Consider the following 57,671-nt stretch of genomic DNA (forward strand, 5'->3'; position numbering starts at 1 on the left):
CGTGATAGCCCTGCGTTCACTCATCGAAAGCTCCATGGCTCACAATGCCGACGCGGCAGACACCACCCCGGCGGACACGCCGCTACGCGGGCATTCTCAAATGATTCTTCGAATACCGCTACGCGGGCATCTTCGATGAGTCAACGCGGGGCATTGACGCCGGTTTGTTTGAGGAACATGATTTGTCCTAGACGACGGCTGGGGACGCTAGGCAGTCAGGCAAAGGAGCCCCGCCGTGGCCAGTTACCCTTCGACACCTGTAGTCTGCGGGAATTTCCCGAACCCCCTTTCGGGGGGAATTCTTCGTTCTGGAGTAATTCCATTCATCGATCCGGACCAGCCGGACTGCCGACGGCACCGTAGACGCGGGCGCACGTCCGTCCGAGGTCCGGAGTCAGCAGCGTACCGGCCATGATGGCCGCCGTGCTCCGCTGGGTACTGCAGTTCCGGCTATTTGTCCTGGTCGTGGCGGCAGGGATCTTGGGTTTCGGGCTCACCTCTTTGCCAGCCATGTCCGTGGATGCTTTCCCGGAATTCGCGCCTCCACAGGTGGAAATCCAGACTGAAGCCCTCGGGCTGTCCGCCGCGGAGGTTGAGCAGCTGATCACCTCCCCCATGGAGGCCGATTTGTTGAACGGCGTGGCCTGGGTGGAGGCCATCCGGTCCAAGTCGGTTCCGGGTCTTTCCTCGATCCAGATGGTCTTCCAGCCCGGGACCGACATCTTCCGGGCGCGTCAATTGGTCGCGGAGCGTTTGACCCAAGCGCGAGCCCTGCCGAACGTATCGGCGGCTCCTGTCCTGATGCAGCCACTGTCATCCACTAGCCGCGTCATGATGGTGCGACTCACTTCTAAGCAGATGTCTGCCATCGAGATGTCCGTCTTGGCCCGGTGGACGATGAAGCCCGGACTATTGGCCGTACCCGGGGTCGCGAACGTCGCTATCTGGGGCCAGCGCGATCAACAGCTGCAGGTTCTGGTGGATCCTGAGCAGCTTGAGGCCAAGGGGGTGACGCTGGACCAAGTCATTAGGACCACCGGTAACTCTGTGTGGGTGTCCCCACTGAGCTACCTGGAAGCGTCCACACCCGGCACGGGCGGTTTCCTGGAGACGGGACACCAGCGGCTAGGGGTCCAGCACGTCCTTCCCATCACCACTCCACTGGATCTGGGGAAGGTCAGTCTGCAGGGCCCGTCCGGCAAACTGACCCTGGGCGATGTGGCCCGGGTCGAGACTGATCACCAGCCGCTGATCGGCGACGCACAACCCGGCAAGGACGCTGAACTGCTGCTCGTCATCGAGAAGTTCCCGGAAACGAACACGATGGACGTCACCCGCGGCATCGATGAGACACTACACGCACTCCAGCCCGGTTTGCCCGGCGTGACGATCGACACCACGGTGTACCGGCAGGCGTCATTTATCCAGGAGGAGGTAGGCACCCTCGGCGTCGCGCTGTTGGTCACCCTGCTCGTGATAGCCGTAATGTTCGGCGCTTTCTTCCGTTCGTGGCGCACGGCGCTCATCAGCCTGATCACTATTCCAGTGTCACTGACCGCCGCCGCTCTGCTGCTCTCCCTGCGCGGCGCCGGGTTGAACACCATGGTCCTGGCAGGCATGATCCTCGCCTTGGCCGTCATCGTGGGAGATATCGCTGAAGACCTTAGCGGCACCATCCAGTCCTACCGGACGTCCGCTGGCGCCGATACCGGCGAAGCGCGTGACGGCCTGGTGGCAGGTTCTTTGCAGGCAGTTCGCACGCCTCTGCTCTATTCGTTGTTGATTATGGCACTGAGTGTCATGCCGGCTTTCTTCATACCGGGTGAGAACGGAGCAATGTTTGGACCGCTGGTACTTACCTACCTTCTCGCCTTGGCTGTCTCGATGGTGGTGGCGTTGACGGTTACCGCTGCATTGGTGTTCGTCCTGCCGGTCGGCTCCTCCCCACGACAGGAAGGGCAGGCGATGAAGCGTCTTCGTATTCGGTACGGCCGTCTCCTGTCGCGCGGGGCGGGCAAAACCAGGTGGGTATTCACAGCTGCAGCCGTGATTGCTGTAGCGGGCCTTGTACTAGCCCCGCGGCTGGCCTCGAACCAGCCTGTGGTGCCGGTGCTCGCGGACAAAACACTCGTCGTCCAGTGGAACGCTATGTCGGGCACATCGGACCAGGAAATGAGCCGGATCACTGAGACGGCCGTGCGTGAACTCAGGGCGCTGCCGGGAGTCTCAAACGTCGGAGCAGAGGTCGGACGGGCTATTACTTCAGACCAGGTGGGTGATGTAGGTTCCGGGGAGCTTTGGGTGACGGTGGCACCGGAAGCGTCCTACCGTGACACGGCAGACGCCATCCAAAAGGTTGTAGAGGGCTATCCGGGTCTTGCCGCGAAGGTCTCGACCTACCCCCAGCAGAAGATTGACCAGATCCGGGAAGCCGCTGATTCCGGTTTCACGGTCCGGGTGTACGGGGTGGACATAGCCACAATCCGTCAGAAGGCGGAGGAGGTGCGGCAGATCCTCGCGCGCACCGCCGGTGTAGTGAATCCGCGCGTCGACGCCCCCAACGAACAACCGATCGTCGAGGTCAAGGTTGATCTTGCCGCGGCTCAGAAGGCGGGCGTCATACCCGGGGATGCACGGCGTGCGGCTGCGGCCTTGCTGCAGGGCATCGAAGTGGGCAACGTCTATGAACAGCAGAAGGTCTTCTCGGTGATCGTGAAAGGAACACCGTCAACCCGGAACAGCCTGACGAGCGTCCGAGAGCTTCTGATCGATACCCCCACGGGCGGACATGTGCGTCTGGGCGACGTTGCCAAGGTCAGTATTGTGGGGAACGATGCTGTGATTCTCCACGACGGTACTTCTCGGCGCGTTGACGTGAAGGCTGACATTCAGGGGCGCGGGTTGAATGATGTGCAGCAGGACATCAATAAGAGTCTGCAGCAGATCCAGTTCCCGCTGGCCTACCATGCGGAGATCCTCACTCAGTATGCCCAGCAGCAAAGTAATTTTCAGTGGTTGTGGCTGCTGGCGGGGATTGCCGCCTTCGGCATCCTGGTCCTGCTCCAGACAGCTCTGGGGGGGTGGCGGCTCGCTGTTGCTGTCTTCCTGGGATTGATCGTTTCCCTCTCCGGAGGCGTCCTGGCGGCATTCGCTGCCGGTGGGATCAATTCCTTGATTTCGCTCGTCGCATTTTCAGCCGTCCTGGGAATCGCGGCCCGGAGTTCCCTTCTTCTCGCAGCCCAGCTCCGGAACCTTCGCTCCGCAGACGACACGTCCCCCGGGCCCTCCCTGGTGATCCGCGCGGCACGGGGCCGGCTGCGGCCAACACTCGGAACCGCAATCGTGACGGCATTGGCGCTGCTTCCACTGGTTCTTTTCGGCGGCGTGACCGGGACGGAAATCATTCTGCCGCTCGCCGTCATCATCTGGGGGGGCCTGCTGACAACGACTCTCTTCGTTCTGTTTGTCCTACCCGCAGTGCTGCTTCGCTTCGCGCCCGGTCGCGCAATAAGCCGACGGATCAATTACAGCCCCCCTGGCGGGGCCTGAAAGCCGAGATGCATCATGAATCCGTTAATTTCGCCCCGAGGCCGCAGCCTTTTCGTTCTGTTCATCCTGGTCCTCATGACGTTGTGCTTGCCGGGCTGTAGCCAGGCGCCGGTGGAAGCTGCCACCGGGGACGCGGCTGCGAGCCTTGAAACAGTGCCGGGAACGGACCTCAGCAAGGTCAGGCTGACTGAGCACGCCATCAGAAACATCGGGCTGCAGACGACCACGGTGAGTGCTGACCCCAAGAGCAAGAAACTGTCTGTCCCCTACGAGGCGATCCTGTATGACAGCCAGGGAAAGACCTGGGTCTACACGAATCCCGAGCCCCGGGTCTACGTTCGCAGCTCCGTGACCGTCCAGCGCATCGACGGGCAGATCGCCCGGCTGGCTGACGGCCCGCCGCCCGGCACCACCGTTGTCACTTTGGGAGCCGAGGAACTGTTCGGCGCAGAGTTAGATACGGCCCACTAGCGTGCGGTGGATCATAGGAATCAGCCTAAAATTCAGGACGATAGTCGTTGCCCTGGCCAGCGTCATCATGCTGCTGGGTTCCCTCCAGCTAAGCGCGGCGTCCATAGATGTCTTTCCCGAATTCGCGCCGCCACGTGTCGAAATTCAGACTGCCTGCCTGGGTTTAACCGCGCAGGAAGTTGAAGAACTGGTCAGCGTCCCGATCGAGGCCTCCCTCAGCGGCATGCCCGGACTGGACGAGCTACGCTCGAAATCTGTGCCCCAGCTGTCCTCGATTCTGCTCGTCTTCAAACAGGGCACCGACCTGCTCAACGCGCGCCAACTGGTATCCGAGCGCATGGCCGCGGTGACCTCAGCGCTGCCGACATGGGCTGCCCCTCCGGTGATGCTGCAGCCGCTGTCGTCGACAAGCCGCGTCATGAAAATCGGCATGACCTCCTCCAGCCGGTCCTTGATCGAAATGTCCATGCTCTCCTACTGGGATATCCGGGCCCGAATACTCCGCGTCCCGGGCGTGGCCAACGTCGCCATCTGGGGCGAACGGCTCCAGATGCTCCAGGTGCAGGTGCAACCCGAGCGGCTCAAGGCCGAAAACGTCTCTCTCAACCAGGTCATGGAGGTCACCGCCGGGGCCGTGGATGCCGGCCTGCTCAAGTACTCCCCGGGAAAGTTCATCGGGACAGGCGGCTTCGTCGGCACGCCAAATCAGCGGATGAGCGTCCGGCACGTCCAGCCGATCACCAGCCCCGCTGATCTGGCCCGGGTCACCATCCGCGAGAAGGACGGCGTCGCGCTGCACCTGGGCGATGTGGCCAAGGTCGTGGAAGATCACCAGCCCCTCATCGGTGACGCCGTCATCAACAACGGGCACGGACTCATGCTCATCGTCGAAAAGCTTCCTTGGGGGAACACCTTGGAAGTGACCAGGGGAGTCGAGGAAGCCCTTCAGGAGCTCCAACCGGGCATGAGCGGCATCAGCTTTGACACCACCATCTTCCGCCCGGCGAGCTTCATCGAGGAGGCGATCTCTAACCTCAGCCTCGCCCTGCTCCTTGGCTGTCTGCTGGTGGTCATGATTCTCAGCGCCTTCCTCTTCCAATGGCGTACCGCCCTGATCAGCCTGGTTGCCATTCCCCTCTCCCTGCTGACGGCGGCATTGGTCCTCTACTTCACAGCCAGTGCGATCAACACCATGGTCCTCGCCGGGCTGGTCATCGCAGTGGGAGTTGTCGTCGACGACGCGATCATCGACGTGGAAAACATCATGCGCCGGCTAAGACAGCACCGTGCCCGCGGCAGCGACGAGCCAACGGCTTCCGTGGTCCTGAAGGCCTCGCTTGAAATGCGCAGTCCCATTGTCTATGCAACTCTGATCATTGTTGTGGCTTCCCTTCCCATCTTCTTCCTGAACGGACTGACCGGCGTCTTCTTCAGGCCGCTGGCCGTCTCCTACACCCTCGCGGTCCTGGCTTCGATGCTGGTGGCGCTGACTGTCACCCCGGCGCTGGCCCTGATTCTGTTGGGCAGGGCCAAGCTGGAGCAGCGCGAACCGCCGCTGGTCCGCGTCCTCAAGCGCGGATACCATGCGGTCCTGTCCCGGATCATGAACCGGCCCCGCTACGGCTATGCGGGCTTCGGTGTCCTGGCACTCACGGGACTGGCGATCGCTCCCTTGCTTGGCCAGTCCTTGTTCCCCACCTTCAAGGAACGGGATTTCCTGATGCACTGGGTCGCCGAGCCCGGCACCTCTGTGGCAGAGGAATACCGGATCGCCCAAAGGGGCTGCGATGCATTGCTTAAAGTACCCGGTGTGCTCAATTGCGGATCACACATTGGGCAGGCGTTCCAGGCAGACGAAATAGTCGGCGTTAACGCCGGCGAAAACTGGATCAGCATCGACCGCCACGCCGATTATGAAAAGACGGTTGCAGCGGTTCAGGAAGTTGTTGACGGGTACCCTGGCCTTCACCGTGACGTGCAAACATATCTGAAGGAGAGAATCGAAGAGGTCATCACCGGCGCCAGCGAACCCATCCTCGTCCGTGTCTATGGCGATGACCTCAACGTGCTTCGCGAACAAGCCCAAAAAATCAAGGAGCTGATGGACGGAATTCAGGGCACCGACGAACCGCATATCTCCCTGGAAGTCGAAGTTCCACAGATTACCGTCAGGGTAAATCTCGAAGCAGCCAAGAAGTACGGCCTGAAACCCGGCGACGTCAGACGCGCGGCCGCGACCCTCGTAGCCGGAGAGGAAGTCGGCGACGTCTTCCGTGATGGCAGGGCCTACGACGTCCAGGTCTGGAGCACCCCCGAAACCCGCGCCAGCGTCACCAGCATTGAAGACCTCCCGATCGACACGCCTGCCGGGTCGCACGTCCGTCTGGCCGACGTCGCAGCGGTCAGCGTGCAGCCGACCCCCAACCTCATCGACCGCACCAACGGATCCCGCCGTGTCGAGGTCGGGTCCTTCATCGACAGCGACGCTGACCTGGGACGCGTCGTCACCCAGTTGCAGGACCGCCTGGCGAGTCTGGAAATGCCGGCCGGCTACAGCGTCCAACTGCTGGGTGAATACACCGAACGGCAGGCGGCCACCGAACGACTGACGATTTTCGCCATCGCCGCCGTCCTGCTGATCCTCATGTTTCTGCAGGCATCTTTCCGGAGCTGGAGGCTTGCCATACTCGCCCTCCTGACACTTCCGATAGCCCTCGTAGGCGGAGTCTTCGCCGCCTATTTCACCGGTGGTGTCCTTTCACTCGGATCGCTCGTTGGATTCCTTACCGTGATGGGCATCGCAGCGAGAAACGGCATCCTGCTGATCAGCCACTGCCAGCATTTGGAACGGAACGAGGGCGAAGCATTCAGCCGGGCACTCGTGATGCGCGGCGCCGGCGAAAGACTCTCACCGATCCTCATGACCACCCTCGCCACCGGGTTGGCACTGGTGCCCCTGGTCGTCATGGGCAACATCCCCGGCCACGAAATCGAACATCCCATGGCCGTCGTCATCCTTGGCGGCCTCCTTACCTCCACCCTCCTCAACCTGTTCATCGTTCCATCCCTTTATCTCCGCTTCGCCAAGGCACGGCCAAGCCACGGTGGCACCCGGCGGGACGGAACGAAGGTGTCGGCGCTGCCCTTCCTGAGGTCCCGACGCGTAGCTACTGTCGGTGTGGAGAATCCAGATCAACCCGGCACGTCCGGTTAGTGCATCCCGGCGTACGGAGTGGTCAACTCAGACCACTCCGGACGCGGGAGCGAACTCCCAGTCATGGATTTAACTCATGTCCCTGCCGGAAGCAGCGGCCGGTACACGGGTGGGAAGGCGTTCGCGGGCAGGGGGTCATGCTTGGGCGGGTCAGCGGTGATTGGGTCGTTGGTCCGCAAATTGGCCACCGCGTACTGAAACATCATGTCGTGGTCCTCGTGTACCAGGTTGTGGCAGTGGATCATGTACCGCCCTCCCTCCTGCGCGGTGGCGTCGAACTGCATCAGCGTGGTGATGGACTCGTTCTCGCCGGCGTAGAAGACGTCCTTGGGGCCGCCTTCCCAGGCGAAGGGTTTGCCGCCGTTGGTGTTGCGGGCGATGATTTTGGCGTCAATCAGATGGATGTGTACCGGGTGGAACCATCCTCCAGATTGGTTAATGATGGTCCATTGCTCGACGGCGAAGGGCTGCGGGTTGCCGAACAACTTGGTGAATCCGGACCTTTCCACGTCGTCCCACAGGACTCCGTTGATGCTCCACTGGCCGTTCTGGCGCTCGAACCTGAGCTGCCTCTTCACCGTGGCCATCTGCGGGGTCAGGCTCATCGTGTCGATGCCGCCCCGGGACGCGGTGGGTGACCCCCCGCCGTCGAGCCTCGACGGGATGGACGAGATGGACCCTGCCCGGGAGCCCGAATCGGCCACCACTTGGAACCGCATGATCTTGCCCGTGTTGGCAAAGTCGATGTTGTTCTTGTTGCTGAGGTTGCGCAGATCAACCGTCTGCCCGGGCCTGTACTTGCGGAAGTCGATCAGGATTTCGGTGCGCTCCGCAGTACCCATTCGCCACGACGCAACAGCCTGGACCACCGGCGTCATGCCGGCATCGGTGGCAACGATGTGGACGGGTTCACCGTTGGAGAGGGTCGGCCGGTAGGAGCGTGAGATCGATGCGTCGAGCACGCGGAAACGGTAAATGCGCGGCTTGACCTTCATGGTCGGCCACGGCACCCCGTTGACCAGGATTACGTCACCCCACAGCCCCTTTTGGCCGTTGTCGTTGTACCCGAGCGAGCCGTCCGACTGGAACAGTGCGTCGGAAAGCATCAGCGGCACGTCGAACTCACCTTGCGGCAGCTGCGCCCGCTCAAAACGGTCCGTCAGCGGGTAGAACGCGGCCAGTCCTGAATACACATTCTGGGCAGTGATGTGGTGCTTGTGGTCGTGGTACCAAAGCGTGCGGGCCGCCTGCCTGTTGGGATAGTGGTAATTCTTGAAGAAGCCGGGAACGGTGATGTCATTCGCATAGCCGTCGTACTGGGGCAGGGAAGCCGAGCCGTGCAGGTGCGTGGAGGTGCTGAATGTCCCCGGTTGGAGCAGCCCCTGCTGCGGGAACGCATTGCGGATCCGCACCTCGATCCGGGTTCCCTGCCTGGCCCGGATGGTGGGACCCGGGAAGATTCCGTTGTACCCGGCCACAGTGGTGGTGAGGCCCGGCAGCATGTGAGCCTGTCCGAGCTTCTGGGTGAGAGCGTAGCGCTCGAAAGGTCGCTTGGGATCGCCGCCGTCGAAGCCCCGCTGAAAAGGCACGAGCTCGGGCGGCCGCCGGAAGGTTGCCCTATACGGGACTGGCGTGTTCTGCGGTGCGAGCCGGCTCCGGTTGATATCCTGTGTGGTCGCCGCCGGCTCAGCCCCGCCAGCCGACGCTGCCCCGGTCATGGCCGCAGCGCCCACCACCCCCAGCCTCAGTACTTCCCTGCGAGACGTCATCGTCTCCTCCAGACATTGGGATTATGTGTCTTGACATACAGCGGGCCCGCGACCGAAAGCCGCGAGTCCGCCTTCCCCCCTGGAGGTGCAGAAACCTGAGTTGCAACGACTCCAGTGTTCGGCGGACACGTTGGGAAAACCATGGAATCGTTGGCGTTCGTGACTGCCATTCAACCCAAATGAGGCGTTGACGAACCGGCACGCATCATCCATGTGAGGCACGGAACGGAGAGTGTCGCTGCCCCCGCGCCTGATTCCCCGCACGCGCCAGGGATGGTGGCTGGTTGCGTGACGCCACCCGGAGTTAAGATCAGGCATGGTCCCTGTGACGAATCTGCTGGCCTTTGCCGTTGTCGCCGCGCTGCTGATTGCCGTCCCCGGCCCGAGTGTCCTGTTTGTCATTGGACGGTCGCTTGCTTTGGGTAGGCGCGGCGGCCTGCTCAGCGTCCTGGGCAACGCCGCCGGTGAACTTCTGCAGGTCGCAACCGTGGCGTTGGGCCTCGGCGTGGTGCTGGCGCAGTCGTTGGTCCTTTTCACGGTCATCAAATTGGCCGGAGCTGCATACCTCGTTTACCTCGGCATGCAGGCGGTCAGGAAACGCCGGGGACGGCCGGCCGGGCCGGATCCACTACGTTCCGCCTCCACCCGGCGAATCCTCCGGGAAGGCTTCATCGTGGGAGCCACCAACCCCAAATCGGTCGTGTTCTTCGTCGCGGTACTCCCTCAGTTCGTGGACCATGGCGCGGGCACCATCCCGCTCCAGCTCGCCATGCTCGGCGCCACGTTCCTGGTGATCGCCCTCGTCTCGGACAGCATCTGGGCCGTCGCCGCAGGCACGGCCAGGCAATGGTTCGCGCGCTCGCCGCGCCGAGTCGCCGCGGTCAGCACTACCGGCGGAGTGATCATGATCGGCCTCGGGGGCACCTTGGCCCTGACCGGCACCAAGGGATAGCTCCGAGCCCCAGAACCCGCCGAGTGGTCCGGGGCTTCACATTTAGTACCGCGCGGACCTCACCTCGAGGGTTTGAGCACCATCGCCGAGCCGCCCCCGCGCCTCACGGGCTCAGCCGCGGCGACCATTCTCCCGTCGGGTTTGAATTCGATGGCGGTCGCCGCGCCGATCTCTGCTGCCGAGGTGAACGCGTCACCTGACTTTGTGAGCTGATGACCGTAGGGTTTCAGCTGCTTTCCGTAGGCGGTGATGAACTGCGGCTCGGCCGTGACCTGGGCCGTGTTCCGCTGCGAGGCGCGCGGTGCCGCGATGGCCCCGGCGATGCTCATGTGCAGATCAACCCTGTTCAGGATGGTCTGAAGGACCGTCGTGATGATCGTCGATCCGCCGGGCGAGCCGAGCGCGAGGAATGGCTCGCCGTCCTCGAGGATGATGGTCGGGGACATCGAAGAGCGGGGACGCATTCCCGCCTCAATCCGGTTCGGGTCCTTCGGGTCATACACGGTCGAGAAGTCGGTCAGCTCGTTGTTGAGCAGGAATCCGCGGCCGGGCACCACGATCCCGGACCCGCCGGTCTGCTCGATCGTGAGGGTGTACTCGACCACGTTGCCCCACTTGTCGGCGACCGTCATGTTGGTTGTCGAGATGTTCTCGGTGTCCTTCTCGTCAGCGAGGGCCGCGGCGGCAGCCGGGCACACGCCGTCGTACGTGGACACGTCACCTGCCGCGACGGGCTTCGCGGCCGCTTTCTTCGGGTTGATCCGGCACGCGCGCTCCTTGCCGAAAAGCGGGTCAGTGAGGGCGGCAGTGGGAACGTCGGTAAACGCCGGGTCCCCCACATACTTGCCGCGGTCCGCGAAGGCGAGTGCGCTCGCCTCGAGATAGTGGTGGAGGGCGTCGGGCGTGGACATCCCGGCAAGGTTGAAGGGTTCCAGGATGTTCAGCGCCTCGCCGACCGTCGTGCCTCCGCTGCTCGACGGCGCCATGCCGTAGACGTCCAGGTCGCGGTATTCCACGTGCGTGGGCGCCTGGTCCAGGGCGCGGTAGGCTGCGAGATCCGCCGTCGTCATGTGGCCGGCCGGGATGGGCAGCTTCGTGGCCGCCGTCTTCGGCGGAGCCTGCACTGTGGCAGCGATTTCCGCGGCGAGCGGGCCGCGGTAGAAGCCCCGCATCCCCTTGTCCGCAAGGAACCGGTACGTCCGGGCGAGGTCGGGGTTCTTGAAGACACTGCCGACGGCGGGCGCGTCGCCGCCGGGGAGGAAGAGGCTGCGCGTCGAGGTGAACGCGTTGAAGCGGAGCTTGTTGTCGAGGGTCTGCTGGCGGAACGTGTCGTCGACGACGAAGCCGCGGGTCGCGACCTTGATGGCGGGCTTGAGGGCATCGTCCAGGTCCAAAGTGCCCCAGCGGTCGAGTGCGCGCTCCCACGTGGCCGGTGTGCCGGGGACGCCGACGGAGACGCCACTCGTGACGAGTTCGGGCGTGAAATTGTAGGGCTTGCCGGTCTTGGGGTCGATGAACGCGTTGTGCGGCATCGCTGCCGGTGCGGTCTCGCGGCCGTCAATCGTGCCCACTCGGCCGGTCTTGGCGTTGAAGAACACGAAGTAGCCGCCCCCGCCGATCCCGGCGCTGTAGGGCTCGGTCACGCCAAGCGTCGCGGCGGCTGCGACGGCGGCGTCCGCCGCGTTGCCGCCCTCGCGGAGGACCTCGATCGCCGCGGCAGATGCCTCAGGGTCCACGGTGCTCACCGCGCCGCCGTACCCGGTGGCGGTTGCGGTCTTGTCGGTCTGCCGCGGATCGGCGAACGCGGGGCTGGTGACGGCGCCGCTTGTCACTGTCATTGCCAGGGCCGCCGTGAGGGCAGCCAGTCGACGTCTCACATAGGGCATGGTGGCTCCCAAGTCAGGGTGATGCGAGTTGACGGTACTGCAACGCTACTCCGCCGGGGAGTGACACTCAACACCGCGGTGGGCCGCGGAACTGGCAACTTCCGAGCTTCTACGACGGCGGGGATTCAGCTGTCGACGTGCTGGTCGAGTCTGCGGACTGGTCGGCCTGGGGATGCTGCTGACGGCTCGCCAGCAGGAACGGCACCGCAATCAACTCGACAACGCCGCCGATCGCCAACGAGGCGGCGTAGCCGTACACATCTGCCGCCCGGCCGAGCAGCGGCTGCACCACCACGCCGCCGCTTGATCCCATGAGTGAGTCGAAGCTAAGTACCGTTGCCCGCTGCTTCGAGGCGATCATGTCGTTCAGGTAGGCCTGCCGTACCGGCGTTCCCGCCGAGGCGACCACAGCCCAAACCGCCAACAGCGCCAGGGCGACCCAGAACACTTGGGTGAACCCGAGCACGACCAGAATCATTGCGCCAAGGATGCTGCTCAGAATCAGAACGGTCGTGCGTTTGCGCACGAGGCGGCGGATGTGGGGCGCCATCCAACCGCCGAGTACCTGCCCTCCAGCCACGATTGCCGCCGCCAGACCCGCCACGGAGTACGCGTGCGGGTCGCCGAAGAGCTCAAGCAGGAACGGCTGGAGGGCGTAGAACACGTAGATACCGACGCCGGCGCTGAACGGCGCGGCCAGCATCACGTAACGCACCGGGGGATTCTTTAGACCGCTTTCAATCGAGGCGGAGAGCACGGCATGGGTGGCCTGGAGAGGATGGGTCGAGCGTTCGGGCGTGAACCCGATATCGTGCATGAGCCAAAAGGCCACGGCGAACATGGCCGCCAGCACCCCCACGCGCAGCAGAAACGGCACGCCGAGGTTGGTGGCCTGCGCGATCACACCGCCTGCCACCGAACCGGCGAGCATCGCGACCCCCGACACCATCTGCCCGCGCCCAAGCACCGTCTCCAGCCCGCCTTCGTACCCTGAGAAGCGCAACGCGTCGACGAGCCAGGCCTCGACCGCACCCGAAAAGAACGTGAAGCCCAGGCCGAGCAGGACCGACACCACCGCCCACCACCAGAATGGGGCGGAGACCTGCCAGAGCAGGTAGTACAGGTAGGTCGAGATGGCCAGTGTCACCGTGCCGAGCAGGAATGAAACGCGGCGCCCCCACCCATCGGCAACCACGCCGGTGGGCACTTCGAACAGCACCATGCCAGCTGTGAAAAAGGCGTTGGCGGCAAAGGCTTCGAGGTTGCTAAGTCCAGCATCCAGCAGGAAAAGCGTGTTGATTCCCCAGATGAAGGAGGCCGCAAGGGTGTTGCCCAGCGTCAGCGTGAGGTAGACGCGCTGAGTCTTGCGGGCGCCGGCGTTCATCGCGTCGCCGTCCCCGCCAGGGCGAGGGGGGAGCACGAATCCATTCTCGTCTCGATTGTCGGAGCCCGCCAGAGCGGATGCAAGCGCAGGGGCGATGGTGGTGCTCGTCCAGTCCAAGGCCTCGGTCCTAGCCGAGTCGGTCCTCCACGCCGCCGCAGCTGTCCGGATAGTGGCTGTCGAAGCGATCTCGCGCGATGCGTCCCAGCCTTTCGACGGTGTGCCAGCTGACGACCGCGAGCAGCAGGGTCAGCAGGATCGCCGACACAGCCACCAACGGCGGGAGGTTGGCTGTCGATCCGCCATTGAGCCAGAGAATGACGACATAGTTCCACAGGTACGCGGCGTAGGAAACTGTGCCCAGCCCTTGCAATGCGCGCGTCCACGTCGGCATCGCACGGGTACGGGAGGCGGCCAGCACCACGAGGACGGCCGCGCCGGCCATGGCCAGCGGACCCCCGACGAAGAAGAAGGCTGGCGTTTCGTTGGCCTTGGAGAAGAACATCAGCAGCGCCAGGACAAGGACCGCGACGGGCAGGGCCGCAAGCCTGAGCCTGCGGCCGGAGAACCAGCGAAAGACATGCACCCTGTACAGGCGCAGCGCCGAACCAACGATAAGCCCGAGACCCCACGTCGTCGGCAGCGCGTAGACCAAGGAGTGAAGGTGCGGAGCCAGGACCAGCATCGCCAGCACACTCGCCGTCATGACGGAAACGACGACGGCGGCAGACCAGCCAATCAGCCGGCCCTGGCGGTTACGCCGCAGGGCGAACACCAGCAGAGCCGGCCAGACCAGATAGAACTGTTCTTCCACGGCCAGCGTCCAAAGCGGTCCGATGGCCATGCTGACATCGAAGGGCAGCGGTAAGTCCTTGAGATAGCCGAAACCGGTGAGGAGGGTATAGCCGATGATTCCTTTGGACCGGTCCCCAAGCACGTCGGCCGTGAGTTCCACGATGGCGTAGACGCTCAGGAAGGCGATGAGCGCCGGCAACAGGCGGAAGGCCCGGTGCGCGTAAAAGCGGCCGTAACGGATTTTGCGATGCCGTTCGACATCCCTGACCAGCACGCCTGTGATCAGGTAGCCGCTCAGCACGAAGAAGACAATGACACCGACGATGCCGGCGCCTTCAAACACACCGGGCCACGAGTGTCCCAACAGAACGGCACCAACTGCGGCACCGCGAAGAACGTCCAGGCCCTCCAGCCTCGGGCGCTCTGCACCTCGCTGGGTGGCCGCCGCGTCCGTTCCTCCACGTAGCAACGTCATATAACCTCCGGAGCCTCTAGTCTGCCGGTTCCACCTTCAGCCGGACCGAGGCACCATCCGACCCTGTCTCCTGACGCGACTGTGATTGAAGACGCCAGTCCCGCGCCGCTTCCAAGTATCCCCGATGTCGCTGGACGAACCCTGACCCCCGTCAAGCCATCGACCATGGCTGCGCACGCAGCGGTCTTCGGTGGAGTCCAAGGCGGCCGTCATCACCACGTAAGAACCCTGCGCCTAGCGCTGGAAGGCTTCCTTAACGTCCGGCGGCGTCTTTTCCTGAATGACCCAGCGGTTGCCATCAGGGTCACTGAAGAACGCGAAGGCGATACCGCCCATGTCCTGAACGTCGCTGATTACCGCTCCCCGCCGGAGTAGCTCAGCCCGTGTCGATTCCATATCGGCGACCACGAGCTGCAGGCCTTCCAGGCTGCCTGCGGCCATGCTGGTCATTCCCGTGCCGATGACTATGGACGTGGCGGAGCCGGGTGGCGTGAGCTGGACAACCCTGACGCCGGCTATGTATTCAACATCGTGGTCCAGGGCGAAACCGAGCTGGTCTGTGTAGAACGACTTAGCTTTGTCCACGTCAGTAACCGGTACTTGTACGACCTCGAGGCTCATCTCCATGGGCCTCACAGTACCCGAGACTGCCACGCAGGGGCGATGATCACGCGGCGGGAACTGTCGGCGGGGCGGCCTCCAAGGTTTACCGGCTATCTCTAGGTTCCTCCCACCAGACTCTCAGTATCTGGTCGGGAAGCGCACCCCATGAACTGATCGACCAGGCGCCGGGCCCCTCCGTCCTCTGCAGGGGCCCGGCGGTTCCATCACCTATTGGAGAGTCGGCATGGAGCACAAACTGGAGACCTACTCCTTTTCCCTCGGACCAGGGAGCGAATGCCCGTCGGGAACGTTCGTCCTGGACGTGTCCACCGGGCGCTGCGACTGGACTGACGGCCTGTACGCCATCCACGGCTACACGCGCGGGGAGATTGTACCCACCGTCGAGCTGGCCCTGGCGCACACACATGCGGAGGACCGCGAGCCTGTCCGCCGGCTGATCTCGGACATCTTTTCCTACGGCGGTCAGGGCGCGACCTTCCACCGGATCATCGACAGCACGGGGAACGAGCACCGTGTTCTCACCGTGGCACAAGCATATGAAGGCCGTGAGCCGATCACGCCGATTCACGGAGTCACGATCGACCTGACCAGGTCGGTGGATGCGGAAGCAGGACGTGCAGCCAGCGCCGCTGTCGCCGGCGCCTACGCCAGCCGGGCTGTCATAGAACAGGCGAAAGGAATCATCATGGGCCTGCTGGACGTCCAGTCGGACAAGGCCTTCTCCATCCTTGCGACCCGAAGCCAGCACACCAACACCAAGCTCGCCGCCGTCGCATCCGAACTCACCCGCGCCGCCGGCCACGGAGCTCTGCTGCGGACATTGCGTCGGTGGGGCATCCCGTCGTAGATGGAAAGCCCCACCGCCCGTCGATGACCACGTCACACTGAAGGACCGGCATCTTCTCGGCCACTGCGATCCAGCTGCCCGCTATGCCACCCAGCCTGGCGCGGGTCCTTGGATGCCGGGTCCGGTGCAACTGGGGGGAGTGCGCCGGACCCGGCTGTTCTGGGGTTCTCCGGTCGCGGTACCTTCAACTCCAGGACACTCACAGTCTTACGGGTGCATCTTGGGATAAGCGCGGAGCCGAGCACGGAGGGTGGTCTCGGTACTGCCCCGAATGGAGGGGATGACTCCAAGGTTCATCTAGGCGGGGCCCGACCGTGTGGCGTATGCGTTGGCCTGCTCCCGCACCTGGCGCACGTAGGCATCCGACTGGTTGTAAGAGAGGACGGCGTCTGTCCAGCCTTGGCCGGTGGTGAGGTCACGGCCGTCGGCGCAGAGGTACGAAGCGGCAGTCAGGGCGGCGTCGTCGATGTTCAGGGGGTCGGCTTCGCCGTCTCCGTTCCCGTCGCGCCCTGCCAGCTGCCAGGTGGAGGGAATGAACTGCATCGGTCCGACGGCGTGGTCCCAGAGAGCGTCGCCGTCCAGGACGCCGGCGTCTGTGTCGGCGATGGCGGCGAAACCATCGCCGTTGAGGCGGGGACCAATAATGGGCCGGCTCGCCTGCCCGGTGGTCGTCAAACGTCCGCCTCCGTGACTTCCGTGCGCGGACTCGACGAATCCGATGGCTGCCACCGTATTCCAGCCGATCCCGCACGTCGGGGCAGTGGTGTTGGCACCGCTGGCGGCAGCCGCATAGGCCTGAAGGGCCCGGGCCGGTATACCGGTTTCCGCCGCAGTCCGGGCGAGCCACTGGGCGTCAATCGTGCTCTTGGTGATGTTGACGGCAGGAGTGCTGTTCGTGGACAGCACCTCGAGTTTCGCCTCTGATTGTGGCGGTGCGGGCTGTGCCTGGGCGGTCTCCCCGCCGGACACGCGGAGCGCCCAGAAGGAGAATCCGGAAGCGAGGCAGAATGCGAAAACGCTGAAAACTGCAAGGCGCTTCAGACGGAGCACGGGCTACCCGTACCGGAGTGCTGAAGACCGCGCCGGCAGCCCGATCCGCGGCATTGCCTAGCCTTCACATTCGGTGCAGTAAGCGTGGCCGTCCTTCTCGCGTGCGATTTGGGAGCGGTGCCGGACCAGGAAACAGGAGTAGCAGGTGAATTCGTCCTGCGCCTGGGGTACGACCTGGACGACCAGTTCCTCGGCGACGAACTCTCCGCCCGGGGTGACGGCGTCGTCCAAGGCGTCAGCCTCGTCCAGCTCGCGGACGACGCTGCGGGCGTCCGGGGCGTTCGCGGACTGAAGCGCCTCCAGGGAGTTGTCCTGAGATTCTTTGACGTCGGATCGTACTTCGTCGTAATCGGTTGCCACTTGGTTCATTCTCTTCTCTGACGTTCTTGTCTGACGGGAATGCAACTTACACCATTTCACCGGCATTCCCCTGTCACGACGGCAGATGGGTGTGTGGCTGAGGCTCAGGAAGTCCCACTAATTCCCTGCCCGAGAAGTCCGTCGTGCGCGCCAGTCAGGCGCGGCTCGGCAGCCTCGCGGTCACGAATCCGCCGCGGGAGCGATCATGGCTGCCGTCGCTCGCGAGCCCGTCTGTGGTTGTGAGCGAGATGGCGCGGCCGTAGAGCGCGCACAGCTCCGGGATCGGATGTTCCCTGCACTCCCAGCCGGCTGATTCGAGCAACCGGACCGGATCAGGGGGATTCGCCCGTGCCAGCAGTTCGCTCATCGGCAGGCCGGTCTGGGCGCTGAACTCGCGCAGCTTCGCTTCCACATCTTCGGTGGCCGGCAGGGGACGGCCCGCTCGATCACCGCCCGTGAGCCCGACGGCGATAACGCCGCCACTTCTTGCAGCGTCGCGAGCTGGGCGTCGGCGCTCAGGTACGGCAGCAGGCCCTCGATGATCCAGGTGGTCGGCTGCTGTCGGTCATAGCCGGCGGTGAGGAGAGCATTTTCCCAAGGCTGGGCCAGGTCGGTGGGCACCGTGATCAGTTGGCAGGCCGGTTTGGCGGACAGCCCTTCCATCACGGCGGCTTTGAACTCGAGGACGTTGGCGTGGTCGAGTTCCAGAACCCGCGAGCCGGGCGGCCAGTTGAGCCGGTAGACGCGGGTGTCCAGTCCCGCGCCGAGGATCACGGCCTGGAGGTTTTGAGGCTTCGACTGGAGAAAGTCGTCGATGAAGCGGGTCCGCAGCCCGATGTAGGTGGAAGCAAGCAGGAGCGGCTGCTGCAACGCAGGGGCGGCCGCCGGGTCTGCAGGCCACACCGTGGGCAGGTCCAGGTTCGACCGGGCACCGGCCACGAGAGCAGCAGCAAAAGGATCGGCAGCAAGTGCATCCGGCCGGGTCGTCTCGACAGCGCGGCCGGCGGCAACGGCAAGAGCCGTCATGGGCAGCCCTTCACCTTCAAGACCTGTCAATTGTTCAGCCTCCCCCGTCAGGAAGCCATCGTCGCATGCGCCCCGGCGTGGATCGTGCCATCAACCCCCTCAGGACCAACGTGGCGTTCTCTGTCGCGGCCCCAGTGACTCAGAACGCGGGGGCTCCGGGTTCGCCGAGCGGATACTCGCGCTGGATCTCGGCGACCTTCGGATCGTCCTCGTCGGCGCCGTAATCTGAGCTCCGGGTGATGTCCTTCCCATCAGGGAGCTTCATCGCGCGGAAGGCCAGAGACAGGACCGCGGCAACAATAAGGTTTATGGCAAACGCCACGACAGCGATGTAGACCTGCATGTCGGTGCCGGGGATCGCCGCGATTGAGCCGCCAAAATTCGCTTTCGTGACGGGGTTGACCACGTTGTAGGCCGCTACAGTGCCGTAGATGATGCCGGCTGCCCAGCCGCCGAAAAGCGCCCACCGGTGGAACCAGCGGGTATAAAGACCTGCCACGATCGCCGGGAAGGTCTGCAGGATCCAGATACCGCCGAGGAGCTGCATATTGATGGCCGCCGACTGGTCCATGGCAATGACGAAAATCAGTGCGCCGAATTTCACCACAAGCGATGCGATCTTGGAGACCTTCGCCTCCTGACGGGGCTTGGCGTCGGGCCTGATCAGATCGCGGTAAATGTTACGGGTGAACAAGTTCGCCGCTGCTATTGACATGATCGCCGCCGGGACCAGAGCACCGATGGCGATGGCGGCCAGGGCAATACCCGCAAACCAGTCCGGGAAGTGATCCAAGAACAGCTGCGGCACTACCAGTTGCGGGTTGACGGCGCCGTTCAAGTCGACGGGCTTAGTGCCGGCGTAGATAGCCGCATAGCCCAGCAGCGCCAGGAACCCCAGCATCAACGAGTACAGAGGCAGTACCGCCGCATTCTTACGGATCGTATTCCTGCTCTTCGTCGCCAAGACGCCCGTGATCGAGTGCGGGTACATGAACAGCGCCAGGGCCGAGCCCAGAGCCAGCGTCCAGTATGCGGAGTAACTGCCCGCGCCCGGAATGAAAACTCCAGCGGGTTTGCCCGTAGCCGGGTTGACCGCACCGAGTTTCGCCTCAGCGGCGTCGAAGATGGTTCCCCACCCCCCGAACTTGATCGGCAGGTAGATTACCGCAACGATCACCGCCAGATAGATCAGCAGATCCTTCACAACGGCGATCAGGGCCGGAGCCCGCAGGCCCGACGTGTACGTATAGGCGGCCAGGACCACGAACGCGATGATCAGCGGCAGGTCCGTCAGCAGCACGTTCTCCGCACTACCGAGACCCAGCACGGTGAGCACGGCCTTTATGCCGACTAGCTGCAGCGCGATGTAAGGCATGGTCGCGACGATGCCGGTGACCGCCACGGCGAGGGTTAGCGCCTTGCTGCCATAGCGGCCGCCAACGAAGTCGGCCGGCGTGACGAACCCATGCCGGTGCGAGACGGACCACAACCGGCTCATCAGGAGGAACACGATCGGGTACAGAACGATCGTGTACGGCACCGCGAAGAAACCGCTCACGGCTCCGGTGGCCCACATCGCAGCCGGAACGGCCACAAAAGTGTAGGCCGTATACAGGTCGCCGCCGAGCAGGAACCAGGTCACCCACGTTCCAAATCCGCGGCCCCCGAGGCCCCACTCGTCCAGGCTGTGCAGCCCTGTCGCTTCTTCCCGCCGCCACCGCGCAGCAACGAACCCCAAGGCCGCCACCAAGACGAAGAGAATGATGACAATGGTGAGTGCCACGCCGTTAATGGGCCGGTCCCCGACCGCCAACGGCACGCTGGCCCCGATCATGGCTCCTCCTCGGCGCTGGTCATGCCGCGCGCCGATTCGCGACGGCGGCGATCCTCCTTGCTAACCAGCCAGTAGGAGATCCCCACCAGGCACGCGGTGACCGGAATCCACGACATCTGATACCAGTAGAAGAACGGCATACCGGCCAAGCGCGGCTCATCGACGGAATACGCAGGAACAAACAACGGAACCACAACGGCGATAGCCAACAGAATTCCGGAGATGATGTATGGACCGTATCTTGCCGGCGCTCGCGTTGGCACATCAGGACTGGACATCGACGCCTCCTCATCGAGACGGGCCCCCGGAGCGGGAAGGCTTCCCCGGGACGTGCCGGCGGCCTGTGGACCGCGTGTCGCAACGGTCTTTACAAACAGGATAGACACCGGATTTATTCTCCGACAGGGCAAATGCGCCCCGTGTTTAGTGGCGGTTCTGGAGGAGTCTGTTTAGCAATCAAAGTTTTGGCCACGTGGCGATGGCAGCGGCTTGCGGCTTCCGCCCGGATGAGTAGATTTGCTTAACGCAGGGTGTCCACGCGTTCGACTGCACTGGAGGCGACGGTGACTGGCGATGGCACCGTCCTGGTTGTGGGCGGCACCGGCATGCTGGGAAGCCAGGTGGTGGCCGGGCTCCCAGCGCGAGGAAAACACGTGCGTGCACTGGTGCGCCCGGGTTCCGACGCCACGCGGCTGGAAGCCGCCGGGGCCACCATCGCCCGTGGCGACATGATGGACCTTGACTCGTTGGTCCGCGCGATGGACGGCGCCGACAGCGTGATCACCATGGCGGCAGGCTATACGCGGCACAGCAAAGGCGACACTCCTCAAATCGACACCGTAGGCAACAGCAACCTCGCCGAAGCCGCCAGCCGCACCCACGTTCGCAGATTCGTGCTGACAAACATCCTCACCTGCGACCAGACCCCGGAAGTTCCCCACTTCTGGCACAAGAAGCTGGCCGAGGACCGGCTCGAGGAACTCGGCGTCCCGTTCGTGGCGCTGCGTCCGGGGGCATTCCTGGACCAGGTGACCCGTTCGGTGGCGACCCCTTCAGCAAAGGGCGCCTCACGTGGCTCGGGTCCTCGCACATTCCGTTGACGTTCGTCCTCACAGCCGACCTGGCTGGCTACCTGGCTGCCGCGACAGACACAGAGGGCATCGATGGGCAGCGCATCGACATCGGCTGGGATCGACCTGTCAGCATGCAGGAAGTCGCTGAGATTTCCGGCAGGATCCTCGGCAACCGGATCCGGGTCCGAACCATCCCCAGCCGACTGATCCAAGCCGTGGGCACTGTGCTCGGACCCATTAACCCCATGGTCAAGGGCATGGGCGCGATGGCCGGCTGGTTTCAGTCCGGCCAATGCGTCGCCGACACCACCCGACAACGCGAAGTCTTCGGCGCGGCGCCAACCGCCGAGAACGCCATAGCCCGCCTCGTCACGAGCCTCGGACACACGGTCAAACATTAGGCGCACTGAGCGCATCACCTTCCAGGACCAACCAGGCAGAACCAAAGTCCAGGGCGCCTGCTTGTAGATACCCGACAAAATCCTGTCGTCGGCAGGAAACTAGCGTCTGCTGTGAGGCATATCCGCAGCCAGCAAGCGCAAAGGACCCATCAATGACGATTCAGGCAAACGTCGCCACGGGCGACAAAGCAAACGACGCAATCATCCCCGGCACAAGATACGAAATCCTGGAAACCGCCCGCCGGCAGGTCCTCGAAGACGGCATCGGCCTGACGCAGGCGCAGCTCGAAGAAGTACTCCGCCTCCCGGATGAAGCACTTCCAGCAGCCCTGCAGCTCTCCCACGAGGTCCGGCTGCGGCACTGCGGCGAGGACGTCGAGGTGGAAGGCATCATCTCCATCAAGACCGGCGGATGCCCCGAGGACTGCCACTTCTGCAGCCAGTCAGGACTGTTCGACTCCCCTGTGCGCGGGGTGTGGCTGGACATCCCGGAGCTCGTCAAGGCCGCGAAGGAAACTGCGGCCACCGGCGCCACCGAGTTCTGCATCGTCGCCGCGGTCCGCGGTCCGGACATCAAGCTGATGAACCAGATCAAGTTCGCGATCGACCGCATCAACGAAGCCGTGGACATCAATATCGCCTGCTCCCTGGGCATGCTCACCCAGCGCCAGGTCGACCAGCTCGCCGAATGGGGCGTGCACCGGTACAACCACAACCTTGAAACGGCCCGCAGCTACTTCCCCGAAGTGGTCACCACCCACAGCTACGAGGAACGCCTGGATACCTGCAACATGGTCAAGGCCGCGGGCATGGAGCTGTGCTGCGGTGCCCTGATCGGCATGGGCGAATCCCTCGAACAGCGGGCCGAGCTCGCCGCGCAGCTCGCAGCCCTCGAACCCCACGAGGTCCCGCTGAACTTCCTCAACCCCCGCCCCGGCACACCGCTGGAAAACCAGGGCATTATGGACGGCAAAGATGCCCTCCGCGCGATCGCCGCGTTCCGGCTCGCCATGCCCCGCACGGTGCTGCGCTACGCCGGCGGCCGCGAACTGACCCTCGGCGACCTCGGCACACGCGAGGGCCTGCTCGGCGGCATCAACGCCGTCATCGTCGGAAACTACCTCACCACCCTGGGCCGGCCCGCGACGGCCGACCTCAACCTGCTGGTCGAGCTGAACATGCCCATCAAGGAACTCCAGAAGACGCTATGAACGGGCTTTCGCTACCCAGCCGCTCAACCACCGGGGTTTCGACGGGCTCAACCACCGCTGAGTTCTGCGGGCACTGCGGTGAGCCGTCCGACGGCGGCGCCCGCCCGACGTCGGACGTTCACCGCCGCTGCGGCGAACGCCTCGCGATGGAACCGCCGCGGTACTGCGCCGCCTGCCGGCGCCGGATGAAAGTCCAGGTCACACCGCTGGGCTGGTCGGCTGAATGCTCCCGCCACGGGGTGCTTGTTCCATGACAGGTGTGGCGCCGACGGGCCTGATCGAACGGGACCGCGCGCGGTTGTGGCACCCGTACGCACCGGCGTCCCCGGACCTTGCGCTGTGGGAGGTCGGGGCGGCCGACGGCGTGCGGCTGCGACTCCGGGACGAGGACGGCACCTGCCATGAGGTAGTTGATGCGATGTCCTCGTGGTGGTCGGCGATCCATGGCTACCGGCACCCGGTGCTGGACGCCGCTGCAAGGCGGCAGTTGGAGAGTTTCAGCCATGTGATGTTCGGCGGCCTTACGCATGCCCCGGCCGTGGAACTGGCCGAGCGGCTGGTGGGGATGGCCCCTACCGCGCCCGGGCGGCCGGGGCTGGAGCGGGTGTTCCTCGCGGACTCGGGGTCGGTGGCCGTGGAGGTTGCGCTGAAGCTGGCGGTGCAGTTCCAGACCGCTTCCGGCAGGCCATCGAGGCAGCGATTCCTGAGCATCCGCGGCGGATACCACGGCGACACCTTCGCGGCGATGGGGGTCTGCGATCCCGTCGACGGCATGCACTCCGCCTTCCCGGGCCTGCTTGCCGGCAACGTGTTTGCGCCCCGTCCCCCGGCGGCGGCGTCAGCCACCCGCGAATCCGCGCAGGCGTGGGCATTGGAGCTCCAGGACATTGCAGCCAATCATTCCGGGGAGCTGGCAGCGATCATCGTCGAGCCGGTCCTCCAGGGTGCCGGCGGCATGCACGCCTACCCGGCCGAATGCCTGACGACGCTGCGGCAGGTGGCTGACCGGCACGGTCTGCTGCTCATCTTCGATGAGATCGCCACCGGCTTTGGGCGGACCGGCGAGCTGTTCGCGGCCGACCACGCCGGCGTCGTGCCGGACATCATGTGCGTGGGCAAGGCCCTGACCGGCGGATACGTGACCCTCGCCGCCATGCTCTGCACGGGGGAGATTGCGTCGACGGTTTCGGGCGGCCAGGCCGGGGCGCTGCTGCACGGCCCCACCTTCATGGGCAACCCGCTGGCATGTGCGGTGGCCAACGCGAGCCTGGGCATCATCGGCGACGGCGGCTGGCGGGCCGACGTTGCCCGGATCGGCGCGGGCCTGGAAGCTGGGCTCGCCCCGGCCCTGGAACTAGAGGCCGTCCGGGATGTCAGGACCATCGGCGCCGTCGGAGTCATCGAGCTGAATGGCCCCGTCGACGTCACCGCCGTCACCACCGCGGCCATCCGGCACGGGGTCTGGGTCCGGCCATTCCGGAACCTCGTCTACACCATGCCCCCGTACATCAGTACGGCAGCGGATGTTGACCAGATCACCGCGGGCATGATCGCTGCGGTCGCCGAAGTCCATGAGCGGGTCGCGGCACGGTCCGGAGGCGCGGTATGAGCAACTCCATGACCCAGTGGCTCGAGCGGCAGGCCGCCGTCCGGGACCGCCGTGGATTGGTCCGCCGCCCGCTCCCCCGCGCCGCGGACGAACAGTTCATCGACCTGGCCAGCAACGACTATCTGGGCCTCGCGGCGGACCCGCGCGTTGCCGAGGCAGCCGCGGCGGCGACGTCGCTGTGGGGCGCGGGTGCCACGTCCTCACGCCTGGTGGCCGGAACCACCAGGCTGCACCTGGACCTCGAGCAGGAACTGGCCAGGCTGGCCGGCATGGAAACGGCACTGGTGTTCTCCTCCGGCTACCTGGCCAACATCGGCGTGATCACCGCGCTCGGCGGCCCCGGGACCTTGATCGTCGCGGATGAACACTGCCACGCCTCGATGATCGACGGATTCCGGCTCAGCCGCTCCCGCACCGAATCGTTCCCCCACAACAGCGTGGAGCACGCCGGCCGGCTGCTCGCTGACCGACCGGAGCCGCGCGCGCTGATCGCCGTCGAATCCCTCTACAGCGTCCTGGGCGACGAGGCACCGCTCGCTGGCCTGCTGCCCCTGGCCGAGGAATACGACGCCGTGCTGCTCATCGACGAGGCCCACAGCCTCGGAGTCACCGGCACCGGAGACTTTCAGGGCCGCGGCTCGGTGGCCGGGACAGCCCTTGCCGGGCATCCCAACGTGATCGTGACCGCGACGCTGTCAAAGGCTCTGGGCAGCCAGGGCGGAGCCGTCCTGGGGTCCTCCCTGCTGCGCGACCACCTCATCAACCGGGCCCGCAGCTTCATCTTCGACACCGGTCTGGCACCTGCGTCCGCAGCGGCGGCCCTCGCCGGGGTGCGGATCATCCGCGACGAACCTTGGCGGGCCGGATCCGTCCAAAGCAACGCTGCGGCGCTGGCCGCCGGACTCGCCCCGGCCCTTGCAGCCCGCGGCGCCGCCGTCGACCGGGCAGCGGGGGCCGTGCAGTCCATTGCCATACCGTCCGCGGAATCGGCCCTGGCGGCAGCCGGGGCCGCGCGCACCGCCGGCGTCCGGATCGGCTGCTTCCGCCCGCCGTCCGTTCCAGACGGGATTTCGCGGTTGCGGCTCACCGCCCGCGCCACCCTGACCACCGAGGAAATCGAAGGCAGCTGCGCAGTGCTGCGCGGCATTTTGGAGGAACTTCCATGAACCTGCCCGGCATCATCCTGATCACCGGAACGGACACCGGCGTCGGCAAAACCATGACGACGGCGGCCCTCGCCGCCGTCCTCCACGGAACGGGGCGCAGCGTCGCGGTGTACAAGCCGTGCCAGTCAGGCGCCGCCGACGGCGATTCCGACGCGGCGGAGATTGTCCGTCTCGCCGGCCCGGTGACGGCAGCAACCGGAGTCGTTCTGCAGGAGCCACTGGCGCCTGTCGCCGCTGCCGCCGTCGACGGAACGCCGCTGCCCGGCGTGGCGGCGCACGCCGGACGCATCCGCGAGCTCGCCGCCTCCCACGACCACGTCCTGGTGGAGGGTGCAGGAGGCCTGCTGGTGGAGCTCGATTCCGCCGGCGGCACCCTGGCGGACCTTGGACCGCTCCTGGCGGGGGCATTCGTGCTCGTCGCCCGGCCGGGCCTCGGCACCCTGAACCACACCGCCCTGACCCTCGAGGCGCTGGCTGCGCGGGATCTCCAGGTTCTTGGTGTGGTGCTGGGAAGCTGGCCCGGCAACCCTGAATTGGTGCACCGCAGTAACCGGCAGGTGCTCGGAACACTGCCGGCGCCCTTCCTTGGCGCCCTGCCCGAGCAAGCATCGGAACTGTCCCCGGCTGCCTTCCGCGCCGAAGCAGCTGCATGGCTGAACGGCTTGCCCGCATGAACCCGGCGTTGACGGCGCGCTGCCCGTACCTTGTGGTGCGGGACCCGGACGTGGTCCGTGATGTCCTGCACCGGCCTGCCGACTTCAGCCCCGCGAACGCGCTCGTCGCCGTGACCACCCTGGCGGGGCCAGCGCTGCGGGTGCTGCAGCGCGTGGGCTTCGCGTTGCCGCCCGTTCTGGCCAGCAACGACACGGCCACGCACGCCGGGATCCGCAAGGTCGTGGCAGGCTTCTTCACACCCGCCACGGTCGCCGCCATGGAGCCGCGGATCCGGGAGCTGGCGCGGGAAGCGGCACGGAACGCCGCGGAGCAGCTCGATTCATCCGGCCATGCGGACCTCGTGCAGGGCGTGGCGGCGTTTCCCCCGGCAGTCGTGATGCTCGAACTCCTCGGGCTGCCCGTCCGGGATCTTGCGGCCCTGAAGCGGTGGGGCCTTGACTCCATGGAACTGTTCTGGGGCTGGCCCGACGAGGAGCGGCAACTCGAACTGGCCCACAGCGCCGCCGATTTCTACGTCTGGCTGCGCAAGCTCGTGGCAGACTCCAGGACGGCCCCCGGACGCAACCTGTTCAAATCCCTTGCCGAACACGGCCTGTCCACGCCTGAAATCTGCTCCCTCGGCTACTTCCTGCTGATAGCCGGGCAGGAAACAACCACCCAGCTAATCAGCACCACCCTCTTCCGCCTTCTGGAGAGGTCCGCTCCCGTGGGCTGGAACGACGCGGCCTCCGAAGCAGGCTCCAGGAAGGTGGTCCGGCACGTACTTGCCGCCGAATCATCCGTCCCCACCTGGCGCCGCATCGCAGCGTACGACACAAAACTCGCCGGCGGCCTGATCCCCGCCGGCACCGAAATCCTCCTCGAAGTGAGCGGCAACCACATCACGTCACCGGCCGGACCCGAGAGCCTGCCTGCGCGGGCGGCACCTGCGCAGCCGGCCCGGGACGGTCAACCCACCGGCCATGGCCTGGTGTTCGGCTCCGGCATCCACCGCTGCCTCGGAGCCAAACTCGCAGAACTCGAGGCGGCCGTCACCGTCCAGGAAACCGCCGCAGCGCTTCCTCGAGTCAAGCTGCTGGACCACGGGACCGAATGGATCAGGCTTCTATCCTTCCAGGCCCCACGAACGGTCATGGTGATGCCTGGGCCCAGCTGACACTCCGGATTGTTCCAGTGGCCCATCCGGCACCCCTGCGGCTCCGAATCAATTTCAGAGACCATGAGCAGAGGATGACCATGAGTGTTCAGCAGGAAACCAACTCGGGATGGGCCACGCTGAGGCGGGTGGTGCTTCCCACGGAGCTGGGTGCCTGCACGGTGCGTGTCCAGCAAGGCACCGTAGGCCGGTCTCCCGACTCCGGCACACCGGATGTCTACCTTCACGGCGCCGCGGGAACCTGGACTACCTTCCGGACGCTGCTTTCCGGGGCGCCGGCCCACGACCGGGTGCTGATTGACCTGCCCGGCTGGGGTGAATCCACCACGGATGCCCGGCTGGAACATTTCAGCATCGACGCGATGGCACGGGCCGTCACTGGTGTACTGCTCTCGCTCGGCTACCGGCGGTGGAACCTGGTGGGCCACTCCATGGGGGGCTTCCTGGCATTGCACGTTGCCGCCGCGTGGCCGGAGCGGACCGTCAGCGTAGCCGCCATTTCGGCCACCACATTCGGCGTGTCCGAGGCCACCCGGCGGCCACTGCGCCGGCTGTTCAGGTTCCCGGCGTTCGTGGGGATGCTGCTCGTAATGCGCTCCATGGCGGCCCTCGGTCCCGCGGGGTCAGCGCTGATCCGAGCAATCGGGACCACCCCTGTGATGGGACCGCTGATGTCCCCGTTCTTCGCAGAACCCGCAGTCATTTCCCCGGGCGAGATCCGCAGGCTCAGCAATGACGCCCGGCCGGCCAGCTTCTCCGCTGCTGCCCGGGCGGCGTCGCACTACGATTTTGACCGGTGGCGCGGCATCCTCTGCCCGGTGCTGGCGATCCGCGGGGACAACGATGTGTTCACGCCACCGTCGGACCTGATCCGGTTGGCTGGCATAGTCCCGCACGTCCAGATGGTGACGATCCCGCGCTGCGGCCACTTCGCCAACATCGAGCGGCCGGAGCAATTGCAAGGGCTCCTCGATGACCTGCGGTGCCCGTGAAGTATCCACGGCGGTTGGCCAGTACGGTCTGGGTTGGGAAGTACGGTTTGGGGTGGCGGGACAGGGACACGGAAGCGGCACACTCCTCCCTACTTTCAATCTATAGCGCGCAGGGGGGCTTGCCGCAAGATCCGGGTGGTGCGCCAAAATTGAGAGCCTAAGCCAAAAGCCCGGAAAGGAGGTGATGACGTGCCCTTGACCACCAGCGCGTTTAACCTTCCCGGCCACCTCACGCCCAAGGCCGATCCGGCGCGGATCGCCGGCGACGAGCTGCGCTTCGCGGCCATCTCGGAAAGCCTCGAGCAGTCGATCACCGATCTGTCCGACCGGCTCGACGCTGCGCGCAGGGCACCCGGCCGCTTAGGCCAGGAGGCGCTGGAGAAGGATGTGGAGATCCGCAGGCTGACCGCCCGCCTGCGCGCACTGCGTCGCTTCGGTTTGGACGTGTGCCTCGGACAGATGGTCCGCGCAGACAACTCTGAGCCGGTGTACGTCGGACGGCTTGGCCTCACGGACAGCGAGGGGCGCCGCCTGCTCATTGACTGGCGTTCCCCTGCGGCTGAGCCGTTCTTCGGGGCGACCTACGCCAACCCGATGGGTCTGGCAAGCCGCCGCAGGTATCGGTGGACCCGCGGTCGGATCAGCGACTACTGGGACGAGGTGTTCACGTCGGACGCGTACGAAGGGCACGCCGCCCTCGAGGACCTTTCTGCCTTTATCGCCAGTCTGGGCAGCAGCCGGTCTGCCCGGATGCAGGATGTGCTCGGCACCATCCAGGCCGACCAGGACGCCATCATCCGCGCGGGATCCCGCGGCGCTCTTGTCGTCGACGGCGGTCCAGGGACGGGGAAGACCGTTGTCGCACTGCACCGCTCCGCCTTCCTCCTCTACTCCGACCCCCGCCTTGGTCACCGTGGTGCCCACAGCAAAAGCAGTGTGCTGTTCATCGGCCCGCATCAGCCATACCTGAACTACATCGCCGACGTCCTCCCCAGCCTCGGTGAGGAGGGCGTGCAAACATGCACCCTGCGGAACCTCCTCCCCGAGGGAGCCACAGCAGCGATTGAGAGCGACCCGAACGTGGCCCTCCTGAAGTCGTCGGCGGCCATGGTGAAAGCGATCGAGCCCGCAGTCAGGTTCTACGAACAGCCGCCCACCACGGGGATGGAGGTCGAGACGCCCTGGGCCGATATCTGGCTGAGCGCCGACGCCTGGGCCGAGGCGTTCGAGTCACCGAGCCTTGGCACTCCGCACAACGAGGCGCGGGACGAGGTCTGGGAGGAGCTGCTCACAATTCTCGTAGACAAGTTCGACGGCGATGACGTCCCGGAGGAGTTGCTCCGCAGGGCGTTGGCGCGGAACGCGGAGTTGGTGGACGCGTTCGGCCGAGCGTGGCCGCTGCTCGATTACACCGACCTTGTCGGCGACCTTTGGACGGTGCCCGCCTACCTGCGCATGTGCGCCCCCTGGCTCAACCCTGACGGCGTCAAAAAGCTGCAGCGCCAGGATCCCCGGGCCTGGACCGTGTCCGACCTGCCGCTCCTGGACGCGGCCCGGCAACGCCTCGGCGACCCCGAGACGTCACGCCGCAAGCGTAGGCAGGACGCCGCGCTGGCCGCGGAGCGAGAGCTCATGGACCGGGTGGTCGACGATCTGATCGCGGCCGACGACTCCGAACTGCTGGTGATGTCGATGCTGCGCGGGCAAGACCTGCAGGAAAAGTTGGGTGACGAGGGTGCCGCGCCGACCGCCGACCCGGACTACCTTGCCGGCCCGTTCGCCCACGTCGTCGTGGACGAGGCGCAGGAGCTGACCGACGCCGAGTGGCAGATGCTGCTGCTCCGTTGCCCGTCCCGGAGCTTCACTATCGTCGGGGACCGCGCCCAGGCCAGGCACGGGTTCGCGGAGTCCTGGCTGGAACGGCTCGAGCGGGTCGGATTGAGCAACGTGAACCTGGCGACCCTCAGCATCAATTACCGAACGCCGGAGGAGGTCATGGCGGAAGCCGAACCGGTCATCAGGGCCGTGCTCCCGGACGCCAACGTCCCGACCTCCATCCGGAGCAGCGGCATGCCCGTCGTCCACGGATCCACGTCGGAGCTGAGCTCGATCCTCGACACCTGGCTGGCCGCGCATGCCGAGGGGGTCGCCTGCGTCATCGGCAGGAGTGAGACGGTGCACGGCTCGTTCCGGGAGGGGACCCGCGTCAGGTCGCTGACCCCGGAGCTGTCGAAGGGGCTCGAGTTCGACCTGGTTGTCCTCGTCGACCCGGAGGCTTTCGGCACGGGCATCGAGGGAGCGGTCGACCGCTATGTCGCCATGACCCGAGCGACCCAACAACTGGCCATCCTCGCAGCCCCGAACGTCGGCCAAAGACCATGATCGCCACTCGACGATAGCTGGTTCAAGTGGACGCGTCCTTTTTGCGCGCTCGCTCGGTGCTGACCAGGGCGGTGCTTTTGCTCCCGTGCGGGAGCACAATGGATCACAACGACTTCGTGTGCTGTTGAGGATGGTGCCCCCATGAGGACAGGTACAACGCTGGGCATTCTCGCACTGGCGGTGATTCTGTCCGGAACGGCGGGGTGCGGCGCCGGCAGCAGCACTCCCTCAGCGACGGGGAACCCGACGGCTTCGACTACGTCCGTTGGACCGTCGCCGACGTCGACGACTTCAGCCGGCACGGCCACCGGCTCCGCTCCGGCGGCATCGCCCACGGCGATCACGATCAAGGATTTCGCCTATCAGACGCCCCCGTCCGTGTCCCCCGGTGCCACGGTGACGGTGACGAACACGGATACCGCCGAACACACCGTGACTGCCGACGAAGGATCGGCGTTCGATGTCGAGGTGACGAGCTCCGGAACCGCCACGTTCACCGCGCCGTCCAAACCCGGCACCTATCCCTTCCACTGCACCTACCACGTGAACATGCATGGGACGCTGACCGTCAAATGAGCGAAGGGACCCGCTCCGTGGACGTGCCACGATGGTGGTCATGCTTCATCCGCCTGAACCTCAATTGAGCTTCAACCGGAGCGAAAGCGCGCATGAGAAGACCCTCACAGGCTTCTCATGGCTGCCTCAGGTCCGCAGTCCAGCATGGAAGGTGTCCGAGACGACGAAATGATCCGGGCCCTTCTTCGGGACCCCGGCATCAGGACAAGCGGAAGAGGAGATGCTGATGACTCCCGCCCCTACCGGCGCTTCAAGCACCCTCGACCCTGCAGTCCATCAGCGGGAGATGTAACCTTGAAAACCCTAGAGAAAACTCACCACATTTTCGACGGCGCCGGCCGCTCAGGGCGGGAACCTGGGCCCTACGCTCAGCACGGAAGCCCCCAACTGCCGGGATACCGGTCCAGCAGCTGGAAGCTGCAGCAGCACCAATTCGAGCCGTTACCGTCATCCTTCCTTTTCGATCAGGTGGCGGCGCTACTCCGTTACGACCCCGGCGTCCGATCCGGTGCACAGGATGCCTCACGCGCCATGACAACCGCAGCGCATCGGGTCGACTCAGTCCTCGGCAATCACCGCCGTCTGTTCAACAAGACCGCCGTGAAGGAGCTCCGTGCAGAGCTAGCATGGCTCACCGAGGCCATGACCCCACTCAGCCACTCCACGCCTGCGCAGGAACAGGCCCAGCCGAACGTCCAAGAGCCGTGGACCAATAAAACCGCCCAGGCCTACGGACGCCGGGGCACCGCACCGGAAACCGCCTACGTTGCGGCGTACAACACGGCACTCATTGCCCTCGAATCCGACCGGTACTACCGGTTGGTCGCCGATCTCCAACTGTTTTGTTCCGCTCCGCCGGTGAGAAAGGCACGGCGTAGGAGCCCCGGCAGCAACGGATGACCCGGTGTCGTCCCGACGTGGGCAGTGGACGCTGGGCCGAGGGCTACTATGTAGCGGTGCACCCCCAATCCAATGAATGGCATCCCTCGTCCGCTGTATCAGAGCAGGCGCCGGGCGTCTTTTTCGTCCAAGGACCGGCCTCCAACTGGATCGTGGTCCGCGACGAGTCTGGTTACATGCTCATTGACAGCGGTTATCCCTCTGACCGTGCCCTTGTCCTCGAGTCCATCCGCCATTTGTGCTTGCGTCCAGCCGACGCACGGGCCCTGCTCATCACGCACGGCCATGTCGATCACACCGGCTCCGCCGCCTACTTCTCCAGCACCTTCGGAACGCCGGTCCTGTGCGCCCCGGAAGAGCTGGCCCACGTCCAGGGCAAAGAAAAGCACCAAGTCACCTTCGGACAGGCCATCGTCCGGGCATGGCGCCCCCGCGTCCTCCGCTGGATGATTCACGTGATCAAGGCAGGGTCCCTTACGGCGAAGCCCGCGACGCAAGCTCAAGCATGGAGCACCGAGAAACTCCGGGGACTTCCCGGCCATCCGGAAGCCATCCTGGTTCCGGGCCACACGCCAGGCAACGTCTCGATCCTCCTTCCCCAAGCCGGCGCAATCGCCGTCGGGGACTCGTTTGTCAGTGGCCATCCGCTAAGCCGGAAGACGGGGCCGCAGATGCTCCACCGGATGTATCACACCGACCCCGCTGCGGCGCTGACGGCAACGCACCGCCTGGACGGGATTAACGCCGCAGTGATACTTCCCGGCCATGGCCCCGCATTGCGCATGCCCTTGGCTGAGGCCCTGGCGGCGCTGCGAAGCCGAAGCTGAGCTCCCACTCCCGGCTCAGGGACAGGGCAAAAAACCGGTCCCCGCACCCTTCGCCAGAAGCTGGTCAAGCGAACGCGCGGAAGGCGTCCAGAAGGGGCAAGCCGGTCAGCCGGTCGAACCCCGGACCACCAACGAGCTGTCAAGCGTCACATGCGGTTCCTCGAGCTCCAGTCCTGCCATGAGCCCGCGGAGCTGCTGGCCCGCTTTGCGCCCAAGCGGCATGGCCGGCAGATGCACACTGGTCAGGCCGGGGTTGCTGGTTGCCGAATAAGGCAGGTCGTCGAAGCCTGCCACGGCCAGTTCCTGCGGAATGAGGACACCGGCCACACGCGCTTCCTGCAGAACACCGTAGGCGTGCGTGTCGGTACCGCACACGACGGCGGTGACTCCGGAACGCTGCCACTGCGGCCAGGCCAGGGCGAACGCCTCGGCGGCCGCGCCGACATCGATCGTGGTGCTGATGATGCAGTCGGCCGGCACCGATATTCCGCGCGCCTTGGCCTCCTCGAGGAATGCGTTGCGCCGCACATCGAAGGTGGCCGTGCCTGTCACGCTGTCGATGTATGCCGCACGCGTGTGCCCTGAATCCGCCAGGTGCGCCGCCAGCTCACGTGCGCCGTGCGCGACGTCCAGGTTTACCGAGGCGGCGTAGGCCTCCAGGCCGGGTGCATCAAGCAGCACCAGGGGCCCGGCTGCAGACAGTTCTTCGAGGAAGCCGGCGTTGGGGGCATCCACCAGGAGGCCGGCGGGCCGGAGCGCCATGAGCTTCCGGACGTCCTCGGCCTGGGGAAACTCGCCGGCGTCGGTGACGGACAGCAGCAGCTGGTAGTCGGCGCCAAGGGTCTCCCGGACTCCGGCGATCACCTTGGCGAAAAAGGGGTTGGAGATGTCCGGCGCCACCAGGATGACGATCGAACTCACGCCTTTGGCCAGCGAGCTCCCAATGCCGTCCACCACATAGCCCAGCTCGGAGATGGCCTCCCGCACGCGCGAAATGTTGTCCTCGGACACGCGCCCCCGGGTTTTCCCGTTGGCCACAAGGGACACCGTGGCGGTGGAAACGCCGGCGCGCTGGGCCACCATCGCGGCCGTGACGCGGGGTGCCCTGCCGCTGGGCCGGTCGATGGTGTCCATGTATCGATCGTAGCCAAGGTTTCACGGTTTCAGGCACCACATGGCATCAAGCGCTTGACGAACTTCACGTTAAGCGCTTGACGTATTGCAGTGAACGATGTCAGAATTCCTGTGAATGCTTAGCGCCCTGCTTGGGCGAGGCACCCAAACCCCACGCGGCAAAGCACCAAAAAGGTACAGCCCGCCGTCGGACGCGGGTGCCCGGCACCGGCAGGCCCCAATGACGTGGAGACAACAATGGAAACCCAGCCCATAACACCGGCGCGCAAGAAGATCATTCTTGACTGCGACCCTGGACATGACGACGCCGTGGCATTGCTGCTGGCTCACGGCAACCCGGATATCGAACTGCTCGCCGTCACCACCGTGGTGGGCAACCAGACCCTCGAAAAGGTCACCCGCAACGCACTCTCGGTAGCCACGATTGCGGGCATCACCGGCGTTCCGTTCGCCGCAGGCTGCGACCGCCCCTTGGTCCGCACCATCGAAACCGCCCCCAGCATCCACGGCGAGACCGGCATGGACGGCCCCGACCAGCCCCAGTCCACCATCGAGCTTGACCCCCGCCACGCCGTCGACCTGATCATCGAAACCGTGATGGCGCATGAGCCGGGAACGGTCACCCTGGTCCCCACCGCCGGACTGACCAACATCGCCATGGCGGCCCGGAAGGAACCGCGCATCGTGGAGCGCGTCAAGGAAGTCGTCCTCATGGGCGGCGGTTACCACGTGGGCAACTGGAGTGCCGTGGCTGAATTCAACATCATCATCGACCCCGAAGCCGCACACATCGTGTTCAACGAAAAGTGGCCGGTGGTGATGGTTGGCCTCGACCTCACGCACCAGGCGTTGGCCACTCCGGAGATTCTCGACCGGATCGCAGCCATCGGCACCAAGCCGGCCAGGTTCGTCATGGAATTGATGGAGTTCTTCACCAAGACCTACAAGGACGCGCAGGGCTTCGACTACCCGCCCGTCCACGATCCTTGCGCAGTGGCTTACGTCATCGACCCCACCGTGATGACCACCCGCAAGGTCCCGGTGGACATTGAGCTGCAGGGCAAGCTGACGCTCGGCATGACCGTCGCCGACTTCCGCGTGCCGGCCCCGGACGACTGCCACACGTCCGTTGCCGTGGACCTCGACCATAAGAAGTTCTGGGATCTGGTCACCGACGCGATCGTCCGGATCGGAGAGCCCGACGGCGGCGCTCCCGCCACCGTGACAGGCGACGTCACCGCTTCAGGTGCCGTTACCGCAGGTGCCATTGCAGGAGGGGCCAAGTAAATGACCGCCCTCATCTCCGACACCAAGTCCACCCGCGGCAACGTCACCGCGCTCGTGGTCGCACTGCTGGCCGCCTGCGTGGCCTTCCAGCTCAACGCCTCCATGCTCAGCCCCGCCCTGGTCACGATGGGCAACGAGCTTCACACGGATCAGGCCGTCATCGGTCTGTCCCAAACCTGGTTCTTCACGGCCGCGGCCTTGTTCTCGCTCTTCCTGCCGCGCCTCAGTGACATCGTAGGGCGAAAGAAGATCCTTCTGGGCATGATGCTGCTGATGGCCGCGGGCTCGGTCATCGCCGCCCTCGCTCCCGACGTCACGTGGCTCTTCGTGGGCCGAATCATCCAGGGCGTCAGTGGCCCGACCGTCCCCCTATGCCTCATCATGCTCCGCTCTGCGGTCAGCAACCCGCGTAAATACGGTGCCCTCATGGGCCTCATCACTGCGGTCAACGGCGGCGTGGCCGGCGTTGACTCGTTTGTTGGCGGCTACTTTGCCGAGCACTTCGGTTTCCGCAGCATCTTCTGGCTCATGGTTGTCCTGGCTGTTGCCGCGACGGTTCTGATTGCCGTCCTGGCCGGCGAGAGCAAGCCGGCTGCAGGCACCACCATGGACTGGCTGGGCGTATTCTTCATCGTGATCGCGGTGGGAGCACTCCTGACCGCACTGAACGAAGGCTCCAAGCTCGCTGCGGACTTCTCTGCAGGCACCTTGATACTCGCCATCGGCCTGGTCGTGGTGGCCGCCGTCGCGTTCTTCGCGTTCTGGATGGTGGAGAAACGTGCCAAGTCGCCCATGGTGGAAACTGCGCACCTTCGCCAGCGCTCAACCTGGGCACCGCTGCTCACCACCACGCTCACCATGACCGGAATTTTCGCCGTCATCAACGGCATCGTCCCGGCATACGTTCAGGCAGCCGACCCGGGCTTCGGCGTCGGCCCCACCGAAATGGCCCTGCTCATCCTCACGCCGTACGCCCTCCTGGGTTGGATCTTCGGTCCGATCAGCGGCCGTCTGGCCCCCGTCCTGGGCTACACGAAGGTCCTGCGCATCGGGCTGCTGGGCAGCCTCGCTGCCCTGGCGATCATCGCGTTCCTCGGCCTGAACAACCTGCCGATGATGATGCTGGGCACGGCTTTGCTGGGGATCATGTATGCCGGTACGGCCAACATCATGCTGAACGGGCTTGGCGTGGTGCTCTCCCCGCACGGCAACCCCGGCTTCCTGCCTGGCATGAACGCCGGCGCCTTCAACCTCGGCGCGGGGCTGAGCTTCCTGGTCCTCCCGGCGGTCCTCGTCGCGACATCGTCCGTGGGGGACGCGAGGGCGTCGTACCTGACCGTTGTGGTCGTGGGCCTCGCCATCACCACGGCAGCCTTCGCCGCGTCCCTTCTGATCCCCAAGGCCGCCGACGCCGAGGTCACCGAATGAGCACACAAGCCAGCGGGCGCGCGGCGTCCAGGATCGTCGTCGTTGGTTCCCTCAACGCCGACCTCACCATCTACTGCGACCGTCTCCCCCAGCCGGGCGAGACGGTCCACGGGAACAGCTTCGCCGTCAATCCGGGCGGCAAAAGCGCCAACCAGGCGGTGGCTGCCAGCAAACTGGGCGGCCAGGTCAGCCTGGTGGGCGCCATTGGCGACGACCCGAACGGCGCCATGCTCCTTGAGTCGACGGCACGCGCCGGGGTGGACGTCTCGCGCGTCCGCCGCGCGGCCGATGCCGCCACCGGCGTCGCCGTCATCTCGGTCGATGCCGTCGGCGAGAACAGCATCATCATCTCAGCCGGCGCCAACGGCGCCCTGACCCCGGCAGACGTCCAGGGCGCCGCGGACGTTTTCAACGACGCCGCAGTGGTCTGCCTCTGCCTGGAGGTCGGCCTCGACACTGTTGCGGCCGCCGCCCAGGCAGGTCACGACGCCGGCGCAACGGTTCTGCTGAACCTCTCTCCCTATGCCGAGGTACCGGGAGCTCTTGTCGGGTTGACCGACGTATTGCTGGTGAATGCGCATGAGGCTTCCTTGTTCCTGGGGAAGGAGGCCATGCCCGGTTCCAACCTGGACGCGGCTGAATGGGAGCCGGTGCGCAAGCAGTTTGCTGACCGTGGCTTGCAGCGGGTATTGGTGACGCTGGGCGCCCACGGTTCCGTCGTGCTGGATTCCCTAGCCGCCGGCACACAACAAATCACGCCCATCCCGCCTACCAAGGTCGCAGCCGTTGACACCACCGGAGCCGGCGACGCCTTCACGGGCGCAGTAGCAGCGCGGCTGGCAGGCGGGGAATCATTGGCCGAGGCGGCCGCGTTTGCCTCCGTTGCTGCGGCCTTGGCCGCCACCAAGAAGGGCACCCAGGCCGCCTATCCGGACACCGCTGAGGTAGAGCTCCGGCGCGGCAGCCACGCCCGCAGGAGCTGATGCTCCGCCTCTGTACAAATGGCCTGGGCCGTGACGGGACCAGAGATCCCTACTACTCCTCCGTTCGTCGGAGCAGCCGCTCCCTCTGCTCCGGGTCCAGGGCCGCAGCACACGCAGCAGCGGCCAGGCCGAACGCGCCGTCAATGACAGCCTTATCCGCACCCGCCGAAGCGCCGAAGGCGGCGAACTCTGCGGTGTGGTGTGCGGCGCCCCGCACGTCGTAGCCGATCATGGGGTGAATGCTCGGCACGAGCTGCGACACGTTTCCCATGTCCGTGGAGGCCACTGGCTGGGCGTTGAATGCAACTTCCCTGCCCTTGACCGTCATCGCCGCCCGGTAGGCCTCTGACAGGAACGCGTCCTGACGGAGTTCTGCGTAGTCGTTGCCCGTGGGTGTGACCTGAAGGGTGCTGCCGCTCGCATGGGCACCGGCTTCAAGGCAGCGCCTCACCTTGTCCTGGATCAGCCGCAGGTTGTCGATGCTGGCGGCCCGCATTTCAATGTTGGCCCGGGCCCGCTCTGGGATGACATTGACGGCGCTCCCGCCTTCCGTCACGATCAGCGAAACGATCGAACCAGCAGGGAGTTGCTGCCGGGCCAGGGCAATGGCGGTCTGCGCGACTACGAGCGCATCGAGGGCATTGACACCTTCCGAAGGAGCCGCGGCGGCATGGGCGGGACGACCCTCGAAAAGCACGTCCCACATGCACATGGCCAAGGACGAACCACCCACCACGTCCGTTGCCGCAGCGTGCGCCATCATGGCCAGCGATACGTCGTCAAAAAAGCCCTCGTCTATCAAGTCCACTTTGCCGCCGGTGGTCTCTTCCGCGGGCGTTCCGAGCACTTTGACGGTGAGGCCCAGTTCGTCGGCCACCGCCGTCAGCGCCAGCGCCGCCCCCACCGCGCTGGCCGCGTTCACGTTGTGCCCGCAGGCATGACCGATGGCGGGCAACGCGTCGTACTCAACGCAGAGTGCCACCACAAGCTCGCCGGATCCGAAACGCGCGCTGAATGCCGTGGGCTGCGCAGGCTGCGGGGCATCGAAGCTGAACCCGGCCATCCGCAGTACACGCCTCACGCGCTTGGCGGCACGGAATTCGTGGGCACCAAGCTCCGGATCCGCATGGATGGCGTGGCTCAGATCCAGGATCTCCGGCTTCCGGCGCTTCACGGCGGCCTCGAGGGCGGTTTCGATGTCGCCCCGGGATACGGGGACGACGGCGGCCCCTCGCCTATCGATGTTGACTCCAGTGATCATGCCGCCACCTCGGCAGCCTGGCGCCTGCGGTAGCCTGCACCCGCGGCGGCGGCCATCAGAGCCGCCGCTGCCAGGGCGCCCCAGATGGACAATAGCCCGGGCTCTGTGATGTGCCCGGACTCGGCCGAAGCTGAGGAGATGAGCTTGACCACCGCAGCGCCCACCGCGATGCCGACGGACAAGGCCAACTCATTGAGCCCGGCCGCCGTCGAGGTCTCCTCCACGGGGACGCCTTCGACGGACAGTGCGCGGGTTCCGGCCTGGTACACCCCCAGGCTCAGGTTGAACATGGCAAAGCCGACGCAGTAGCCCGGTAGCGATCCGTGGGCCACCACCATCACCAGGAAGCCGCCGGCCAGCAGGACACCGGCGAAGACGAGGGTGGCGCGTTCGCCGAACTTCCTGAGCGCCTTGGCCGTCAGCAGTGAGGAAGCCAGGGAAAGAACCGAGGCCAATGCAAGGACAATCGCTATCATCAGCGGGCTCAGGCCGAATCCGTAACCGGTCTTGTCCGGGTTGGAATGCAGGAAAATGCCGTTGGTACCGAAGTAGCTGATGGACGCGAAGCCGAAGAAAAATGTGGCGAGCGAGACAGTGCGGATCCGCGGATTCACCAGCATCCGCAGGTCCATAAACCTGCGGCCCTCGGTGGCGCTGAAGTCCCGCTTGGCCCAGTACGCCAGCAGGGCAATCCCTGCCACGCCGGCCGCCAGCGTCCTGGCGTCGAGCCAACCCCATTCAGGCGCCATCGAGAGCGCCACGACAAAACCAATCAGCCCAAGTGAGCAAGCCAGGAGCGGCGCCAGGGCGATGCCCTCACGCGTCGGAATCCCGGCGTCGGGCAGTACGAACGAACAAACAAAGGCGACCACGGCGAGCGGTACCGCCACCCAGAAGCCGAGCGTCGGGTCGGTGACACCGATAATGCCGGCAAGAAGCCCGCCGGCTCCCACCATGATCATGAGCACGCCGATCATGACGCTCACGCCGGTGCGCGTGTGGGCTGGGCTGCTGACCCGCAGGATTCCCATCATGAGCGGGATGAAGCCCACCACGCAGGTGAGCATGACGACGCCGAGGGTCACCGTCCACAGCGAGGGCCAAAGCGCCATTTGAAGCACGCCGACCGCCACAACGCCAGTAGACCAGCGCAGCACCAGCCGGTATCCATAGCTGTCGCCGAGCCTCGAAAGAATCGGGGTGAGGACGGCGAAGCTGACATTGGAGATGAGGAAGATGCCGTTGATGGTGGGGTCGTCAATCTCGAAGACGGGTCCCAGCGCGGGCAGGATGGGATTCAGGTACCCCTGTGTGACCCCGCTGAGCGACTCAATGAGTGCCATTGCCAGGATCATTCCCGCAATGGTCGTGGGCCTAGTGGCCGCCATCGGAGGAGGTGCTGTCTTGCTTGCCATATGATTCCTTGTGGTCCAGGGCGTATTTGCCAGTGGTGATGCGAGTCACAACGCTATGCCTCCCGTTTACACTGACTTTGAGATTGTTCGAAACCCACTTGAGGCAGCAAATATTGAACGAATCAGCCATGATCTCGGAGCTTGATCTCGAAATCGTGAATGCCCTACAAATCAATCCACGGGCCGAATGGAGCCGCGTTGCGGACGCCCTGGGCCTGTCCGGGCCCACGGTGGCAAGGCGCTGGAACGCCCTTACTGAGCGGGGACGGGCATGGATCACGCCGGCTCCCGGGCAGCGCTACCTCAGTGCCGGCTGGTCGGCGTTCATCCATCTGTCGTCTCTGCCCAGCGAGGGTGAGGCGCTCATCGAGCGGCTGTGCGCCGAGCCGGCGTTCGGCACCGTCTCGCTGGTCACTGGCTCGCACGACCTCTTTGTGGACTGCTTTGCGTCCAGCCACGACGAACTGATGGACATAGTCACCGGTTCGTTTCCGGGGTTGCCTGGCGTCACGCATCGCGAGGTTGTTTTCGTCACAAAGCTGTACCGGCAAGCATCGGAATGGCGCAGCGGGACGCTGGAACCTGCACGCGCCCGGCTCGTGTCGGCGGAACCACTACCTGAGCAGCCCGCGTACTCTCCGGACCGGCTGGATGCGGCACTGCTGGAAGAGCTCGCCAAGGACGGGCGGGCCAGTTGGGCGGAGCTGGGTGCCGCATGCGGCGTCTCTCCCCAAACAGCACGACGACGCGTGGAACGGTTCCTGGCCACAGGTTACATAGCGCTGCGTTGCGATACGTCGACGGCGGCCCAACAGGGACTGCGGGAAGTCACCTTGGTTCTGAACGTCCCCGCGCACCACGTTGACGACGTCGGCCGCTACTTCGCGGCACTCAGCAACTGCCGCCTCAGCGCCCAAGTTCTTGGCGCGCAGAATCTGCTGGTTACCCTGTGGGTCCGTGACTACCTGGAGGTCCAGGCCTACGAGCGCGAACTGGCCGATCGGGCTCCGGGAAGTGCAGTCATCTCCCGACAGGCCGTCGTGCGGACATTCAAGCGCATGGGCCACGTCCTGGATGAATCAGGCTGCAGCCGCAGCGTGGTGCCGCTGCCGCTGTGGACCGAAGGTCCTTAAGGCGGGACAACTCGAGTTGATTCCCCTGTCACTTGCTGCCCCCGCCCGGCGGACCGCTGAGCACGGTGGGGACGTACTCGAGCAGCTGGAGCCGGCCGTCGAAGGTCCGGCTGTCCACCATCTCGAGCGAAATGTCCGGATAGCCGTCGTAGATCCGCTCCCGCCCGGTGCGCCCCGTGATCACCGGGAAGACGACCACCCGGAACCTGTCCACGAGGCCAGCGGCCAGCAGCGACCGGGAGAGGCTGAGGCTGCCGAGGGTGCTCAAGGGCCCGGCACCGGCCCGTTTCATCTCCGTCACGGGCGCCACCGCGTCACCGGTGACCAGCTTCGAGTTCGGCCACGTCAGGGGCCCCTGCAAGGTGGAAGAGAAGACGACCTTCGGCACGGCGGCAAGGCCAGTCAAGGCGGTGCCCTCATCCTCGGAGAACCCGGAGCCCCCGGCCGCCGCCTCCTGTGACATGCCGGACATCAGCCGATATGTGTTCGCCCCGAGAAGGAAGGTGTAGTCCTTCTCCCCCTCCTGCTCGAGCCAAGCCAGGTATTCCGGCCCCTCCAGGCCCCACCAGCCGGGCCATCCCTCGGCCGAGGCATACCCATCCAGGGAAATGATCAGGTCGACCATCAGTTCCGCTGATGGTGCCTCTGCAGTTGTCTCGCCCATGGCCGGCTCCTCGATCTGATCGACGTCAATGTCCACTGGGCCCCCGGCCAGGACGGCCGGTTCCCGTCCGGGTCTAACCTAGCCAGGCCGAGTCCCTCACGGACACCACGCTGTCCAGGTGCGCCTTCGACGCCCGTGCCGGCAATGCTATCCCTGCAGCGATCAGACGTTCAAGAGACCGCGTTGACCCAGGGAAGGTCCGTGGAGCGCCACGGCCGGGCTGCCCACGCGATCCCCGCCCCAGAGCACCATCCTCGGGCCGAACTGACGAGCCAGGACTGCCGAGTCAGGACTGCGGCTTCCGCAGGGAACCGGGCCCGGACGGCGAAGGACCCCGCAGCACGAGTCAGCGATGCGGGGTCCTTCTAGGTCAATGCCTCTGCGAATGGGGGAACGCGGAGACACTGCAACCAAATTATCGTCAGCAGGCTTAGTTTCCAAATCGCGGGTGCCGCTCCCCCGGTTTGCCGTCGCAACGGACACCCCTATAGCGGTGTATTCGCCCAAGTTGTGCAACGCTGGTTGCATGGATCTGGAAGTGTCGCCCGCGCTTATGATTCCCGCGTCGGAACTGCGCTGGCGGTTCTCGCGTTCGTCCGGGCCAGGCGGTCAACATGTCAACACCTCGGACAGCCGCGTCGAGCTCTCGTGGGACGTCGGCAACTCTGTGGCACTGTCTGACGACAAACGGCAGCTGCTGGTAACGCGTCTCGGGCGACGACTCATCGCCGGCGTGATCACCGTGACCGCATCCGAGCAGCGCTCTCAGCTGCGCAATCGCGAGATCGCCCTGGCCAAGCTCTCCGACCTCGTGGCAGAGGGTCTTGCTCCAGGAGCGGCCCTCCGCCGGGCAACAAAACCCACCCGGGGCTCGAACCGGCGGCGCCTCGCTGCAAAGGAACAGCGTGCGGCGACGAAACGGCAACGACAGCGGCCGTCCGCCGAGTAGCACCGTCCAGTGCACAATTTTCGGCCACGGGGGGGGCCGCGGGAGCGTGTTACCAGGAGCCCTAAGCCTTACGGGAACGCAAGCACCTTGACCGGCCACGGGCCTGAGTCCAATATTGAGTCACCGCACCTGAGGAGTCGAGCCGGCGGGCCCGCGGAGGTGATATGCGGACCGCCAATACGCACACACCTGCTTGTTGGCCAAGCTCTGCCCTGAGCTCTTCGATAGGAATCCCCAATGGCAATCGTTCAGGCAATTGAGTACGTCGGAGACATCGCTGCTGCCGTCGATGAAACCGCAAAGAAGGTTGCTTCGGCCGCGCAAGAGGTTGAAAAGACATTGAAGGCGGTCTACGAGGCGGTCGACACCGATGACACGGTCGCGATACGCATGGCGAACTTGACGAACTACTCGTTCCTACTGACGAAAGAAGCGCACAAGCAAGGCAAATGGGCGGACGACCCAGGTCTCGGGCAGAATGTCCTACCCCCTGCCCAGATTGACGCGTGGCAGCTGGCCGGGTGTTTGACAAAGGATTCCGGCCTACTGACTGGCACAAAGGGAAAGCTCCACTACACAACTGAAGTCGGGGGCGACAAGCATTTCGGAGTTTTCCACTGGGACAACCCTGGGCCAGTCTCGCTCCAACAGAATGACGCGTGGGCTGTATCGGGCAAGCTGGATTTCGAGAACGGGAAGCTCGTCATCACCTGGCCTCCGACCCTGGACTCGGACGTCATTAAGGTGATGGCTTTTATCTCACCGGAGAACAAGGCGCGTGCCCTCTACGTGATTGTTAGCACCGACCTCTCGCCGGAGGCAGAAGAACATCTCACATCGAAGCTCCAATTGGTCAATTGAGCGCCGTGACTGGCCAGCCTGGTGTACGTCTTCTGCGGACAGGGCCGGATTCCCTGCTTAACGTTGCATTCCCGTGGCCTGGCCAAGGGACCGATGTTTGTGCAGTCAGTCTTCGGCCTGCTCGGCGGCATCGGCGGCCACCCTGAAGACCTGATGCACATGCGACGCACGGCAGACCGTCTTTTGGGCCAGGACTATGAGTGGTCCATCCTCGGAGCGGGTAAAAACCAGATGCCACTGGCCACCATCGGCGCTGCCATGGGCTCCCACGTCCGGGTCGGACTGGAAGACTCCCTGTGGATCGGACCGGGCAAGCTCGCCAGCTCCAACGCCGAGCAGGTCACCCGCATCCGCACCATCCTGGAAGCGCTCAACTTTGAGATCGCAACCCCCGATGAAGCCCGACAAATGCTCGGCCTCAAGGGCAAGGACAACGTCGGGTTCTGACGGCGCACATAAGGGCAGCCAACGTGGATAAGACATACAACTCTGCGGGATGCTGACTGAACCAGCCGGAAGCGCCACTTTGTAGCTGTCCGGATTCCGCGGGAATCCCTATTGCTTCAGCGCCGCGCGGACAGCGGGCAGCACCTCGGTCGCGAGCAGCCCGATGGAGCGCAGGGTCGCCGCCTGCGACAAGCCGCCCAGACCGACCTGGGCGAGGAAGCGAGTATGGCCCAGAATCTCGTGCTCCCAAAGGATCTTGTCGATGATTTCGGCCGGGCTGCCAGCGAATAGCGCGCCGCGCGGGCCCGCCCAGGCCTCGAAGCCTGCACGATCGAGCCGCCCCGTGCGCGGCATGTTCTGGCCGATGTATGACGAATAGTGCGGGAAGAACGTGTCCTTCGCTCCCTGCGAGGTCTCCTCGACGTAGAAGTGCGAGGTCACTCCGATCTGACCAGGCATCTGGCCTGCCTCTGCGGCGGAGCGCCGATACAGTTCGGCCAGGGGTGCGAACCGCTCCGGTCCGCCGAGGATCGCCAGGTACAACGGCAGCCCCAGCTTTCCGGCACGCACCGCCGAGGCAGGCGTCCCGCCGACCGCAGCCCAGATCGGCAGAGCTGCCTGGGCCGGTCGCGGCCAGATTCCTGCATCTCTCAGCGGCGGACGGGTGGTTCCGTTCCAGGTGACGGGGTTTTCGTCGCGGATCCGCAGCAGCAGCTCGAGCCGGTCCTCGAAGTACTCGTCGTAGCGCTCCAGCGGCTGGCCGAAGAGCGGGAAGGACTCCAGGTAGGCGCCGCGTCCGGCGGTGATTTCGGCGCGCCCGGCGCTGATGAGATCTAGCGTCGCGAAGTCTTCGAAGACGCGGACGGGATCGGCGCTTGAGAGTACGGTGACTGTGCTGGTCAGGCGGATTCGCGTGGTCTGCGCGGCCGCTGCGGCCAGCAGGACCGGGGGCGAGGACACCGCGAAATCCTCCCGGTGGTGCTCGCCGACGCCGAAGACATCCAGCCCGGCCTCGTCGGCGACCCGCGCCCATTCAAGGATGTCGCGGGTACGCGCACCGGCATCCATCGGCTTTCCCTCGGCGTTGCGGGTGAGCTCGCCGAAGGTGAAGATGCCGATCTCGAACGGGGTGGCGGCGCTCATGCTCGGGCCACCGCCTGGGGACCGACCTCGGCGGCGAGGAAGCCGCGCACGTCGTCAAGCTCGGTTGCATTGATGCCATGAGCCAGTCCCGGATAGACCCGCTCGATCAGCGAGGTGTGCCGTGGAAGGTACTCGCTGCTGCGGGTGATCGCAACGGGGGCAATGACTCCGTCTTCGGAGCCTCGGCCCCAGAACAGGCTCGGGCGACTGCCGCGAAGCGTCTCGTCGCCCGGCTGTGGTGCGCCCAGCACGAATCCGCCCAGCACGACGGGGGCCACCACCCGTTCGGGCCGCGCGCGCAGCAGCTGGCTGGCCATGAGCCCTCCCTGCGAGAACCCGATGGGCACGAGGTGGGTGCCGGGGTCCACGTTTGTCTCGACCCAGGCCCAGATGGCGTCGGTTGCTTTCTCCACCGGCCCGGCCTCGGGGTTTCCGGGGGTGGTGATCGAGAACCATGCCGCCCCGCCATTGCCGAGCTCAATCGGTGCCCGCAGGGATGCCCAGGGCAGGTTCAGCCCAAGCGCCGGCGCCAGCGAGCCCAAATCGTGCTCGTTGGAGCCGAATCCATGCAGGAAGAGCGCGACCGCCTCGGGAACCGGATTGGTGGCCCAGCCGTGCGAGCGCACGTCGCGCAGTGTGGTGTTCATTCTGAGGATCAGCTCCTGGGGCTAAGGGGATCCGGAATCGGCGTGCGGCTCGGGCGCCGCCCGGATCCGCGGGAGGTATGGAACGAACGGCCATCACCGGCCACAGGCACGGTGGCGGGCAGTTGACCGCCTTCTACGATACACTCGATTACTTGCAGCTTCAACTAAATGAACCGGATCGGCCGCCTGTCCAGGCTGTCCGCAACCACGGGGCAAGCAGTCTGCCGGCATTGAGCCCCATGCCATGCGATTAGAGATAATCGCGGGCTCGCTCGCGGGCAATTTCCAGGAGCGTGGTGTGGAATGCGACCTCTGACGGGGCGTAGACCTTGTCTTGGCGTTGGGCCAGCAATACCCGTCGCAGTGGGGCAACAGAACCGAGACTGAGCACCTTGACGTCAGGGTGCTGGAGGGCCACGGCAGTTTTGGGCACCATGGCCACGCCCATTCCAACGCTGACCATGGCCTGTGCCTCTTGGTAATCGTTGGCCAGGAAGCCAATGGTCGGCTCGAACCCGGCATCGTGGGCGGAACGTTGAAGGACCTCCACCACCGGGTGGGCCTCCGCGCGAACTATCCACGACTCCTTTCGCAGGTCCTCCATCTTCACCTCATCCCGGTCGGCGAGTGGGTGCCCGCGGGCTACCAGGATTACAGTGCTTTCCTGGAAGACTTCTGTTACTCGGATGGAATCGTCTTGGAACCGATTCCAGGGATAGTCCCAGAGCAGGCACAATCCGGTGACTCCTGCCTCGAGGTCCGACACAAGTTCGTCAAAGCGCGCGCTTCGCACCGAGAGTCCGATTGCCGGGTATCGCTTCTTAAAGGCGCGGATAACAACGGGCAGGAAAGACCCTGCCAACGTCGGAAACGTACCGACGGTCAAAGAGCCGCGTCTGAGACCGGCGATCTGGTCCAGGTCGGACTGTGCTGCCCGCATCTGCCCTACGATCTTGCGGGCGTGCCCAGCCAGCACCTGGCCAGCCTCGGTAGGCACAACCCCACGGGAGCGGCGGTTGAGCAGCGGCTGCCCCACCTCCTGTTCGAGTTTCCGCAGCTGCTGGGAAACTGCCGACGGGGTGTACATCATCAACTCAGCCGCAGCAGTGATCGATCCCTGCTCGACGACCTCCACCAGCAGGGCCAAGCGACGGATGTCGAACAAATTCTGCCCTTCATCGTTAAGCAATGGTTCACCCTTCTGTTCGTTTAGTTCAATCTATGCAATCACGAGGATATCTGCGTGACAGCGGGGACACATCTGGTCCAAGAAGGTCCGGAAAATGGAACTTTGGGCGTTGAATGCCAATGACTTAAGTATATCTACATCCCCCCTCAAAAATTGAACATTGTCTTCATTTGTGATCCGGCTCATTCTTTTATCAGGCCCCTGACCAAAGCGCGGCACGGAGAGATGTAGGAAACACGATGAAGATAGAAGCTGAATGGATGCGCGGAGGCACCAGCAAGTGCTGGGTCTTCGAAACGGAGCACCTGGACGAAACCCGCACCAGCCTGGACGATCTGCTTCCCCGGCTGTTCGGGAGTCCCGACCCCAGACAGATTGACGGTGTCGGCGGAGCAACTTCGACAACCAGCAAAGCGATGATCCTTCGCCGGACGCCCGACAAGGATGTTGACGTCGAGTTCACCTTCGCTCAGGTCGGCATCGAAGAGGCGGCAGTGGACTGGGGGAGCAACTGCGGGAACTGCTCCGCGGTTGTCGGCCTTTACGCGATCGAAAAGGGATGGGTGATCCCCCACGGAGACGTCACCCGGATCGTCACCCGCAACACCAACACCGGCCAGATCATCGTCCAGCGGGTCGCCACTCCCGCAGGGGCCCTGCCCATCGTTCCGGAAGCTCAGATGCCCGGGGTTGCGTTTCCCGGCTACCGGGTCGGTCTCGGCTTCCAGGATCCAGCGGGCAAGACCACAGGAGAATTGCTGCCCACCGGTGCAGCGACAGACACGATAACCGCTGGTGGAACACGCTGGACTGTTTCAATGGTCGACGCCGGAGCGCCGGTTGTGATGGTCCGTGCTGAAGAGCTCGGCCTGGACCCAGCCCGGTACGACAGCTGGGTCGCCGGGGTGGAATTGCAGCTGGAAACTTTGGAGCATATCCGTCGACAGGCCGCCGTCCGGATGGGGCTGGTACAAACAACGGCAGAAGCTGCCCGAGCCATCCCCAAGCTCGCGATTGTCGCCTCCCCTACCAAGTCGGACGCGGACAGCGACGTCAACGTCATGATGCTCTCGATGGGCAAGCCCCACCCGGCGCTGGCCATCACCGGCAGCATCGCCTTGACTCTCGCCGCCGGCACCCCGGGCACCGTACTAAACAGCATCACGGGCGACACTCTGCAGCCCACGCTGAGACTACGCACTCCTGCAGGGGTGATCGAGACCTGGAGCGAGGAGCGCGACGGGACCCTGCTGGTCGGCGTCGACCGAACGGCCCGCACCATCGCCACCACCATCATCCACGTCCCGGAGGCTCTCGGCAGCGCTGCCGAAGCCTCACTAGCATCAGCCACTCAATGAGGAGCCACCAATCATGACTAAGACTATTTACCAGCCTGCTCCCGAGGCAGAGAGCAGAATCCGGGAAGACCGTCCCAAGCGCCCCAACCGTCGCCGCCGTATCCTGCTGATATCGGTAGCCGCGATCGCGATCCTCGGTCTGGTTGGCCTCGTGTTCGGGGGAGCCATTTTCAACCCCGCGGCCACCCCGGAATCGGAGTCGCCCATGACCGCTACCCAGATCATCCCGCTCGTCATACTTGTCGTGATGTTCGTCGTCGCCACGAAATGGCCACTGAACATCGGGGTGATGGGGCTGGTGGCGTCGTTCGGCGTCGGCTACTTCATGCTCGGAATGAGCGACAAGGAGATCCTCCAGGAATTCCCGGCCAGCATCGTTCTGACGATCATCGGCGTCACCTACTTCTTCAGCATGGCCCAGCGGAACGGGACCATCGACATCATCGTGCAGACCTGTGTGCGCCTCGTCAGGGGCAAGACACTGCTGCTCCCCTGGGTGTTCTTTCTTATGGCTGCTGCGCTGACCTCATTAGGCACCTTCTCCCCCGCCGCCGTCGCACTTCTCGCACCTGCAGCCATCGGCTTCGCCTACGAATCGCGCATCCACCCCGTACTCATGGGCGCGTTCATCATCAACGGAGCCCACGCGGGCGGGTTCTCCCCACTGTCCGTTGCCGGCGTGCTGGTACACGACATCGCGCTGAAAAACGGCTTCCCCATCTCCCAGGGCGGACTCTTTGCCGCCAGCTTCGCCCTCAACCTCATCCTTTCAGCCCTGACGGTCGTACTGTTTGCCCTCCTGGGCAAACTGCGCGACGGCGAAGGCACCCAGCACGTCGACGCTGACGCGCCCCGCACCACGCGTCCGCACGGCCAGCAAATCCTCACGCTGGTGCTGATCGCTGCGATGCTCGTCTGCACCCTGGGCTTCCACATGCCGATCGGCTTTGTCGCCCTCTCTGCCGGCCTCCTCCTGGCACTGATCAACATCAAAGAACACCGGACCTTCATCAGCGGCATCTCCTGGTCTACCGTCCTGCTGGTGGCCGGCATGATCACCTACGTCTCACTGCTCCAACACGTCGGCGTCATCGACACCCTCGCCCAACAAGCCCTCGCCCTGGGCGCGCCCCTGCTGATCGCCCTGGTCCTCTGCTACGTGATTGGCGTCGGCTCAGCCTTCGCCTCCTCCACGGCATTGCTGACCGCATTCATCCCCCTGGCCGGTCCCCTCTTGGCGTCCAGTTCACTGAGCGCTTCGGGCACCGTCGCCGCACTCGCAATCGCCGCGACAGTGGTGGATGTCTCCCCCTTCTCCACCGACGGTGCCCTCGTTGTCGCCAACGCCCGGGAGAACGACCGCCAACGCGTCTACAAGCAGCTGATGATGTACGCCGGTGGAGTGGTCCTGGTTGCCCCCGCACTGGCATGGGCCCTGTTGGTTCCGACTGGAATCATGTGACCCGTGCACCAACTCAATTGATACCGCAACGAGTTCCCTTCCTAGGACACTTTCGCGTGCCATAGTCTGGGCACGCCAGCCTGCGGCCGAAGGCGGGAAGCACACAACGCTTAGAAGGGACCGACCATGCTGATCTGCGCAACCTGCGCTGTCGAACGCGACGAACCTGCCCCGGGGGTCTGCCCGATCTGCAGCGATGAGCGGCAGTATGTGCCCGAGGACGGACAAAAGTGGCTCACGCTGGACGGGCTGGCGCAGGAGGGCCAGCAGACATTGCTGAAGCAGAATGAGCCGGGACTTGTCGGGATCGAGACGGAGCCAAAAGTTGGGATCGGCCAGACCGCTCAGCTTGTGGTGACACAGGAGGGTTCGCTGCTGTGGGATCCGGTCGGATATGTCGATGACAACGCTGTGCAGGCAGCACTCGAGCGCGGCCCGGTCCTGGCGATCGCCGCCAGCCATCCGCACATGTTCGGTGTGCAGGTCGAATGGTCGCATCGGCTCGGTGGCGTCCCTGTACTTGTGGCGGACGCAGACCGGCGATGGCTGGGGCGCAACGATCCGGTCATCGAATACTGGTCCGGCAGTCAAACCATCGCCGAAGGGTTGACACTGCACCAAACCGGAGGGCACTTCCCGGGCAGCGCGGTGGTGCACTGGGCTGCAGGAGCGGGCGGCCGAGGAGTTCTGCTGACCGGTGACAGCGTGTTTCCGAACCCAGACCGTCGCTCCATCGCATTCATGCGCAGCTACCCGAATCGCTTGCCGCTTTCCGGCGCAGTGGCGTTGCGAATCGCCGCGCAGCTGGAAGAGCTCAAGTTCGACCGGATCCACGGCAACTTCAACAATGTAATCGCGTCGGGAGCCAAGGCCGTTCTGCACGATTCCGCCCAACGGCACGCTGCGTGGGCGCGAGGAGACTTCGACCATTTGACCTGAACCGTCCATTTCCCCTTGAGCGTTAGTTTGGGATCGAAGGCGGTGGAGGACTCAAATCTCTCGTGCGGCGCAGCGATTGGATCCAGTCACACGTCGCCAGCGAATTGGGCCGGCGGGTTTTTGGTTGTCGGCGCATTGGGTTCGATGTTCATGATTTCCTTACTTGCTGGTGTTTCCGCCAGCGGTGAGCACGGCTGCCGTGATGAGCTGCGATCAGTTCCGAGGACTGTCAGTCGTATGTTTCGACGCCGGTCAGGCGTTGTTCTTCGACATCAAGCCTGGTCTGAAGTCGCCGGGCGACGCTGTCATCGACCGTGCCAGCGAGGCGGAGCCCCAGAAGTGCTTCGCGTTTCCTGTCGAGTAGGGCTTGGCGGAGCGTCGTTTCTTCCTGATGTTGCTTGGTGGTCTCGGGAACGGAACCACCTTTCAGAGCCTGTATGACTGACAGATGGGATCGATATTCGTCCGCGACGCGGACGTGGACTTCTGCGCTGGTCCTGAGTTCGTGGGCGAGTTCGTCAACGGCGGAGACGGCGGCGGCAGCAATGGCCAGTTCGGCCAGGCGGAGTTCCTCCTCTTCAGGTTCATCGGGAAGCTTGGCCCAACGGACTACGGCGGGCAGCAGAGGGCCTTGGACGAGCATGGTCAGCACTATGACGCCGGCGCTGATGAAGATGATGTCCTCGCGTCCCGAGAGCGGGGTGCCGTCATTAAGCGCCGATGGCACGGAGAGCGCGATCGCGAGGGAAACCGCCCCGCGGAAGCCAGCAATGGAGCTCACGACCCGGGCCCGGTAGGTCATCCGGCGCTGGCGTTGGGAGGGGCGCCTGTCCAGAATTCGGGTGACGGCGACACTCACGGTCTGGAACACGAACCGGATGATGATGAGCACCAGCCAAACGGCAACCGTGGTTAGCAGGAGCCGTCCCACGTCCTGAGGGTTGATTTCGTGCACGGCAGCCTGCACCTGAAGGCCGATGAGCACGAACAAGGCGCCGTTCAAAAGGTAGGAACCGAGAGGCCATGCGGATTCGGTCTGGCGACGCGATGCTGCCGTGCTGATCCTGCTGGAGGTGAAGGAGATGATCAACCCGGCGACTACGACGGCCAGCACGCCCGAGGCTTCAACGGCTTCGGCGAGCAGGAAAGCAGCGAACGGAGTGATCAGCAGGGCAATGTTGATGATGAGCGGGTCGCGTAGCCGGACCAACAGCAGGTAGGCCGCACCTGCGACCACGATTCCGGCGACCGCCCCTCCAACGTAGGAGATGGCGAACAGGCCAGCGATATTGACCGGCGAGTAGCTGCCGCCACGTGCCGCACCCACGGCTATGGCGTACAGCACCAGGGCTGTGCCGTCATTGGTCAGGCTCTCGGCCTTGAGCAGCATGAAGTTTCTGCGAGGCAGCATCCGTCCAAGCGCTGCGACCGCCGTCGCGTCCGGAGGAGCCAGAGCCGCCCCGAGGATGAGTGCGGCACTCCATGGCACACCAAAAAGGCTTGCTACACCCGCCACGGCGAGAGCGGTGGCAACCACCAGCAGAGTGCTGAGCAAGACGATGCCGCGCAGGTCCCGCCGGATCGAGCGGAGCGAGGTGGTCAGGCTTTCCCAGAACAGCATGACCGGCAGGAAGATCAGCAGCACCGTCTCCGGTGGAAGCTCGATCTGCCGCAGTTGCGGAATGAAGCCAAGGACAAGGCCGAAAACCAGCAGCAGCAAGGGTGCGGCGACACGGACGCGGGGAGCCAGGATCGCGCCCGAGAGCACGGTCACACCCAGGAGCACGACGGTTTCCAGGCCGTCCATGACATCTCCTTTCGATTGTGTTCTATTGCGCTCGCCAAACCGACGGGCTGCGTCGGACTTACCAGGTGGATGCGACGGTGCGCGCTACGACCCAATCGTCTCCATGGGGTTCGAACCAGGAACGCAACGTCAGTCGCCACGTGGACCTGGATCCCCAGATCGTGGCGTCGGTGAGTGTGCGGGCGGTCAAACCGGGCGTGGTCCCTTCCGCGCTGACGGTGGCCTCGACTGTTTCCATCCGGTGGTACTGCATCTGGCCGGTTTCGATGGCATCAAGCCATTCCGACTTTGACTGCACGTATCCGGTCATGTGCGTAAGGGTGAATTCGTCGGTCAGGATGCTGGCCAACTCTGCCAAGTCCCCGGCGACCATCGCCTCGCAGAGGGCATCATGGAGTGCTCTCACAGCCGATGCGGTCACGTCTGTCACCTTCGTCGTGCCATTGGGGTGAGTTCCTGGGTACCGTAGCTGTTGTCGTCGGGGTTGACGGTCACTCCGGGCGAGACGAGCTGGTCGATGCGGTCCAGCACATCGGTGCCAGTTTAGTGTCGGCCGCGGGCAAGTAGGACTCGAGCTGTTCCAGGGTGCGCGGTCCGACGATGGCGGCAGTGACGCCGGGGTGGTTGATCACGAACGCGATGGCCAGCTCGATGAGGCTGAGTCCGGTTTGTTCGGCGAGCTGGGCGAGTTCTTCGACGATGTCGAGTTTCCGCTGGTTGGCCGGGCTTGTCATATCGAACCGGGCGTGCGGACGCGCGGAGGAGGTGGGTGCGGACGCTGAGTCTTTGCGCCAGCGCCCTGAGAGCCACCCGCCGCTGAGCGGGCTATAGGTGAGAGTGCCCATGCCGTGGCGTTGCACCGTCGGGAGGATGTCTTCCTCGATGCCCCTCACGAGAATCGAGTAGGGCGGCTGCTCGGTGACGAACCGTTCCAGGTGGCGGTCCCGGGATGCCCACTGGGCTTCGACGATCTGGGATCCCGAGTACGACGAGGTGCCGATGTAACGGACCTTGCCTTGGCGGACGAGATCGGTGAGGGCCCCGAGGGTCACTCGACGTCGGTATCGGGGCTGGGCCGGTGGACTTGGTGGAGGTCGAGGTAGTCGGTGTTCAGGCGCCGGAGGGAGTTCTCGACTTCGCGGATGATCCAGCGGCGGTCCCACCGCGCTGGTTGGGGTCTTCTTCGCTCATTGGCATGAAGAACTTCGTGGCAAGGAACACGTCATCACGCCGACCTTCCAGTGCCTGTCCTACGATTTCTTCGGATGCACCGTCGGAGTAGACGTCGGCGGTGTCGATGAAATTGATGCCCGCGTCGAGGGCGTGGTGGATGATGCGGATGGAATCGGCGGTGTCCTTGTTGCCCCAGGGGCCGAACATCATCGCACGCAGGCACAAGGGACTGACCTGCACGCCTGTGCGGCCGAGGGGACGGCAGTCCATGGTGGTTCCTTGTCTCTGTCTTAAGCTTCGGGGATGACCATCGCGAAGCGCTCTTCGCGGGCCTCGTCGGGGTCCGGTCCGTTGCGGATGCCGGTGTCGAGCGCGTCGATGGCGGCGAGCTGGTCGGCGTTGAGTTCGAAACCGAAGACGTCGAAGTTCTCGCCGATGCGTACCGGATTGGTTGATTTGGGGATGGCTGAACGGCCCTGCTGCAGGTGCCAGCGGAGCATGACCTGCGCCGGGCTCTTGCCGCAGGCTCGCGCGATGGCGGCGATCGTCGGGTCTTCCATCACGTTCCGGCGGTCCTCGCCGCCCCACCCGGGATAGAAGGTGATGCCGCCGATCGGTGACCAGGCCTGGGTAAGGATCCCGTGTTGGGCGTCGGCCGCCTGTACGTCCGGCTGGGTGAAGTAGGGGTGCAGTTCGATCTGGTTCACGGCCGGGATGATGTCGGTCGAGTCGAGCAGTTGCTTCAGGTGGTGGGGCATGAAATTGCTGACGCCGATCGCCCGCGCGCGCCCGTCGGCGAGCAGGGTCTCCAGGGCCTTGTAGGCGGAGATGGTTTTTTCGAACCGGTCGGGGGCGGGCTGGTGCAGGATGAGCAGGTCCAGGTAGTCGACGCCGAGTTTGCCCACCGCCTTCTCCCACGCGTGCAGGGTCTGGTCGTAGCCGTAATCACTGACCCAGATCTTGGTCTCGATGAACACCTCCGAACGATCCAGGCCCGCGTTTCGGATGCCTTCGCCGACCTCCCGCTCGTTGCCGTACGCGGCGGCAGTGTCAATGTGCCGGTAGCCGGTCGCAAGCGCTGCCTCGACGGCCGTAGTGGTCTGCTGCGGGGCGCTTTGGAAGACGCCCAGACCGAGGGCTGGCATCGTGACGCCGTTGTTAAGTGTTAGTTCCATGTCCATGCCTTTCACGGTATTGAGATGCGTGGCGTTGTGGGAGTGCACGTCAGTACCCCCCTTGATGTGGATGGCATTGCTGGTTCAACGGACCTGTTGGACCTGCGGTGCAGGTACGGTCCCGGGCTGTTTCTTTGTGCGGTGGGCGGCAAGATCGGCGGGCAGGATGAAAGCTGCCGTCACGACCAGGGCCAGAAGCAGGAGTATGCTGCCCGTCGTGAGGGCGACGCTGACCTGCGAGGCCAGATGCGCTACGGCGGGACCGCTAGTCGGGACGGTCGCTGCCGCCGCGACCCCAATGCCAAGCCCAAGGCAGGTACCAACCTGGTGAAAGGTGTTCACCAGGCCCGATGCCGCCCCGGCGTCGGCCGCGGGGGCGCCGATGATGCCGAAGGAGGTCAGCGGCGCAAATGCGAGACCTTGGCCCGCGCCAATGAGGACCATCGGCAGGGCCACCCCGGTCACGTCGCCGGAGTCGACACCGACTCGGCTGAGCCAGAACATCCCGGCAAGGGTGAGCAGCACGCCGGCCACGAGTGGAATTGAACCCGGCACTTTGCCCACGAGCCGCGGGATACTCATTGCAACAGCGAAGTTGACTGCGGTCATGGGCAGGAATCCCATGCCGGCCTGCAGCGGGTCAAAGCCAACTACTTCCTGTAGGAACTGCGTGATGAAGAAGAACCCGATCATAGCGCCCAGGTACAGGAAGCGGGCAAGGTAGGCGCCGGTGCGGCGGCGGCTCGCGAACAGACGGAGCGGCATGATCGGCTGGGCAGCCCGGCGTTCAATCAGGACAAACGCGATGAGAAGGAAGACGCCTACGGCGACAGCCGTGAGCGTGGCCGGCGACGTCCAGCCGGCGTCGGCGGTGTTGACGATGCCGAACACGAGAGCGCCGACACCCAGTGTGGCGCTGAGCGCGCCGAATACGTCGAAGCGGCCGCTTGCCCGGCCTGTTTCCGGGATGAACCGCGGTGCGAGGGCGATCATCGCGGCGCCAATGGGTACGTTGACGAAGAACCCGGCCCGCCAGGAGATCCAGTGGGCCAGCGCCCCGCCGATGACCAGCCCGAGACTGGCACCAATCCCTGCGGTAGCGCCGTACAACGCCACAGCACGGGTGCGCCCACGGCCCTCCGGAAGCGTGAGCAGGGACAACGAGGCGGGCGCGACGATCGCAGCCCCAATACCCTGAACGGCGCGGCCGGCGATGGCCCACCAGCCCGACGGCGACAGTCCGATCAGCAGCGACGCGATCGAGAACACCACCAGCCCGAACACGAAAACCCGCCGGCGTCCGAGCAGGTGGGCGCAGATCTCCCCATGAGTGAGCCCCTTGGCGGACAGTGAAATGACCAGGTCATCGAGACCGGACAGCCGGCGCTGCCGTTTCCTGACCAGCTGCGGGGCGAACGAGCCGTCTCGGTCCCGCGGAACCGCGATCTGCACAGGTCCGGCCTCGGTCAGCAGTTCCTTGGACCGTGTGCCGTTTCGCGAGTTCCCGCCGTCCCGCCCAGCGGGATCATGCCGGGCGTAGCCAAGATGATCCTCCATCTCACCTTCCAGCGCCGATTCAACGACGATCTTCGTCAGCCGCGCCAGCAGCCCGCCCTCACCGGTCAGCCGCAGGCCCTCCTCACGGGCCCGCTCGCTCAGCTGCCGCACCAGCTGCTCATCCACCGCGCCCGCCGGAACGGGCCCGGCAACACCCTTCGCCTCATCAACCACATCAGTCACGGCTACCTCCTAATTCTCTGGAGTTACACCGATAAATTTAGTCCCCGTCTCCACAAAAGCCGGGGCTTTTACAAAGAGTGCGGTGCCCTGGTTCTGGGCGCACAGCGCGGGGTAGGTGTGGTCCATCACAACCGATGGCACACGACCCGCTCTGAGATGGCGGGAACTTCTGGATCCGACGCGGAGCGGACACCGGACGTCCTCCATGCGGGGGTCGACTTCGGCCGGGGTTCTGGCCGCCGGTTTCCGGTTTTGCTGCGTCGTCCATTAGCTGG

Annotated in this window: 50 protein-coding genes and 1 pseudogene; 28 read left to right on the forward strand and 23 right to left on the reverse strand. The window is 64.9% G+C overall.

The window, feature by feature from the left end; all coding sequences use genetic code 11:
- The first annotated feature begins 411 nt into the window (after window positions 1–411).
- The 3 genes from AC1DDG_RS17345 (at window position 412) to AC1DDG_RS17355 (ending at window position 7,234) form a co-directional block, all read left to right on the forward strand.
- A complete protein-coding gene (locus AC1DDG_RS17345) occupies window positions 412–3,549 on the forward strand; it encodes an efflux RND transporter permease subunit (protein ID WP_476877015.1) in 3,138 nt (1,045 codons plus the stop codon).
- Between the two features lie 111 nt (window positions 3,550–3,660).
- A complete protein-coding gene (locus AC1DDG_RS17350) occupies window positions 3,661–4,020 on the forward strand; it encodes a hypothetical protein (protein ID WP_476877016.1) in 360 nt (119 codons plus the stop codon).
- Window position 4,021: 1 nt separating this feature from the next.
- A complete protein-coding gene (locus tag AC1DDG_RS17355) occupies window positions 4,022–7,234 on the forward strand; it encodes an efflux RND transporter permease subunit (RefSeq protein ID WP_476877017.1) in 3,213 nt (1,070 codons plus the stop codon).
- A gap of 74 nt (window positions 7,235–7,308) precedes the next feature.
- Here the strand turns inward: AC1DDG_RS17355 and AC1DDG_RS17360 are convergent, their stop codons facing one another.
- Window positions 7,309–9,003, reverse strand: coding sequence for a multicopper oxidase family protein (locus tag AC1DDG_RS17360; RefSeq protein ID WP_476877018.1), 1,695 nt, complete (start codon window positions 9,001–9,003; stop codon window positions 7,309–7,311).
- Between the two features lie 316 nt (window positions 9,004–9,319).
- On the opposite strand from AC1DDG_RS17360, the gene AC1DDG_RS17365 reads away from it, so the two are divergent.
- Entirely contained in the window at window positions 9,320–9,955 is a 636-nt protein-coding gene (locus AC1DDG_RS17365; RefSeq protein WP_476877019.1) for a LysE family translocator, read from the forward strand.
- A 59-nt stretch (window positions 9,956–10,014) separates the two neighbouring features.
- On the opposite strand, the gene ggt is transcribed toward AC1DDG_RS17365, so the two are convergent.
- From ggt to AC1DDG_RS17385, 4 genes are all read right to left on the reverse strand, one after another.
- Window positions 10,015–11,841, reverse strand: a complete 1,827-nt coding sequence (gene ggt / locus AC1DDG_RS17370) for a gamma-glutamyltransferase (RefSeq protein WP_476877020.1) — start codon at window positions 11,839–11,841, stop codon at window positions 10,015–10,017.
- A 109-nt stretch (window positions 11,842–11,950) separates the two neighbouring features.
- On the reverse strand, window positions 11,951–13,225 hold the full coding sequence (locus AC1DDG_RS17375; protein ID WP_476877065.1) for an MFS transporter: 1,275 nt from the start codon (window positions 13,223–13,225) through the stop codon (window positions 11,951–11,953).
- 127 nt (window positions 13,226–13,352) lie between these two features.
- Window positions 13,353–14,492 carry an acyltransferase family protein gene (locus AC1DDG_RS17380; protein ID WP_476877021.1) on the reverse strand — a complete coding sequence of 380 codons (1,140 nt, stop codon included), beginning with the start codon at window positions 14,490–14,492 and terminating at the stop codon, window positions 13,353–13,355.
- 234 nt (window positions 14,493–14,726) lie between these two features.
- Window positions 14,727–15,119, reverse strand: coding sequence for a VOC family protein (locus AC1DDG_RS17385; RefSeq protein WP_476877022.1), 393 nt, complete (start codon window positions 15,117–15,119; stop codon window positions 14,727–14,729).
- A 220-nt stretch (window positions 15,120–15,339) separates the two neighbouring features.
- Between AC1DDG_RS17385 and AC1DDG_RS17390 the strand changes: the two genes are divergently transcribed.
- Window positions 15,340–15,963: a PAS and ANTAR domain-containing protein gene (locus AC1DDG_RS17390; protein WP_476877023.1), complete on the forward strand. Its 624-nt coding sequence runs from the start codon at window positions 15,340–15,342 to the stop codon at window positions 15,961–15,963.
- Window positions 15,964–16,260: 297 nt separating this feature from the next.
- On the opposite strand, the gene AC1DDG_RS17395 is transcribed toward AC1DDG_RS17390, so the two are convergent.
- The 6 genes from AC1DDG_RS17395 to AC1DDG_RS17420 form a co-directional block, all read right to left on the reverse strand.
- A complete protein-coding gene (locus AC1DDG_RS17395; protein ID WP_476877024.1) occupies window positions 16,261–17,013 on the reverse strand; it encodes a lytic transglycosylase domain-containing protein in 753 nt (250 codons plus the stop codon).
- Between the two features lie 57 nt (window positions 17,014–17,070).
- Complete coding sequence (locus AC1DDG_RS17400; protein ID WP_230117282.1) at window positions 17,071–17,373, reverse strand: DUF4193 domain-containing protein; 303 nt, start codon at window positions 17,371–17,373, stop codon at window positions 17,071–17,073.
- Between the two features lie 154 nt (window positions 17,374–17,527).
- Window positions 17,528–17,740, reverse strand: coding sequence for a hypothetical protein (locus AC1DDG_RS17405; protein WP_476877025.1), 213 nt, complete (start codon window positions 17,738–17,740; stop codon window positions 17,528–17,530).
- Window positions 17,737–18,399 carry an SAM-dependent methyltransferase gene (locus AC1DDG_RS17410; protein WP_476877026.1) on the reverse strand — a complete coding sequence of 221 codons (663 nt, stop codon included), beginning with the start codon at window positions 18,397–18,399 and terminating at the stop codon, window positions 17,737–17,739. Before AC1DDG_RS17410 ends, AC1DDG_RS17405 begins: the two co-directional genes overlap by 4 nt.
- 139 nt (window positions 18,400–18,538) lie before the next feature.
- Window positions 18,539–20,233, reverse strand: a complete 1,695-nt coding sequence (mctP, locus tag AC1DDG_RS17415) for a monocarboxylate uptake permease MctP (protein WP_476877027.1) — start codon at window positions 20,231–20,233, stop codon at window positions 18,539–18,541.
- Window positions 20,230–20,511, reverse strand: coding sequence for a DUF3311 domain-containing protein (locus tag AC1DDG_RS17420; RefSeq protein WP_476877028.1), 282 nt, complete (start codon window positions 20,509–20,511; stop codon window positions 20,230–20,232). Before AC1DDG_RS17420 ends, mctP begins: the two co-directional genes overlap by 4 nt.
- Before the next feature lie 285 nt (window positions 20,512–20,796).
- On the opposite strand from AC1DDG_RS17420, the gene AC1DDG_RS17425 reads away from it, so the two are divergent.
- From AC1DDG_RS17425 to AC1DDG_RS17485, 13 genes are all read left to right on the forward strand, one after another.
- Window positions 20,797–21,333 carry an NAD(P)H-binding protein gene (locus AC1DDG_RS17425; RefSeq protein WP_476877029.1) on the forward strand — a complete coding sequence of 179 codons (537 nt, stop codon included), beginning with the start codon at window positions 20,797–20,799 and terminating at the stop codon, window positions 21,331–21,333.
- A complete protein-coding gene (locus AC1DDG_RS17430) occupies window positions 21,330–21,707 on the forward strand; it encodes a hypothetical protein (RefSeq protein WP_476877030.1) in 378 nt (125 codons plus the stop codon). The genes AC1DDG_RS17425 and AC1DDG_RS17430 overlap by 4 nt, the downstream gene beginning before the upstream one ends.
- A 152-nt stretch (window positions 21,708–21,859) precedes the next feature.
- On the forward strand, window positions 21,860–22,918 hold the full coding sequence (gene bioB, locus AC1DDG_RS17435) for a biotin synthase BioB (protein ID WP_476877031.1): 1,059 nt from the start codon (window positions 21,860–21,862) through the stop codon (window positions 22,916–22,918).
- The gene (gene bsaP, locus AC1DDG_RS17440) at window positions 22,915–23,172 is read left to right on the forward strand and encodes a biotin synthase auxiliary protein BsaP (protein WP_476877032.1); all 258 of its coding nucleotides are present in this window, start codon (window positions 22,915–22,917) and stop codon (window positions 23,170–23,172) included. Before bioB ends, bsaP begins: the two co-directional genes overlap by 4 nt.
- The gene (locus AC1DDG_RS17445; protein ID WP_476877033.1) at window positions 23,169–24,527 is read left to right on the forward strand and encodes an adenosylmethionine--8-amino-7-oxononanoate transaminase; all 1,359 of its coding nucleotides are present in this window, start codon (window positions 23,169–23,171) and stop codon (window positions 24,525–24,527) included. Before bsaP ends, AC1DDG_RS17445 begins: the two co-directional genes overlap by 4 nt.
- Window positions 24,528–24,535: 8 nt before the next feature.
- Window positions 24,536–25,693, forward strand: coding sequence for an 8-amino-7-oxononanoate synthase (locus AC1DDG_RS17450; RefSeq protein WP_476877066.1), 1,158 nt, complete (start codon window positions 24,536–24,538; stop codon window positions 25,691–25,693).
- Complete coding sequence (bioD, locus tag AC1DDG_RS17455; protein ID WP_476877034.1) at window positions 25,690–26,367, forward strand: dethiobiotin synthase; 678 nt, start codon at window positions 25,690–25,692, stop codon at window positions 26,365–26,367. The genes AC1DDG_RS17450 and bioD overlap by 4 nt, the downstream gene beginning before the upstream one ends.
- Window positions 26,343–27,524, forward strand: coding sequence for a cytochrome P450 family protein (locus AC1DDG_RS17460; protein WP_476877035.1), 1,182 nt, complete (start codon window positions 26,343–26,345; stop codon window positions 27,522–27,524). The genes bioD and AC1DDG_RS17460 overlap by 25 nt, the downstream gene beginning before the upstream one ends.
- Window positions 27,525–27,604: 80 nt before the next feature.
- A complete protein-coding gene (locus tag AC1DDG_RS17465) occupies window positions 27,605–28,516 on the forward strand; it encodes an alpha/beta fold hydrolase (protein WP_476877036.1) in 912 nt (303 codons plus the stop codon).
- Between the two features lie 189 nt (window positions 28,517–28,705).
- Window positions 28,706–30,898, forward strand: coding sequence for an RNA polymerase recycling motor ATPase HelR (gene helR / locus AC1DDG_RS17470; protein WP_476877037.1), 2,193 nt, complete (start codon window positions 28,706–28,708; stop codon window positions 30,896–30,898).
- A gap of 141 nt (window positions 30,899–31,039) precedes the next feature.
- Window positions 31,040–31,474 (forward strand): cupredoxin domain-containing protein, encoded by a 435-nt coding sequence (locus AC1DDG_RS17475; protein ID WP_476877038.1) that lies wholly within the window; start codon window positions 31,040–31,042, stop codon window positions 31,472–31,474.
- Window positions 31,475–31,642: 168 nt separating this feature from the next.
- Window positions 31,643–32,374 (forward strand): CHAD domain-containing protein, encoded by a 732-nt coding sequence (locus tag AC1DDG_RS17480; protein WP_476877067.1) that lies wholly within the window; start codon window positions 31,643–31,645, stop codon window positions 32,372–32,374.
- Between the two features lie 56 nt (window positions 32,375–32,430).
- Window positions 32,431–33,201 (forward strand): MBL fold metallo-hydrolase, encoded by a 771-nt coding sequence (locus AC1DDG_RS17485; protein WP_476877039.1) that lies wholly within the window; start codon window positions 32,431–32,433, stop codon window positions 33,199–33,201.
- 105 nt (window positions 33,202–33,306) lie between these two features.
- Here AC1DDG_RS17485 and AC1DDG_RS17490 read toward each other — a convergent pair whose 3' ends face one another.
- A complete protein-coding gene (locus AC1DDG_RS17490; RefSeq protein ID WP_476877068.1) occupies window positions 33,307–34,284 on the reverse strand; it encodes a LacI family DNA-binding transcriptional regulator in 978 nt (325 codons plus the stop codon).
- A gap of 288 nt (window positions 34,285–34,572) precedes the next feature.
- Here AC1DDG_RS17490 and uriH point away from each other — a divergent pair, with 288 nt between their 5' ends.
- Genes uriH through AC1DDG_RS17505 form a run of 3 tightly spaced genes read left to right on the forward strand, consistent with a single transcriptional unit; the run spans window position 34,573 to window position 38,033 of the window.
- Window positions 34,573–35,622: a uridine-preferring nucleoside hydrolase UriH gene (gene uriH / locus AC1DDG_RS17495; protein ID WP_476877040.1), complete on the forward strand. Its 1,050-nt coding sequence runs from the start codon at window positions 34,573–34,575 to the stop codon at window positions 35,620–35,622.
- A complete protein-coding gene (uriT, locus tag AC1DDG_RS17500; protein ID WP_476877041.1) occupies window positions 35,623–37,050 on the forward strand; it encodes a uridine transporter UriT in 1,428 nt (475 codons plus the stop codon).
- On the forward strand, window positions 37,047–38,033 hold the full coding sequence (locus AC1DDG_RS17505) for a ribokinase (RefSeq protein WP_476877042.1): 987 nt from the start codon (window positions 37,047–37,049) through the stop codon (window positions 38,031–38,033). The genes uriT and AC1DDG_RS17505 overlap by 4 nt, the downstream gene beginning before the upstream one ends.
- Before the next feature lie 52 nt (window positions 38,034–38,085).
- Here AC1DDG_RS17505 and AC1DDG_RS17510 read toward each other — a convergent pair whose 3' ends face one another.
- Both AC1DDG_RS17510 and AC1DDG_RS17515 read right to left on the reverse strand, forming a co-directional pair.
- Window positions 38,086–39,294: a M20 family metallopeptidase gene (locus tag AC1DDG_RS17510; protein WP_476877043.1), complete on the reverse strand. Its 1,209-nt coding sequence runs from the start codon at window positions 39,292–39,294 to the stop codon at window positions 38,086–38,088.
- Window positions 39,291–40,709 (reverse strand): MFS transporter, encoded by a 1,419-nt coding sequence (locus AC1DDG_RS17515; RefSeq protein WP_476877044.1) that lies wholly within the window; start codon window positions 40,707–40,709, stop codon window positions 39,291–39,293. Before AC1DDG_RS17515 ends, AC1DDG_RS17510 begins: the two co-directional genes overlap by 4 nt.
- A gap of 113 nt (window positions 40,710–40,822) precedes the next feature.
- Here AC1DDG_RS17515 and AC1DDG_RS17520 point away from each other — a divergent pair, with 113 nt between their 5' ends.
- Window positions 40,823–41,842 (forward strand): Lrp/AsnC family transcriptional regulator, encoded by a 1,020-nt coding sequence (locus AC1DDG_RS17520; RefSeq protein WP_476877045.1) that lies wholly within the window; start codon window positions 40,823–40,825, stop codon window positions 41,840–41,842.
- 28 nt (window positions 41,843–41,870) lie between these two features.
- Here AC1DDG_RS17520 and AC1DDG_RS17525 read toward each other — a convergent pair whose 3' ends face one another.
- Window positions 41,871–42,506: a dihydrofolate reductase family protein gene (locus AC1DDG_RS17525; RefSeq protein WP_476877046.1), complete on the reverse strand. Its 636-nt coding sequence runs from the start codon at window positions 42,504–42,506 to the stop codon at window positions 41,871–41,873.
- A 526-nt stretch (window positions 42,507–43,032) separates the two neighbouring features.
- Between AC1DDG_RS17525 and arfB the strand changes: the two genes are divergently transcribed.
- The 3 genes from arfB to AC1DDG_RS17540 all read left to right on the forward strand — a co-directional run bounded on the left by arfB (window position 43,033) and on the right by AC1DDG_RS17540 (window position 44,763).
- Window positions 43,033–43,455, forward strand: a complete 423-nt coding sequence (arfB, locus tag AC1DDG_RS17530; RefSeq protein WP_476877047.1) for an alternative ribosome rescue aminoacyl-tRNA hydrolase ArfB — start codon at window positions 43,033–43,035, stop codon at window positions 43,453–43,455.
- Between the two features lie 237 nt (window positions 43,456–43,692).
- Entirely contained in the window at window positions 43,693–44,316 is a 624-nt protein-coding gene (locus tag AC1DDG_RS17535; protein WP_476877048.1) for a hypothetical protein, read from the forward strand.
- Between the two features lie 21 nt (window positions 44,317–44,337).
- Window positions 44,338–44,763 (forward strand): beta-keto acid cleavage family enzyme, encoded by a 426-nt coding sequence (locus tag AC1DDG_RS17540; RefSeq protein WP_476877049.1) that lies wholly within the window; start codon window positions 44,338–44,340, stop codon window positions 44,761–44,763.
- A 108-nt stretch (window positions 44,764–44,871) separates the two neighbouring features.
- Here the strand turns inward: AC1DDG_RS17540 and AC1DDG_RS17545 are convergent, their stop codons facing one another.
- The 3 genes from AC1DDG_RS17545 to AC1DDG_RS17555 form a co-directional block, all read right to left on the reverse strand.
- The gene (locus AC1DDG_RS17545; protein WP_476877050.1) at window positions 44,872–45,906 is read right to left on the reverse strand and encodes an LLM class flavin-dependent oxidoreductase; all 1,035 of its coding nucleotides are present in this window, start codon (window positions 45,904–45,906) and stop codon (window positions 44,872–44,874) included.
- Window positions 45,903–46,553, reverse strand: a complete 651-nt coding sequence (locus AC1DDG_RS17550) for an alpha/beta hydrolase (RefSeq protein WP_476877051.1) — start codon at window positions 46,551–46,553, stop codon at window positions 45,903–45,905. Before AC1DDG_RS17550 ends, AC1DDG_RS17545 begins: the two co-directional genes overlap by 4 nt.
- A gap of 250 nt (window positions 46,554–46,803) precedes the next feature.
- Window positions 46,804–47,742 carry a LysR substrate-binding domain-containing protein gene (locus tag AC1DDG_RS17555; RefSeq protein ID WP_476877052.1) on the reverse strand — a complete coding sequence of 313 codons (939 nt, stop codon included), beginning with the start codon at window positions 47,740–47,742 and terminating at the stop codon, window positions 46,804–46,806.
- A 239-nt stretch (window positions 47,743–47,981) separates the two neighbouring features.
- Here AC1DDG_RS17555 and AC1DDG_RS17560 point away from each other — a divergent pair, with 239 nt between their 5' ends.
- From AC1DDG_RS17560 to AC1DDG_RS17570, 3 genes are all read left to right on the forward strand, one after another.
- Entirely contained in the window at window positions 47,982–49,100 is a 1,119-nt protein-coding gene (locus AC1DDG_RS17560; RefSeq protein ID WP_476877053.1) for a PrpF domain-containing protein, read from the forward strand.
- Window positions 49,101–49,113: 13 nt separating this feature from the next.
- Window positions 49,114–50,562 carry an SLC13 family permease gene (locus AC1DDG_RS17565; RefSeq protein WP_476877054.1) on the forward strand — a complete coding sequence of 483 codons (1,449 nt, stop codon included), beginning with the start codon at window positions 49,114–49,116 and terminating at the stop codon, window positions 50,560–50,562.
- Between the two features lie 126 nt (window positions 50,563–50,688).
- Entirely contained in the window at window positions 50,689–51,501 is an 813-nt protein-coding gene (locus AC1DDG_RS17570; protein ID WP_476877055.1) for an MBL fold metallo-hydrolase, read from the forward strand.
- Between the two features lie 229 nt (window positions 51,502–51,730).
- On the opposite strand, the gene AC1DDG_RS17575 is transcribed toward AC1DDG_RS17570, so the two are convergent.
- The 5 genes and pseudogenes from AC1DDG_RS17575 to AC1DDG_RS17595 form a co-directional block, all read right to left on the reverse strand.
- Window positions 51,731–53,308: a Na+/H+ antiporter gene (locus AC1DDG_RS17575; RefSeq protein WP_476877056.1), complete on the reverse strand. Its 1,578-nt coding sequence runs from the start codon at window positions 53,306–53,308 to the stop codon at window positions 51,731–51,733.
- A gap of 58 nt (window positions 53,309–53,366) precedes the next feature.
- On the reverse strand, window positions 53,367–53,729 hold the full coding sequence (locus AC1DDG_RS17580) for a nuclear transport factor 2 family protein (protein ID WP_476877057.1): 363 nt from the start codon (window positions 53,727–53,729) through the stop codon (window positions 53,367–53,369).
- Between the two features lie 5 nt (window positions 53,730–53,734).
- A pseudogene (locus AC1DDG_RS17585) lies at window positions 53,735–54,751 on the reverse strand (aldo/keto reductase).
- Between the two features lie 20 nt (window positions 54,752–54,771).
- Window positions 54,772–55,656: an aldo/keto reductase gene (locus tag AC1DDG_RS17590; RefSeq protein WP_476877058.1), complete on the reverse strand. Its 885-nt coding sequence runs from the start codon at window positions 55,654–55,656 to the stop codon at window positions 54,772–54,774.
- A gap of 84 nt (window positions 55,657–55,740) precedes the next feature.
- Complete coding sequence (locus AC1DDG_RS17595; protein WP_476877069.1) at window positions 55,741–57,339, reverse strand: MFS transporter; 1,599 nt, start codon at window positions 57,337–57,339, stop codon at window positions 55,741–55,743.
- Window positions 57,340–57,671 lie beyond the last annotated feature (332 nt).

The sequence above is a fragment of the Arthrobacter sp. 10L430 genome, assembly GCF_056395245.1.

Coding starts and splice junctions, on each gene's coding strand:
- AC1DDG_RS17565 (WP_476877054.1), top strand. CDS start 49,114: ATGACTAAGACTATTTACCAGCCTGCTCCCGAGGCAGAGAGCAGAATC.
- ggt (WP_476877020.1), bottom strand. CDS start 11,841: ATGCCCTATGTGAGACGTCGACTGGCTGCCCTCACGGCGGCCCTGGCA.
- bioD (WP_476877034.1), top strand. CDS start 25,690: ATGAACCTGCCCGGCATCATCCTGATCACCGGAACGGACACCGGCGTC.
- AC1DDG_RS17515 (WP_476877044.1), bottom strand. CDS start 40,709: ATGGCAAGCAAGACAGCACCTCCTCCGATGGCGGCCACTAGGCCCACG.
- AC1DDG_RS17550 (WP_476877051.1), bottom strand. CDS start 46,553: ATGAACACCACACTGCGCGACGTGCGCTCGCACGGCTGGGCCACCAAT.
- AC1DDG_RS17460 (WP_476877035.1), top strand. CDS start 26,343: ATGGCTGAACGGCTTGCCCGCATGAACCCGGCGTTGACGGCGCGCTGC.
- AC1DDG_RS17510 (WP_476877043.1), bottom strand. CDS start 39,294: ATGATCACTGGAGTCAACATCGATAGGCGAGGGGCCGCCGTCGTCCCC.
- AC1DDG_RS17560 (WP_476877053.1), top strand. CDS start 47,982: ATGAAGATAGAAGCTGAATGGATGCGCGGAGGCACCAGCAAGTGCTGG.
- AC1DDG_RS17450 (WP_476877066.1), top strand. CDS start 24,536: ATGACCCAGTGGCTCGAGCGGCAGGCCGCCGTCCGGGACCGCCGTGGA.
- AC1DDG_RS17545 (WP_476877050.1), bottom strand. CDS start 45,906: ATGAGCGCCGCCACCCCGTTCGAGATCGGCATCTTCACCTTCGGCGAG.
- AC1DDG_RS17445 (WP_476877033.1), top strand. CDS start 23,169: ATGACAGGTGTGGCGCCGACGGGCCTGATCGAACGGGACCGCGCGCGG.
- AC1DDG_RS17590 (WP_476877058.1), bottom strand. CDS start 55,656: ATGGAACTAACACTTAACAACGGCGTCACGATGCCAGCCCTCGGTCTG.
- AC1DDG_RS17345 (WP_476877015.1), top strand. CDS start 412: ATGATGGCCGCCGTGCTCCGCTGGGTACTGCAGTTCCGGCTATTTGTC.
- AC1DDG_RS17465 (WP_476877036.1), top strand. CDS start 27,605: ATGAGTGTTCAGCAGGAAACCAACTCGGGATGGGCCACGCTGAGGCGG.
- AC1DDG_RS17505 (WP_476877042.1), top strand. CDS start 37,047: ATGAGCACACAAGCCAGCGGGCGCGCGGCGTCCAGGATCGTCGTCGTT.
- AC1DDG_RS17405 (WP_476877025.1), bottom strand. CDS start 17,740: ATGAGCGAACTGCTGGCACGGGCGAATCCCCCTGATCCGGTCCGGTTG.
- arfB (WP_476877047.1), top strand. CDS start 43,033: ATGGATCTGGAAGTGTCGCCCGCGCTTATGATTCCCGCGTCGGAACTG.
- bioB (WP_476877031.1), top strand. CDS start 21,860: ATGACGATTCAGGCAAACGTCGCCACGGGCGACAAAGCAAACGACGCA.
- mctP (WP_476877027.1), bottom strand. CDS start 20,233: ATGATCGGGGCCAGCGTGCCGTTGGCGGTCGGGGACCGGCCCATTAAC.
- AC1DDG_RS17420 (WP_476877028.1), bottom strand. CDS start 20,511: ATGTCCAGTCCTGATGTGCCAACGCGAGCGCCGGCAAGATACGGTCCA.
- AC1DDG_RS17525 (WP_476877046.1), bottom strand. CDS start 42,506: ATGGGCGAGACAACTGCAGAGGCACCATCAGCGGAACTGATGGTCGAC.
- uriH (WP_476877040.1), top strand. CDS start 34,573: ATGGAAACCCAGCCCATAACACCGGCGCGCAAGAAGATCATTCTTGAC.
- AC1DDG_RS17410 (WP_476877026.1), bottom strand. CDS start 18,399: ATGACGGCTCTTGCCGTTGCCGCCGGCCGCGCTGTCGAGACGACCCGG.
- AC1DDG_RS17475 (WP_476877038.1), top strand. CDS start 31,040: ATGAGGACAGGTACAACGCTGGGCATTCTCGCACTGGCGGTGATTCTG.
- bsaP (WP_476877032.1), top strand. CDS start 22,915: ATGAACGGGCTTTCGCTACCCAGCCGCTCAACCACCGGGGTTTCGACG.
- AC1DDG_RS17570 (WP_476877055.1), top strand. CDS start 50,689: ATGCTGATCTGCGCAACCTGCGCTGTCGAACGCGACGAACCTGCCCCG.
- AC1DDG_RS17360 (WP_476877018.1), bottom strand. CDS start 9,003: ATGACGTCTCGCAGGGAAGTACTGAGGCTGGGGGTGGTGGGCGCTGCG.
- AC1DDG_RS17375 (WP_476877065.1), bottom strand. CDS start 13,225: ATGAACGCCGGCGCCCGCAAGACTCAGCGCGTCTACCTCACGCTGACG.
- AC1DDG_RS17380 (WP_476877021.1), bottom strand. CDS start 14,492: ATGACGTTGCTACGTGGAGGAACGGACGCGGCGGCCACCCAGCGAGGT.
- AC1DDG_RS17385 (WP_476877022.1), bottom strand. CDS start 15,119: ATGGAGATGAGCCTCGAGGTCGTACAAGTACCGGTTACTGACGTGGAC.
- AC1DDG_RS17365 (WP_476877019.1), top strand. CDS start 9,320: ATGGTCCCTGTGACGAATCTGCTGGCCTTTGCCGTTGTCGCCGCGCTG.
- AC1DDG_RS17535 (WP_476877048.1), top strand. CDS start 43,693: ATGGCAATCGTTCAGGCAATTGAGTACGTCGGAGACATCGCTGCTGCC.
- AC1DDG_RS17480 (WP_476877067.1), top strand. CDS start 31,643: ATGATCCGGGCCCTTCTTCGGGACCCCGGCATCAGGACAAGCGGAAGA.
- AC1DDG_RS17390 (WP_476877023.1), top strand. CDS start 15,340: ATGGAGCACAAACTGGAGACCTACTCCTTTTCCCTCGGACCAGGGAGC.
- AC1DDG_RS17490 (WP_476877068.1), bottom strand. CDS start 34,284: ATGGTGGCCCAGCGCGCCGGCGTTTCCACCGCCACGGTGTCCCTTGTG.
- uriT (WP_476877041.1), top strand. CDS start 35,623: ATGACCGCCCTCATCTCCGACACCAAGTCCACCCGCGGCAACGTCACC.
- AC1DDG_RS17575 (WP_476877056.1), bottom strand. CDS start 53,308: ATGGACGGCCTGGAAACCGTCGTGCTCCTGGGTGTGACCGTGCTCTCG.